At 63.1% G+C, this 56,829-nt stretch carries 53 protein-coding genes and 1 tRNA gene (2 of these 54 running past the window's edge); 24 read left to right on the forward strand and 30 right to left on the reverse strand.

What is annotated here, in order from left to right; all coding sequences use genetic code 11:
• From CHB77_RS10475 to CHB77_RS10485, 3 genes are all read left to right on the forward strand, one after another.
• Window positions 1-1,509: the 3' portion of an extracellular solute-binding protein gene (locus tag CHB77_RS10475; protein ID WP_089388155.1), read on the forward strand. 225 nt of this gene lie to the left of the window's left edge; 1,509 of the gene's 1,734 nt are visible here — the last part of the coding sequence; its start codon lies off the left edge, out of view; its stop codon occupies window positions 1,507-1,509.
• A 127-nt stretch (window positions 1,510-1,636) separates the two neighbouring features.
• Window positions 1,637-1,978 carry a hypothetical protein gene (locus CHB77_RS10480; RefSeq protein ID WP_089388156.1) on the forward strand — a complete coding sequence of 114 codons (342 nt, stop codon included), beginning with the start codon at window positions 1,637-1,639 and terminating at the stop codon, window positions 1,976-1,978.
• A 159-nt stretch (window positions 1,979-2,137) separates the two neighbouring features.
• A complete protein-coding gene (locus CHB77_RS10485; protein ID WP_089388157.1) occupies window positions 2,138-3,025 on the forward strand; it encodes a cation diffusion facilitator family transporter in 888 nt (295 codons plus the stop codon).
• Here CHB77_RS10485 and xth read toward each other — a convergent pair.
• Window positions 3,022-3,810, reverse strand: a complete 789-nt coding sequence (xth, locus tag CHB77_RS10490; protein WP_089388158.1) for an exodeoxyribonuclease III — start codon at window positions 3,808-3,810, stop codon at window positions 3,022-3,024. The two genes, CHB77_RS10485 and xth, sit on opposite strands and share 4 nt — an antisense overlap.
• Before the next feature lie 28 nt (window positions 3,811-3,838).
• Here xth and CHB77_RS10495 point away from each other — a divergent pair, with 28 nt between their 5' ends.
• Window positions 3,839-4,444, forward strand: a complete 606-nt coding sequence (locus CHB77_RS10495; RefSeq protein ID WP_089388159.1) for a hypothetical protein — start codon at window positions 3,839-3,841, stop codon at window positions 4,442-4,444.
• On the opposite strand, the gene CHB77_RS10500 is transcribed toward CHB77_RS10495, so the two are convergent.
• On the reverse strand, window positions 4,441-4,764 hold the full coding sequence (locus CHB77_RS10500; RefSeq protein ID WP_089388160.1) for a HesB/IscA family protein: 324 nt from the start codon (window positions 4,762-4,764) through the stop codon (window positions 4,441-4,443). The genes CHB77_RS10495 and CHB77_RS10500 overlap by 4 nt on opposite strands.
• Window positions 4,765-4,895: 131 nt before the next feature.
• On the opposite strand from CHB77_RS10500, the gene CHB77_RS10505 reads away from it, so the two are divergent.
• The 7 genes from CHB77_RS10505 (at window position 4,896) to CHB77_RS10535 (ending at window position 10,248) form a co-directional block, all read left to right on the forward strand.
• Window positions 4,896-5,993 carry a deoxyguanosinetriphosphate triphosphohydrolase gene (locus tag CHB77_RS10505; protein WP_423212893.1) on the forward strand — a complete coding sequence of 366 codons (1,098 nt, stop codon included), beginning with the start codon at window positions 4,896-4,898 and terminating at the stop codon, window positions 5,991-5,993.
• A gap of 77 nt (window positions 5,994-6,070) precedes the next feature.
• A complete protein-coding gene (locus CHB77_RS10510; protein ID WP_089388243.1) occupies window positions 6,071-6,493 on the forward strand; it encodes an OsmC family protein in 423 nt (140 codons plus the stop codon).
• Entirely contained in the window at window positions 6,490-7,335 is an 846-nt protein-coding gene (locus CHB77_RS10515; RefSeq protein ID WP_341273557.1) for a transglutaminase-like domain-containing protein, read from the forward strand. Before CHB77_RS10510 ends, CHB77_RS10515 begins: the two co-directional genes overlap by 4 nt.
• A gap of 51 nt (window positions 7,336-7,386) precedes the next feature.
• Entirely contained in the window at window positions 7,387-8,280 is an 894-nt protein-coding gene (locus tag CHB77_RS10520; RefSeq protein WP_089388162.1) for a dihydrodipicolinate synthase family protein, read from the forward strand.
• Window positions 8,281-8,356: 76 nt separating this feature from the next.
• Window positions 8,357-9,751 (forward strand): class II fumarate hydratase, encoded by a 1,395-nt coding sequence (fumC, locus tag CHB77_RS10525; RefSeq protein WP_089388163.1) that lies wholly within the window; start codon window positions 8,357-8,359, stop codon window positions 9,749-9,751.
• Window positions 9,752-9,830: 79 nt separating this feature from the next.
• Window positions 9,831-10,022, forward strand: coding sequence for a DUF4169 family protein (locus CHB77_RS10530; RefSeq protein WP_089388164.1), 192 nt, complete (start codon window positions 9,831-9,833; stop codon window positions 10,020-10,022).
• Window positions 10,012-10,248 (forward strand): ribbon-helix-helix domain-containing protein, encoded by a 237-nt coding sequence (locus CHB77_RS10535; RefSeq protein ID WP_242626612.1) that lies wholly within the window; start codon window positions 10,012-10,014, stop codon window positions 10,246-10,248. Before CHB77_RS10530 ends, CHB77_RS10535 begins: the two co-directional genes overlap by 11 nt.
• A 71-nt stretch (window positions 10,249-10,319) precedes the next feature.
• Here the strand turns inward: CHB77_RS10535 and pheT are convergent, their stop codons facing one another.
• Window positions 10,320-12,707: a phenylalanine--tRNA ligase subunit beta gene (gene pheT, locus CHB77_RS10540; RefSeq protein ID WP_089388166.1), complete on the reverse strand. Its 2,388-nt coding sequence runs from the start codon at window positions 12,705-12,707 to the stop codon at window positions 10,320-10,322.
• Between the two features lie 126 nt (window positions 12,708-12,833).
• Between pheT and CHB77_RS10545 the strand changes: the two genes are divergently transcribed.
• Together CHB77_RS10545 and CHB77_RS10550 are read left to right on the forward strand one after the other, a co-directional pair.
• On the forward strand, window positions 12,834-14,162 hold the full coding sequence (locus tag CHB77_RS10545; protein WP_131023342.1) for a PPC domain-containing protein: 1,329 nt from the start codon (window positions 12,834-12,836) through the stop codon (window positions 14,160-14,162).
• Between the two features lie 75 nt (window positions 14,163-14,237).
• Window positions 14,238-14,555: a TM2 domain-containing protein gene (locus CHB77_RS10550; RefSeq protein WP_242626613.1), complete on the forward strand. Its 318-nt coding sequence runs from the start codon at window positions 14,238-14,240 to the stop codon at window positions 14,553-14,555.
• Window positions 14,556-14,611: 56 nt separating this feature from the next.
• Here CHB77_RS10550 and infC read toward each other — a convergent pair whose 3' ends face one another.
• Window positions 14,612-15,100 carry a translation initiation factor IF-3 gene (gene infC, locus CHB77_RS10555; protein ID WP_242626614.1) on the reverse strand — a complete coding sequence of 163 codons (489 nt, stop codon included), beginning with the start codon at window positions 15,098-15,100 and terminating at the stop codon, window positions 14,612-14,614.
• A 246-nt stretch (window positions 15,101-15,346) separates the two neighbouring features.
• On the opposite strand from infC, the gene CHB77_RS10560 reads away from it, so the two are divergent.
• Together CHB77_RS10560 and CHB77_RS10565 are read left to right on the forward strand one after the other, a co-directional pair.
• On the forward strand, window positions 15,347-15,949 hold the full coding sequence (locus CHB77_RS10560; RefSeq protein WP_176430332.1) for a hypothetical protein: 603 nt from the start codon (window positions 15,347-15,349) through the stop codon (window positions 15,947-15,949).
• Window positions 15,946-16,815 carry a glycosyltransferase family 2 protein gene (locus tag CHB77_RS10565; RefSeq protein ID WP_242626615.1) on the forward strand — a complete coding sequence of 290 codons (870 nt, stop codon included), beginning with the start codon at window positions 15,946-15,948 and terminating at the stop codon, window positions 16,813-16,815. The genes CHB77_RS10560 and CHB77_RS10565 overlap by 4 nt, the downstream gene beginning before the upstream one ends.
• A 111-nt stretch (window positions 16,816-16,926) precedes the next feature.
• On the opposite strand, the gene CHB77_RS10570 is transcribed toward CHB77_RS10565, so the two are convergent.
• From CHB77_RS10570 to CHB77_RS10600, 7 genes are all read right to left on the reverse strand, one after another.
• The gene (locus CHB77_RS10570; protein WP_089388168.1) at window positions 16,927-19,149 is read right to left on the reverse strand and encodes an NADP-dependent isocitrate dehydrogenase; all 2,223 of its coding nucleotides are present in this window, start codon (window positions 19,147-19,149) and stop codon (window positions 16,927-16,929) included.
• 117 nt (window positions 19,150-19,266) lie between these two features.
• Window positions 19,267-20,091 carry a sulfite exporter TauE/SafE family protein gene (locus tag CHB77_RS10575; protein ID WP_089388169.1) on the reverse strand — a complete coding sequence of 275 codons (825 nt, stop codon included), beginning with the start codon at window positions 20,089-20,091 and terminating at the stop codon, window positions 19,267-19,269.
• 51 nt (window positions 20,092-20,142) lie between these two features.
• On the reverse strand, window positions 20,143-20,832 hold the full coding sequence (locus CHB77_RS10580) for a fumarylacetoacetate hydrolase family protein (protein ID WP_207303041.1): 690 nt from the start codon (window positions 20,830-20,832) through the stop codon (window positions 20,143-20,145).
• A 17-nt stretch (window positions 20,833-20,849) separates the two neighbouring features.
• A complete protein-coding gene (locus CHB77_RS10585; RefSeq protein WP_089388171.1) occupies window positions 20,850-21,602 on the reverse strand; it encodes an ABC transporter permease in 753 nt (250 codons plus the stop codon).
• 6 nt (window positions 21,603-21,608) lie between these two features.
• Window positions 21,609-22,418, reverse strand: a complete 810-nt coding sequence (locus CHB77_RS10590) for an ABC transporter ATP-binding protein (protein WP_089388172.1) — start codon at window positions 22,416-22,418, stop codon at window positions 21,609-21,611.
• Window position 22,419: 1 nt separating this feature from the next.
• Entirely contained in the window at window positions 22,420-23,235 is an 816-nt protein-coding gene (locus CHB77_RS10595) for an ABC transporter permease (RefSeq protein WP_176430333.1), read from the reverse strand.
• A gap of 10 nt (window positions 23,236-23,245) precedes the next feature.
• Window positions 23,246-24,175 carry an ABC transporter substrate-binding protein gene (locus CHB77_RS10600; protein ID WP_242626616.1) on the reverse strand — a complete coding sequence of 310 codons (930 nt, stop codon included), beginning with the start codon at window positions 24,173-24,175 and terminating at the stop codon, window positions 23,246-23,248.
• A gap of 277 nt (window positions 24,176-24,452) precedes the next feature.
• Here CHB77_RS10600 and CHB77_RS10605 point away from each other — a divergent pair, with 277 nt between their 5' ends.
• On the forward strand, window positions 24,453-25,130 hold the full coding sequence (locus tag CHB77_RS10605; RefSeq protein ID WP_089388175.1) for a FadR/GntR family transcriptional regulator: 678 nt from the start codon (window positions 24,453-24,455) through the stop codon (window positions 25,128-25,130).
• A gap of 430 nt (window positions 25,131-25,560) precedes the next feature.
• Here CHB77_RS10605 and CHB77_RS10610 read toward each other — a convergent pair.
• The 4 genes from CHB77_RS10610 to phaC form a co-directional block, all read right to left on the reverse strand.
• Window positions 25,561-25,650, reverse strand: a tRNA-Ser gene (locus tag CHB77_RS10610).
• A 38-nt stretch (window positions 25,651-25,688) separates the two neighbouring features.
• Complete coding sequence (gene phaR / locus CHB77_RS10615) at window positions 25,689-26,297, reverse strand: polyhydroxyalkanoate synthesis repressor PhaR (protein WP_089388176.1); 609 nt, start codon at window positions 26,295-26,297, stop codon at window positions 25,689-25,691.
• 143 nt (window positions 26,298-26,440) lie between these two features.
• The gene (locus CHB77_RS10620) at window positions 26,441-26,902 is read right to left on the reverse strand and encodes a Phasin (RefSeq protein ID WP_089388177.1); all 462 of its coding nucleotides are present in this window, start codon (window positions 26,900-26,902) and stop codon (window positions 26,441-26,443) included.
• Between the two features lie 198 nt (window positions 26,903-27,100).
• Complete coding sequence (gene phaC, locus CHB77_RS10625; RefSeq protein WP_242626622.1) at window positions 27,101-28,885, reverse strand: class I poly(R)-hydroxyalkanoic acid synthase; 1,785 nt, start codon at window positions 28,883-28,885, stop codon at window positions 27,101-27,103.
• A 436-nt stretch (window positions 28,886-29,321) separates the two neighbouring features.
• Here phaC and phaZ point away from each other — a divergent pair, with 436 nt between their 5' ends.
• A complete protein-coding gene (gene phaZ / locus CHB77_RS10630; protein ID WP_089388248.1) occupies window positions 29,322-30,656 on the forward strand; it encodes a polyhydroxyalkanoate depolymerase in 1,335 nt (444 codons plus the stop codon).
• 63 nt (window positions 30,657-30,719) lie between these two features.
• A complete protein-coding gene (locus CHB77_RS10635; protein WP_089388179.1) occupies window positions 30,720-31,199 on the forward strand; it encodes a pyridoxamine 5'-phosphate oxidase family protein in 480 nt (159 codons plus the stop codon).
• On the opposite strand, the gene CHB77_RS10640 is transcribed toward CHB77_RS10635, so the two are convergent.
• Complete coding sequence (locus tag CHB77_RS10640) at window positions 31,200-32,153, reverse strand: alpha/beta hydrolase (protein WP_089388180.1); 954 nt, start codon at window positions 32,151-32,153, stop codon at window positions 31,200-31,202.
• Window positions 32,140-32,880, reverse strand: coding sequence for an alpha/beta fold hydrolase (locus CHB77_RS10645; RefSeq protein WP_089388181.1), 741 nt, complete (start codon window positions 32,878-32,880; stop codon window positions 32,140-32,142). The genes CHB77_RS10640 and CHB77_RS10645 overlap by 14 nt, the downstream gene beginning before the upstream one ends.
• A gap of 119 nt (window positions 32,881-32,999) precedes the next feature.
• On the opposite strand from CHB77_RS10645, the gene thrS reads away from it, so the two are divergent.
• Window positions 33,000-34,946, forward strand: a complete 1,947-nt coding sequence (gene thrS / locus CHB77_RS10650; RefSeq protein ID WP_089388182.1) for a threonine--tRNA ligase — start codon at window positions 33,000-33,002, stop codon at window positions 34,944-34,946.
• Between the two features lie 206 nt (window positions 34,947-35,152).
• Window positions 35,153-35,359, forward strand: a complete 207-nt coding sequence (locus CHB77_RS10655) for a cold-shock protein (RefSeq protein WP_089388183.1) — start codon at window positions 35,153-35,155, stop codon at window positions 35,357-35,359.
• 386 nt (window positions 35,360-35,745) lie between these two features.
• Here CHB77_RS10655 and CHB77_RS10660 read toward each other — a convergent pair whose 3' ends face one another.
• Both CHB77_RS10660 and CHB77_RS10665 read right to left on the reverse strand, forming a co-directional pair.
• Complete coding sequence (locus CHB77_RS10660) at window positions 35,746-36,408, reverse strand: LuxR C-terminal-related transcriptional regulator (RefSeq protein WP_089388184.1); 663 nt, start codon at window positions 36,406-36,408, stop codon at window positions 35,746-35,748.
• On the reverse strand, window positions 36,398-37,819 hold the full coding sequence (locus CHB77_RS10665; protein ID WP_089388185.1) for a sensor histidine kinase: 1,422 nt from the start codon (window positions 37,817-37,819) through the stop codon (window positions 36,398-36,400). Before CHB77_RS10665 ends, CHB77_RS10660 begins: the two co-directional genes overlap by 11 nt.
• 360 nt (window positions 37,820-38,179) lie before the next feature.
• Here CHB77_RS10665 and CHB77_RS10670 point away from each other — a divergent pair, with 360 nt between their 5' ends.
• Window positions 38,180-43,666, forward strand: coding sequence for a peroxidase family protein (locus CHB77_RS10670; RefSeq protein WP_207303039.1), 5,487 nt, complete (start codon window positions 38,180-38,182; stop codon window positions 43,664-43,666).
• A gap of 121 nt (window positions 43,667-43,787) precedes the next feature.
• On the opposite strand, the gene CHB77_RS10675 is transcribed toward CHB77_RS10670, so the two are convergent.
• Window positions 43,788-44,321, reverse strand: coding sequence for an ABC transporter permease subunit (locus tag CHB77_RS10675; RefSeq protein WP_242626617.1), 534 nt, complete (start codon window positions 44,319-44,321; stop codon window positions 43,788-43,790).
• 200 nt (window positions 44,322-44,521) lie between these two features.
• Window positions 44,522-44,827: a helix-turn-helix domain-containing protein gene (locus CHB77_RS10680; RefSeq protein WP_089388187.1), complete on the reverse strand. Its 306-nt coding sequence runs from the start codon at window positions 44,825-44,827 to the stop codon at window positions 44,522-44,524.
• Between the two features lie 630 nt (window positions 44,828-45,457).
• Here CHB77_RS10680 and CHB77_RS10690 point away from each other — a divergent pair.
• Window positions 45,458-45,637, forward strand: a complete 180-nt coding sequence (locus CHB77_RS10690) for an AbrB family transcriptional regulator (protein ID WP_089388189.1) — start codon at window positions 45,458-45,460, stop codon at window positions 45,635-45,637.
• 345 nt (window positions 45,638-45,982) lie between these two features.
• Here CHB77_RS10690 and CHB77_RS10695 read toward each other — a convergent pair whose 3' ends face one another.
• Genes CHB77_RS10695 through CHB77_RS10705 form a run of 3 tightly spaced genes read right to left on the reverse strand, consistent with a single transcriptional unit; the run spans window position 45,983 to window position 48,932 of the window.
• A complete protein-coding gene (locus CHB77_RS10695; protein ID WP_242626618.1) occupies window positions 45,983-46,831 on the reverse strand; it encodes an aspartate/glutamate racemase family protein in 849 nt (282 codons plus the stop codon).
• Between the two features lie 11 nt (window positions 46,832-46,842).
• Complete coding sequence (locus CHB77_RS10700; RefSeq protein WP_089388191.1) at window positions 46,843-48,201, reverse strand: NCS1 family transporter; 1,359 nt, start codon at window positions 48,199-48,201, stop codon at window positions 46,843-46,845.
• Between the two features lie 32 nt (window positions 48,202-48,233).
• On the reverse strand, window positions 48,234-48,932 hold the full coding sequence (locus CHB77_RS10705; RefSeq protein WP_089388192.1) for an aspartate/glutamate racemase family protein: 699 nt from the start codon (window positions 48,930-48,932) through the stop codon (window positions 48,234-48,236).
• 149 nt (window positions 48,933-49,081) lie between these two features.
• Here CHB77_RS10705 and CHB77_RS10710 point away from each other — a divergent pair, with 149 nt between their 5' ends.
• Window positions 49,082-49,750: a GntR family transcriptional regulator gene (locus CHB77_RS10710; RefSeq protein ID WP_089388193.1), complete on the forward strand. Its 669-nt coding sequence runs from the start codon at window positions 49,082-49,084 to the stop codon at window positions 49,748-49,750.
• A gap of 39 nt (window positions 49,751-49,789) precedes the next feature.
• On the opposite strand, the gene CHB77_RS18050 is transcribed toward CHB77_RS10710, so the two are convergent.
• The 3 genes from CHB77_RS18050 to CHB77_RS10720 all read right to left on the reverse strand — a co-directional run bounded on the left by CHB77_RS18050 (window position 49,790) and on the right by CHB77_RS10720 (window position 54,635).
• Complete coding sequence (locus tag CHB77_RS18050) at window positions 49,790-50,131, reverse strand: hypothetical protein (protein ID WP_131023343.1); 342 nt, start codon at window positions 50,129-50,131, stop codon at window positions 49,790-49,792.
• A 74-nt stretch (window positions 50,132-50,205) separates the two neighbouring features.
• Window positions 50,206-50,586 (reverse strand): response regulator, encoded by a 381-nt coding sequence (locus CHB77_RS10715; protein ID WP_089388194.1) that lies wholly within the window; start codon window positions 50,584-50,586, stop codon window positions 50,206-50,208.
• Complete coding sequence (locus CHB77_RS10720; protein WP_165456250.1) at window positions 50,583-54,635, reverse strand: PAS domain S-box protein; 4,053 nt, start codon at window positions 54,633-54,635, stop codon at window positions 50,583-50,585. The genes CHB77_RS10715 and CHB77_RS10720 overlap by 4 nt, the downstream gene beginning before the upstream one ends.
• 302 nt (window positions 54,636-54,937) lie before the next feature.
• Between CHB77_RS10720 and CHB77_RS10725 the strand changes: the two genes are divergently transcribed.
• Window positions 54,938-55,516 (forward strand): response regulator, encoded by a 579-nt coding sequence (locus tag CHB77_RS10725; RefSeq protein WP_089388196.1) that lies wholly within the window; start codon window positions 54,938-54,940, stop codon window positions 55,514-55,516.
• Window positions 55,517-55,577: 61 nt separating this feature from the next.
• Here the strand turns inward: CHB77_RS10725 and CHB77_RS18310 are convergent, their stop codons facing one another.
• The 3 genes from CHB77_RS18310 to CHB77_RS18055 all read right to left on the reverse strand — a co-directional run.
• Window positions 55,578-55,745 carry a hypothetical protein gene (locus CHB77_RS18310; protein ID WP_165456251.1) on the reverse strand — a complete coding sequence of 56 codons (168 nt, stop codon included), beginning with the start codon at window positions 55,743-55,745 and terminating at the stop codon, window positions 55,578-55,580.
• A 13-nt stretch (window positions 55,746-55,758) separates the two neighbouring features.
• Entirely contained in the window at window positions 55,759-56,322 is a 564-nt protein-coding gene (locus tag CHB77_RS10730) for a sigma-70 family RNA polymerase sigma factor (protein ID WP_341273558.1), read from the reverse strand.
• 317 nt (window positions 56,323-56,639) lie between these two features.
• Window positions 56,640-56,829: the 3' portion of a hypothetical protein gene (locus tag CHB77_RS18055; RefSeq protein ID WP_131023344.1), read on the reverse strand. The gene runs 137 nt beyond the window's last position; 190 of the gene's 327 nt are visible here — the last part of the coding sequence; the start codon falls outside the window, past its right edge — the gene reads right to left on this strand; its stop codon occupies window positions 56,640-56,642.

Raw genomic sequence — 56,829 nt, forward strand, 5'->3', positions numbered from 1 at the left:
GCGTCCGTCGAAACCGCAGCCGACCGATCCTGGGTCGAGTTCACCTTGCGGCCAGAGGCGCGGTTTTCCGATGGAAGCCCCGTCACGGTTGACGACGTGATCTGGTCCTTTCGGACCCTCGGCACCCAGGGACATCCCCGCTATCGCGCGGCCTGGGCCAAGGTCGCCGGAATCGAACAGACCGGCGATCGCAGCCTGCGGATCACCTTTTCCGAATCGGATCGGGAACTGCCGCTGCTGATGGGGATGCGTCCGGTTCTCAAGAAAGCCCAGTGGGAGGGCAAGGACTTCGCGGCCTCCAGCCTCGAGCCGCCGGTCGGCTCTGGCCCCTACGTCGTGGACGAGGTGGACCCCGGCCGGTCGATTACATTCCGTCGAAATTCCGAATACTGGGGCGCCGACCTTCCCGTGAACAAGGGACGCAACAACGTCGACGTCATCCGATATGACTATTTCGCGGATGCCAATGCCATGTTCGAGGCCTTCAAGGCCGGCGAGGTCACGATCTGGAGGGAGCTGTCGGCGTTGAAATGGACCCAGGAATACGACTTTCCCGTGATCCAGCGTGGCGATGCCGTCAAATCCGAGATTCCGAACCGCCGCCCGTCCGGCATCATGGGCTTTGTGATGAATACCCGAAACCCACTGTTCGCCGACTGGCGGGTGCGGCAGGCCATGATCGAGGCGTTCAATTTTCGCTTCATCAACGCGACCCTGAACGGCGGCAAGGATCAGCGCATCACGTCCTATTTCTCCAACTCTGCCCTGGCGATGCAGCCCGGTCCCGCCACCGGCCGCGAAGCGGCGCTGCTGCAACCCTTTGCCGCCGACCTGCCCCCCGGCACGGTCGACGGCTACACCCTTCCCGACGGCTCGGACCGGGCGCTCGACCGTGCCGGGCTGCGCCGCGCGATCGATTTGCTGGAACAGGCGGGTTGGACGGTGCGCGACGGGATCCTCCAGGATGCCGACGGGCGCCCCTTTGCATTCGAAATCCTGCTGAACCAGTCCGGCACCGCCATGCGCAGTGCCTCGGAAACCCAGCAGATCGCCGATATCTATGTTCAGGCGCTGCGAAACCTGGGGATGCAAGCCCGCATCACCCTGCTTGATTCGGCGCAGTTCGTGCAGCGCACGAATGAATTCCAGTTTGACATGACCTGGTATGAACGCGCGCTGTCGCTGTCGCCGGGCAACGAACAGTTGCTGTACTGGGGGGCAGCCGCTGCCGACCAGCCGGGAAGCCGCAACTGGATGGGCATGAAAAGCCCCGCCGCCGAGGCCGTCATCGCAGCGATGGTGAATTCTCAAAACACCCAAGAATTTACGGCTGCGGTCCGGGCTTTGGATCGAATCCTGACTGCCGGGCGTTATGTCATACCGGTCGGGTTCTCGCCGGTCTCGCGGCTGGCCCACACCGCGGACCTGCGGTATCCTGACCGGACAACGCCGCTTTACGGAGATTGGCCGGGCTTCATGCCCGAGCTTTGGTGGCAGGAGGCAGAGTGATGAGGGTAGTGATGGGTTTGGTTTTGGCCTGCATGATGCTGGCTGGATGCAATACGGTCGCAGGGGTTGGCGAGGATATCACCGGGATCGCCAACTGGGCGCAGTCATCGATAGGAGGCGGATACTAATGAAATGGCACCATGTTCAGGAAAACTGGGCCGCTTTCTATGATGCCATTCTGGAAAAATGGCCTGATGTCGATGAAACCGACCTGGACGAGATCGACGGCGATCAGCGCGCCTTCGTTGCCCATCTGGCCGAGGTGACAGGCCAGGAGCAAGCCGAGATCCGCGAGGAGTTGCGGGAATGGTTGGCCGGGGAAATTCCCTCGGACGTGGTCATGGATCCTGCGCACGACAACCATTCCATCGCGCTGAGCAGCAAATACGTCGGCGAGGGTGAGGATGAGTATGCCGATGACGCGAGGTTCGGCGACGACGATGAATATCCCAACGACGGCGACGACTGAACGCGACGAAAGATGCGGTCCCGTCTGCTCCCTTGATCGTGGCGGGCGGAATCTGGCGCCCTGCACCCGATCGTCCTGCACCATCCTTTCCAGTTGCAACTGACTTGGCATTCTGTCACATGCCTCCGGTCGGAGGGCAGGATAGGAAAAACCGTTGCCATGAACCGCACAGTCAGGATCGCCGTCGGCAGCATCGTGATAGGAATCCTGGTGCTGGGGTTGAAGACGCTGGCCTGGTGGCTGACGGGATCGGTCGCGCTGCTGTCTGACGCGCTGGAAAGCACGGTCAACGTTGTCACCGCCGTTGCCGCCTTGATCGCCATCCGCATCGCGCAACGTCCTGCCGACCAGGACCACCCTTACGGCCACCACAAGGCGGAATTCCTGTCGGCCGTTCTGGAAGGCGTGATGATTATCATTGCGGCCCTGCTGATCCTCGAGGAAGCCTATAACGGCATCCGCAATCCGCGGATGCTGGACGCCCCGGTGGCCGGCTTGCTTATCAACACGGCAGCCGGGACGATCAACGCGGTCTGGTGCTGGATGCTTTTGCGTCAAGGACGCCTGTTGAAATCGCCCGCCCTGGTTGCCGACGGCTACCATCTTCTGTCCGATGTCGTCACCTCGGGCGGTGTGCTTGTCGGCGTCTCTCTGGCGATCGTCACCGGCTACGCGATCCTGGACCCGATCCTTGCGGCGGTGGTGGCTGTCAACATCCTGTGGTCGGGTTGGAAGGTGATGATAACGTCGCTTGGCGGGCTGATGGATCAGGCCGTGTCGGACGATCTTTTGCGCGACATCCGCGACACGATCTCGGGCCAGGCCGAGGGCGCCATCGAGGCGCATGACCTGCGCACCCGGCACGCGGGCAGCAGGACGTTCATCGATTTTCATCTGGTCGTTGCGGGCGATGTGTCAGTGGCGCAAGCCCATGCCATCTGCGACCGGATCGAGACGGCCTTGAAACGTCGGCTGGACGACGCGCAGATCACCATTCATGTCGAACCCGAACACAAGGCCAAGCATTCCGGCGTTCTGGTGATCTAGACGGCCAGCCGGACCCAGACGGGAACATGGTCGCTGGGTTTTTCACCCGCCCGCGCATCCTTGTCGATGCCGGTTTCGATCAGCAGATCGGCAGCCTGCGGGGACAGCAACAGGTGGTCGATGCGGATGCCGTCGTCCTTGGACCACGATCCGGCCTGATAATCCCAGAAGGTGAACGGTCCGCGCGCGGCCCAAGGGTCGCGGATGCGGACGGCATCGGTCCAGCCTTGGTTGACGATTTTGCGAAAGGCGGCGCGACTGTCTGGCAGGAACAGCGCGTCCTCGATCCAGGCTTGGGGCCGTGCGGCGTCCCGCGGTTCGGGAATGACGTTGAAGTCGCCGCACATCACCACCGGCATCTCTCCTGCCAGCAATTCGGCACCGCGCTGGCGCAGACGTTCCATCCAGGCCAGCTTGTAATCGTACTTCGGCCCCGGCGCCGGGTTGCCATTCGGCAGATACAGCCCGGCGATGCGGACGGCGGTATCGCCGCCCACCGCCGTCGCCTCGATATAGCGGGCCTGCTCGTCGGAATCATCGCCCGGCAGGCCGCGCGTCACGTCCTCCAACGGCAACCGCGACAGGATCGCCACGCCGTTGAACCCCTTTTGGCCATGGGTTTCGACGATCCAGCCCAGATCCTCGAAATGTGCGCGGGGAAAACCTTCGTCCACCGACTTGATTTCCTGCAACACGACCAGATCGGCGCCCGATCCCGCCAGCCAGTCCGTCAGCGCCTGCATCCGGGCCTTGACGCCGTTGATGTTAAATGTCGCGATCTTCATGGCGGCATCATTATCAGGCGCGCAAAGATTGGCAACCAAGGCCGTGCCCTGTTACGATCGCGTCATGCCCCGGTTCTTTGCCTTGCTGATGATGATTGCCCTCGCCCTGCCTGCCGGGGCGGACGAACGCCCGCGCGCAGGACTGATGTGGAACCGCAGCGGGCTACCCGCGACTCTGCCGCTGGTTGTCAAGACAATGCCGGGCCGGGATTACGTGGTCTTCGTGATCGATCCCGATACCGACCGGCGCGTCATGGCGGGTTATATCGTCGGAGGAGCCTTTTTCCGGCTGCTCGTTCCGCCCGGCACATGGAACATCCGATTTGCCCATGGCACCGATTGGCAGGACGAAGACGCCCCGTTCGGCCCGATGACGGAATGGACCGACATGGACCAGCCCATGACGTTCGAGGCGGGGGTGGCGCGCAAACACGGCTACATCATCCGCCTGATCGAAAGCGATGGCCGGATGACGGTCGCTTCGGCCGGGCCGCTGGACCTGTGCCAAGGGGTGGTTCTTACGACCCAAACCGTCGATCTGGACGACGATCGCGATGATCCCAATCGCCTGCCGACGCCCGGCCTGCGCATGCTGGACATCGATCTTGATACCCGCAGTCGCGTCTGCGGCTAAATGGAAAAGGACGTTCCGCAGCCGCAGCTTGAAGACGCGTTCGGATTGTCGATCACGAAGCGCGCGCCGATCAGCTCGTCGGCGAAATCGATGGTCGCGCCCGCCAGATAGGGCAGCGATACCGGATCGACCACCACTGTCTGGCCCGCGCCTTGCAGGACCAGGTCGTCGTCCTCGGCCCGGTCCAGGCGGATGTCGTATTGAAACCCCGAACAGCCGCCGCCCGAGACTGCCACCCGCAGGGGCCGCACCTCTGCCGCCGTGTTGATCTGCGCCAGGCGGGCAAAGGCGCGTTCGGTGACTTTGGGCGGCAGGTTCATGGGGCGTTCCCGTTTTCGAAGGCCAGACCAGAATATAGGGTTGCAGGCATCCGTTGCAAGGAAGCCATGCCGTGACCGCCCCCTATTCCTGCCATCCCGATGCCAGCCGAGGGCGATTGTATCCCGAACGGATGTCCACGTTTCGCAGCCCCTGGCAGCGCGACCGCGACCGGATCATTCATTCAAGCGCCTTTCGCCGCCTGAAACACAAGACCCAAGTTTTTGTGGAACACGATGGAAAGGCGTATCGCGGCGACTATTTCCGCACCCGCCTGACCCACACGATCGAGGTCGCGCAGGTCGCCCGGACCATCGCCGGCGCGCTTGGCCTGAACGCCGATCTGGCCGAAACCGTGGCCCTGGCGCACGACCTGGGCCATCCGCCTTTCGGCCATACCGGAGAGGATGCCTTGGCCGCCCTGATGCAGCCCTATGGCGGCTTCGACCACAATGCCCAGGCGCTGCGGATCGTGACGCGGCTGGAACGCCATTACGCCGATTTCGACGGACTGAACCTGACATGGGAAGCGTTGGAGGGCATCGCCAAGCATAACGGTCCCGTCGCAGACCCCCTGCCCTATGCCCTGGCCGAGGTGAATGCCGCCTGGGATCTGGAATTGCACACCAACGCCAGCGCCGAGGCGCAGGTCGCGGCGGTGGCCGACGACGTGGCCTATAATCACCACGACCTGCATGACGGTCTGCGCGCCGAACTGTTCACCGAGGACGAGCTGGCCGAACTGCCCGTCGTCGGCCCCGCCTTTGCCGAAGTGGACCGCCTGTATCCGGGCCTTGATCCCACCCGCCGCCGCTACGAGGCGCTGCGCCGCGTCTTTGGCGTCATGGTCGAGGACGTGATCGCCGTGGCCCAGAACCGGCTGGCCGGGCTGCGCCCCCAGTCGGCGCAGGACATCCGCGCCATGGACGGGCCGATCATCCGCTTTTCCAAGCCGCTTTACCAGAACATCAAGGCGATCAAGTCGTTCCTGTTCACGCGCATGTACCGCGCGCCGTCGGTCGTGGTCGAACGCAGCAACGTCACCGCGATGCTGAACGACCTGTTTCCGCTGTTCCTGCACGATCGCCGCCAGATGCCCGACCACTGGTGCCGGTTGGCACAAGGCGCCGGGGATGAAACGCATTGCGCGCGTGTCGTTCTTGATTATGTCGCAGGCATGACTGACCGCTTTGCCATCGCCGAACACCAGCGGCTGTTCCCGAAACGCTGATATTTGCTTTCGGTTTGAACCGGCGCTTGCGCCACGCGTTCAAACCGCAACAGCATGAACGCATGGAGGATCAGACAATGTTCACGCGCAGCGGATCGGCCAAATGGCAGGGCGGCCTGAAGGAAGGCAAAGGCACGGTTTCGACCCAATCGGGTGCCCTGAAGAACCTGGCCTATGGCTTCAACAACCGTTTCGGCGACGAACCGGGCACCAACCCCGAGGAACTGATCGGCGCCGCTCATGCCGCCTGCTTCAGCATGGCGCTGTCCAACATGTTGTCCGGGGCGGGCATCGGCAACATCGACATCCAGACCACCTCCAGCATCACGCTTGAAAAGGATGGCGACGGGTTCACCGTCACCAAGGCGCATCTCGTCACCGCCATCTCGGGCGACGGCGACAAGGCGCAGATCGAGGATCTGGCGCAAAAGGCCAAGGCCGGGTGTCCCATCTCGAAGCTGCTGAACGCCGAAATCACCATGAATGCAACGGTCGCATGATGCGGATCAGGATCGGGTTCGAGATCGAAATCCAGACGCCGCAGGATACGCCGCTGATAAGCCTGACCACGCCAGAGGCCGCGCGGCATCGCGATTACGTCTTTCCCGAAGATTTCAGGACGATGCCGTCCGTCCCGGTCCAGAGCTATGTCGATCGTTTCGGCAACATCTGCCGGCGCATGGTTGCGCCGGCAGGGACATTCACCTTGTTCAACGACATCACCGTCACCGACGGCGGAATGCAGGACCAAGCGGATTTCCAGGCCGCGGAATGGCCTGTCGAGGCGCTGCCGAGCGAGGTGCTGGGCTATCTGACCGCCTCGCGCTATGTCGAAACCGATCTTGTCAGCGACGAAGCATGGGGCCTGTTCGGCCATATCGCGCCAGGCTGGAACCGCGTCCAGTACATCGTCGATCATGTGAACGGAAAGCTGGCCTTCAACTATGCCCTTGCGTCCCAGTTCCGTACCGCCCACAGCGCTCGCAACGACGGCACCGGCGTCTGCCGCGACTTTGCGCATCTGACCCTGGCCTATCTGCGGGCGCTGAACATTCCGGCGCGTTACGTCAACGGCTATGTGGGCGACATCGGCGTGCCCCCTGCCGCCGCCGCGATGGATTTCGCGGCCTGGATCGAGGTTTATCTGGGCGGCAAGTGGTGGACCTTCGATCCGCGGAACAACCAGCGGCGCATCGGCCGCGTCGTCGTGGCAAGGGGAATGGATGCCGCCGATGTTCCCCTGATCCACAGTTTCGGCCCCCATACGCTGACCGGCTTCCGCGTCTGGTGCTATCCGGTCGATGAGATGGGGAACGAACTGGACGGAATGTTGTTCGCCTGAGGCTTGTCATCGTTTCTGCCGCATGGCCACCTGCCACGGCAGGAGAATCAGATGACCCCCTTTCTTGGACTGTCCGCCTTTCCGATCACCCCGTCCGATCCTGATGGTCGCGTCGTCCAGAACGACTTTGCCCGCATTCTCCGCCATGCTGTCAAAGCCGGGGTGGATTCGATCTGCGTTCTGGGCAGCACGGGCGGATATGCCTATCTGGACCCGGACCAAAGACGACGCGCCGCCGATGATGCCGTGGCGGAAATCGCCGGGCGGGTGCCGGTGATGGTCGGGGTGGGCGCGCTGCGCACCGATGTTTCGAAAGACTTGGCACGGCACGCGACCGCCGCCGGGGCCGATGCGCTGCTGGTCGCCCCCATGTCCTATACGCCCCTGACCGACGATGAGGTGTTCGCGCATTACGCCGCGATTGCCGGGGCAAGCGACCTGCCGATCTGCATCTACAACAACCCGACCACGACGCATTTCAGCTTTGGCCCCGACCTGCTGATGCGCCTTGCGACGATTCCGTCCATCCGCGCGGTCAAGATGCCGCTTCCTGCCCAAGACGATTTCGCGGCTGAAATTGCCCGTTTGCGCGACAGTCTGCCCAAGGGTTTTTCCATCGGCTACAGCGGCGATTGGGGGTGCGGTGCGGCCATGCTGTCGGACGCCGATGCATTCTACAGCGCGGCTGCCGGAGCCTGGCCCGCGCCGATGCTGCGCCTTGTCCGGTCCGCACAGGCGGGCAACACGTCCGAGACCGCGCGAATGGACGCTGCGTTCCAGCCTCTGTGGGCGTTGTTTCGCCGGTTCGGCAGTTTCCGGGTGGTGTATCGGGCCGCAAACCTTTTGCGCTTGTCGGACGCCCAACCCCCGCGCCCGATCCTGCCGCTGCCATCCGATCAGGATGACGTTCTTTGCAAGGCCATGGCCGCCTTGGATGCGCTCTGACCCGCATACCGCCGCATACGAATTGCCTATCCAGCCATCGCCCGCTAGAACCGCGCCAAACCGCGAGGGAGCCATCATGACCAAGACCCGCCTTGAGACCGACAGCTTTGGTCCGCTGGATGTCGACGCCAGCAAATACTGGGGCGCGCAGACGCAGCGGTCGATCCGGAACTTTCCCATCGGCTGGGAACGCCAGCCGGTTGCCATCGTCCGCGCGCTGGGCGCGATCAAGCTGGCGGCGGCACGGGTAAACCAGGCGAACGGCGATCTGGATCCGGCCATCGGCCGCGCCATAGAGGAGGCCGCGACCGAGGTGTTCGAAGGCAGGCTTGACGACCACTTCCCCCTGGTCGTCTGGCAGACGGGTTCCGGCACGCAATCGAACATGAACGCGAACGAGGTCATATCGAACCGCGCGATCGAGATCCTGGGCGGCGAGATGGGGTCGAAAAAGCCGGTTCATCCGAACGATCACGTGAACATGGGGCAGTCGTCGAACGATACCTTTCCGACCGCCATGCACGTCGCCATCGGCATGGTCGCGCGCGATACTTTGATCCCCGGCCTGGAAAAGCTGCATGGGGCTTTGGACACCAAGGCGCGGGAATTCAAGGACATCATCAAGATCGGCCGCACCCACACCCAGGACGCGACGCCCCTGACGCTGGGCCAGGAATTCGGCGGCTATGCCCATCAGGTCGCCAAGGGGATCGAGCGGGTCAAGCTGGCCCTGACCGACATCTATGAACTGGCTCAGGGCGGCACCGCCGTCGGCACCGGACTGAACACGAAAAAGGGTTGGGACACGGCCATCGCGGCCGAGATTGCCGCCATTACCGGCCTGCCCTTCGTCACCGCCCCGAACAAGTTCGAGGCCCTGGCCGCCCATGACGCGATGGTCTTCTTTTCCGGCGCGCTGAAGACGGTGGCGGCGTCGCTGTTCAAGATCGCCAACGACATGCGCCTGCTGGGATCCGGCCCGCGGTCGGGCCTGGGCGAATTGATCCTGCCCGAAAACGAACCGGGATCGTCGATCATGCCGGGCAAGGTCAACCCCACACAGGCCGAGGCGCTGACCATGGTCTGCGCGCAGGTGATGGGCAACGATGCCGCCATCGGCTTTGCCGGATCGCAGGGGCATTTCGAACTGAACGTCTATAATCCGATGATGTCCTATAATGTGCTGCAATCCATGCAGCTTCTGGGCGATGCGGCGGGGTCATTCACGGACAACATGGTCGCGGGCACCCAGGCGAACGTCGCGCGGATCGACAAGCTGATGAAGGAATCGCTGATGCTGGTGACGGCGCTGGCGCCGAGCATCGGTTACGACAACGCCACGAAGGTCGCCAAGACCGCCCACAAGAACGGCACCACCCTGCGCGAGGAAGCCATCGCCCTGGGTTTCGTGGACGGCGAAACCTTTGATCGTGTGGTGCGCCCCGAAGACATGATAAGCCCCAAGGGCTGATGACGAGGGGAAACCGGGGCTTGACCGGATTGGGCCGGGGCGCGGTATGATGGCCGCGTCCCTTTTCCGGTGAACCTGCATGTCAAAGATCATCAACCTGCGTCTGGCCCGAAAGCAGCGCGACCGCGACGGCAGACGCGCGGAAGGCCATGCGAATGCGGCAAAATCCGGCGAGGCCAAGCCTGTCCGGGACATCCGCAAGGCCGAAACCGCCCGCGCCGCCAAGGTGCTTGACGCGCATCGGCGCGATGACGGACCGGATGGCGATTGACCTGCCGCTCATGACCCCGCCCCTGAAACGATCCGTGACGATCGACGGGCACCGCACGTCCGTGTCGCTGGAGGAGGCGTTCTGGCGCGGCGTGGCCGATGCGGCCAAATCCCGCGGCCTGACGCGGGCGCAACTGATCGGACAGATCGACCACGCCCGTCCGCCCGAGGTGGGACTGGCCACCGCGTTGCGGTTGTTCGTGATTGCGGAACTGGCTCCGCGATAAGTGCGTCCCGCGATGGCCGGGGGCTGTCGGCCCCCGGACCCCCGAGGATACTTGAACCAAGACAAAAGCGCTCAGGTCCGCAGGATTCCGCCGGTCGCCTTTTGCACCTTGTCGATGATCTTCTGACAGACGGCCTCGATGTCCGCATCCGTCAGGGTCTTGTCGCGCGGTTGCAGGCGCGTGGTAATGGCGATGGATTTCCCGCCGCCTTCCAGACCGGTGAACTGATCGAAGACCGTTACGCTGTCGATCAGCGCCTTGTCTGCGCCGGCGGCGGCGTTGACAAGGGTCAGCGCCTCGACCTGGGGGGCGACCACGAAGGCGAAGTCGCGTTCGACGGCTTGGAACTCTGACGTTGCAAGGGCCGGGCGGGTCGCCGACCGCACCTTGGGGAAAGGAACATTCGCGATCCTGACCGTAAAGGCCACCGCCGGGCCCCTTACATCCAGGGCGCGCAGGATCCTGGGGTGCAGTTCACCGAACGTCGCCAGGATGTTCGGGCCAAGCGCGATGTTGCCCGCGCGTCCGGGATGCCACCACGGATCCAGCTTGCGGTTGATCTGCGCCTTGGCAGGCGCGTTGATGGCCGCTAGAACGGCCTCGGCATCCGCCTTGGCATCGAACAGGTCCACCTTGCGGCGGCTGCCAAAGGGGTCGCGCGGCGCCGTCTGGCCGACCAGAAGACCCGAGATCTGGGTGGCTTGTTCGCCCGGTTCTCCTCCGCCGAAAACCGGGCCGATCTCGAACAGCGCCAGATCGGCAAAGCCGCGCGCCTGGTTTCGGGCGGCAGCCGCCAGAAGCCCAGGCAGAAGATCCGGCCGCAGATGCGTCATCTCGCTGCTGATGGGGTTTTCGACGCGGACAGCATCACCCGTGGCGCCGAACAGGTCTGCCGAAGTGCTGTCGATAAAGCTGTAGGTGACACATTCGTTGTATCCCAGGGCCGCCGCCTGGCGCCGCGCCGTCCTTTCCCGCACCTGCAAGGGCGTCAGGACAGGCTCGGGCACGCCAGGGCGCGCACGCGGCAGGGGACGTCCCTGCAGCTTGGTCAGGCTGGCGATGCGGGCGATTTCTTCGACCAGATCGGCCTCGCCCAGCACATCGGGGCGCCAAGACGGAACATGCGCCATGTCGCCATCCATGCGAAAGCCAAGCGCGATCAGCGTGGCGCGCTGAATGTCCGCCGGTATGTCCAGGCCGACGAGGCTTGCGGTTCGCGCGGCGTCCAGCCGATAGGAACGGGCGGTATCGGGCACGACCCCTGCCGCGACCACATGGGACGCCTCGCCGCCGCACAGGTCCAGAATCAGGCGCGTCGCCAGCTCGAGGCCGGGCCGGGTAAAGGCCGGATCGACGCCTCGTTCAAAGCGATAACGGGCGTCGCTGTTGATTTTCAGCCCGCGCCCGGCGGTCGCGATGGCGATCGGATCCCAGTAGGCGCTTTCCAGAAAGACATCGGTGGTGTCGGCGGAACAACCCGACTGTTCGCCCCCCATGATGCCGGCGATGCTTTCCGGTCCACGGTCGTCGGCGATCACCATGGTTCCTTGGGGAAGATCGTAAGACTTGCCGTCAAGGGCCATGATCGTTTCGTCAGCCTTGGCGGGCCGCACGGCCAGATCGCCGGAAACCTTGGCCATGTCAAACACATGCAGCGGACGGTTCATGTCATAGGTCAGGAAGTTGGTGATATCCACCAACGCGTTGATCGGGCGCAGGCCGATGGCGTGCAGGCGCTTTTGCAACCATGCGGGCGACGGGCCGTTCCTGACGCCCCGGATCACGCGGCCTGCGAAATACGGGGCCTTGTCGGCAATGGCCGGGTCGATGGACACGGCGATGGGGCTGGCAAAGCCACCCTCCACCACGATGTCGGCGACAGGGACCAGCACCCCGAGACCACGCGCCGCCAGATCGCGCGCGACGCCATGGACGCCCAAGGCATCGGGGCGATTGGGCGTGATCTTGATGTGAATCATGGGGTCCACCTTTTCGGGCGCGTTCTCGGCCAGCCAGTCCACGAACCGCTGACCCACCTGTCCCGACGGCAATTCGATGATGCCGTCATGTTCGTCGGACAGTTCCAGCTCGCGCTCCGACGCCATCATGCCGTGGCTTTCGATGCCGCGTATCTTGCCCACGCCCAAGGTCAGGTCGATGCCGGGCACATAGTCGCCGGGCTTGGCCAGCACCACGGTGATCCCCTCTCGCGCGTTGGGGGCGCCACAGACGATCTGCTTTTCGCCGTCATCGGTCAGGACGCGGCAAACGCGCAGGCGGTCGGCATCGGGATGCTGTTCGGCATGAAGAACGCGGGCCAGGGTGAATGTCCCCAGTCGCGCCGCCGGATCGCGAACCTCCTCGACCTCCAGCCCAAGGTCGGTCAGCGCCTCGGTGATCTCGGCCAGCGTGGCGGTCGTGTCGAGATGCTCTTTGAGCCAGGAGAGTGTGAATTTCATGACGTCGCTTTCCGGTTTGCGCGCCCGAGGGCGTCCAATCTGCGTTGAACCGATCCGGCGCCCGATGGTCAAGCGTCAAGCCGGGATTTCCCATCCCTTGCCGCACGATTTCGGAACAGGCGGTGATTGATCCGTACCCGAGCCGGTGCGACACTGGATCCGTCACGGCCCTGTCCGGTATCAGGAGAGTTCATCGTGTTGTCACATCGTCTTGCCGTCGTCGCCGTCCTGACCATTCTGTCCTGGTCAAACGGGCCTGTCCTTGCGCAGGACACCTTGTCCGAAACGGAAACCTGCGGCACGGCCCAGGTGCAATGGCTTGCCCCCGATAAGGACGGTCAGGACATTTCCGCCTCGCAGACGGCCTTGTCGGCCGAGGTTCAGGTCATCGCGGGACAGCCGGCAGTTCTGGCCTTTCGCACGACCGCCCAGACCCAGGGCCTGCGCGTCGAAGCCTTGTCGGCCCAGGGCGATCCGGCCATTTTGCTGCTGACCGAAGATGGCGATACCATCGCGGAAAACGACGACACGCCCGCGTCGCTGAATTCCAGCCTGGAAGCGGCGGTCGGGCCGGGTGTCTATTGCGTGGCTCTCCGATCGGTGGACAATGCCGCAATGACGGCGACGGTGCAGGTATCGCGTTCTGAACAGGTCGCACTTTTGACCGACAGCGGCAGCGGCAGCGGCAGCATTGCCGCCTGCACAGCCGATACGCCAGCGACCGCGCTGGCCGAAGGGGCCATCGACGAACGTCTGGCCCAAGGGCCGATCAGCAGGACGTGGGACGGAACCCAGACGGGCTATTACACATTCACCCTGTCCCGACCCACGCCCGTCACGGTCAAGGCGTCCAGTCCGACGCTGGATTCCTATCTGAAACTGTTCGATGCCGACGGCGGACTGATCTCGGAAAACGACGATGCCGAGGGATTGGACGCGCGCCTTGATTTCGTCGTGCCCCTGGAACCGGGCCAGTACTGCATCGGCGCGGCGGCCCTTTCGGCGGAATCCGGGGCGCTGAGCGTCAGCATCGAAACGCTGGATCCTGAACGCTTCCTGCGCGAAGCCTATGCCAAGGGCGAACTCGGCCCTCCTGACGACGGCAGCTATCCTGTCCAGACGGTCGACCTGGCAAGGCAAGGTCAGTTGGTGATCCTGCACGAAGGCAGGACGCAATGGCTGGGCTTTGACCTGGATCAGCCGACGGTGGTCATCATCGGCGCCTCGGCCCTGCCGGGCGGGGCCGATCCGAAACTGGTGCTGTTCACGACCACCGGGGCCTTTCAGGGGGAAAACGACGATGTGGACGGCGGAATCAATGCCCGTCTGGGACCGATCCTGCTGCAACCGGGCCGCTATCAACTGGGCGTGGTCGATGTCGGGCGCAACGATGGCACCCGCGGACCGATCCGTCCCGTCAGCATGGTCTTCGAACGGTTCCTGCGGGCCGACTGATCCTTGCGCCGAGGCAAGCGGTTCCTATCTATCATCCGAAAGGGCGGACAGTCTGCCCATCTGACGGAGGAGCTTGTGGCCGATACCATCCAGCAACAGTTGCTGATCGAACAGCGCGTCGCCAACGAATCGAAATCCCAACTGGTCGCCTATCTTCTGGCGATCCTGCTGTGGGGTTTCGGGGTGCATCGGATGTATCTTGGGCGCTGGGCCAGCGGAATCGTCATGCTGCTTTTTTGGGGAATCGGTTGGCTGACCGCGCCGATCCTGATCGGGTGGGTTCCCATTGCCTTCGTATGCCTTTGGGCATTCGCCGACCTGTTCCTGATCCCCGGCATGATCCAGGGCGATCAGGCCGTGATTCGGCAACGACTGATGGCAGGCCGCCTGTAATGCGAAACGCCGCGCGGCGGTTGCCGCGCGGCCGCGATCGTGTCCTGCCGCGCCGCTTATCTGGGCGCGATCATCATGACCATCTGGCGGCCTTCCAGCTTGGGCATGGACTCGATCTTGCCGGCCTCGCCCACGTCGTCGCGCACGCGGTTCAGCAGGTCAAGTCCCAGATCCTGATGGGCCATTTCCCGTCCGCGGAACCGCAACGTGACCTTCACCTTGTCGCCTTCGCCCAGGAATTTCATGACCGAACGCATCTTGACGTCGTAATCGTGGATATCGGTTCCGGGACGGAACTTGATTTCCTTGATCTCGATGATCTTCTGCTTCTTCCGGGCCTCGGCCTCGCGCTTTTGCTGTTCGTATTTGAACTTGCCAAGGTCCATGACCTTGCACACCGGCGGGGTCGCATTAGGAGAGATTTCGACCAGATCCAGCCCGGCGTCCTGGGCCATCTGCATCCCGACCGAGGGGGGCACGACGCCGACATTCTCGCCATCGGCGCCAATCAGGCGAATTTCGGATACACGGATACGTTCATTCACACGCGGTCCAGTGTCACGGGTGGGCGGTGCGTTGTGCGGTCTGCGGGCTATGGCGATGCTCCTTGGATGGCCAAATCGGAATGGACGGAAAATAAGCCTCAGGGCGGCGTGATTCAACCGGATTTGCACATTCGGCCGCAGGGAATCCCAAAAGGATCGCATTCACGACGCCATCAGCCGCCTTTTCGGCGCCTTTGCGCTGTGACATAGCTGCGGGCAACCGACACTCTGCAAGGACTGCCCGCTATGCGCATTCTTCTGGCCCTGATCGCCGTGCTTGTTCTGGGATTTGGCGGCTGGTGGGTCTGGCAGGGCGACCGCCCGGCCCCGGCGGCACAAGCGCCCGCAACCGCCCCCGTCCCTCAGACAGACGCCACGGCCGATTCCGCCGAGGCAACGGACGCCGCAGCCGATGCCGCAGCCGATGCCGCAGCCGTTGCGGCCGATGTCGCTGCCGAAGCTGCCCAGGCATCCGAAGACAGCGGCGTGGCGCCCGCCAGCGACGCGGCCGCCGAGGCGGAGGCTGCGGCCGAGGCCGCCCTGACCGCCGCCGACCGGGCTGCGGATGCCGCGGCGGGCACGGACCCTGCCCCGCAGGATGCCGCGACGGCCGCAAACGCCGCCGCCGCCGCCACCGACAAGGCCGCCAGCGCCGCCGCTGCCGCCATGCGCATCCAGTCCGCCCTGACGCCCGAAGGTTACGATCCGGTGCAGGTCAACCGGATCATCGACGATGCCGCCATCGGCGATCTTCAAAAGGCCACCTTGAAACGGCTGGTCGAAACGGCCGGCGGCAATCCTGCCCTGCTGCGGCAGGCGCTCGATCAGGTCAAGGCCGTGATGCCGTGACGCCCCATCCGCCGCTGGCCGCTTTCCTGGCCTCGCGTCCGGCGGTGCTGAAGCGCGGCCCGATCGCGGTCATTCTGGTCGAGGATGACGCCGTGGTGTCCGAAACCCTGCGCCATCATGTCGGGCTGGGCTTTCGTCATATCCTTGCCTTGTCGCCCGATGCCCTGTCGCTGTCCGAGGATCTGCTCTCTCGGGTCACGAACCTGCGCTGGAACACGCGCGATCCGCTGGCCCATCAAGGTGCCCTGAACGCCATCATTCCAACGGTGCCCGCAGGAACCTGGATGTATTACGGCTACAACGCCGAATTCCTGTTCTTTCCGTTTTCGGAAACGCGCAGCATCGGTGAACTTCTGGCTTTTCACGCCGAGGAACGGCGCGACGCCATGCTGACCTATGTGATCGATCTTTATTCGCCCGACATCGTACGCAATCCCGATGCCGTCGATATATCCGATGCGATGCTGGATCGGACCGGCTACTTTGCGCTTGGCCGCAACGCACCGGACGGCACCCCCCTGGATCGGCAGTTGGATTTCCACGGCGGCCTGCGCTGGCGGTTCGAGGAACATGTCGCCCCGGCCAACCGCCGGATTGACCGGATCAGCCTGTTCCGCACAGCCGCGAACCTGCGCATCCAGGCGGATCACCGCTTTGACGTCCAGGAATACAACACCTATTCCTGCCCGTGGCATCACAACCTGACTGCCGCCATCGCATCGTTCCGCGCCGCAAAGGCGCTAGCGACCAATCCTGGGTCGCGCGAGGCCATCGACACCTTTTGCTGGCGCGGTTCCCTGCCGTTCGAATGGCGCGCCGGTCAACTGATGGATCTGGGCCTGATGGAGCCGGGCCAGTGGTTCTAGCCCCCGGAACCCCGCGTCCGGCATCGCCTGCGTCGATCCGGCGGGCGATGCGCTTGTCGTCGTCGGCCGTCACGCGGTGCGTCGCGTCCCGCGTGACGGTCGGATCGCCGTTCAGCCGATGATCCGTGCAAACGTGGCCGAGGGTCGCATCACGGCCTCGGTCTTGGCCGGATCGGTGTGGTAGTAGCCGCCCAGATCGGCGGGCTTGCCTTGGCTTTCGGCCAGTTCCGCCAGGATCCGGTCTTCGTTCCCCTCCAAGGCCTTGGCGATCGGGGCGAAATGGGCGGCCAGCCCGGCATCCTCGGTCTGGGCCGCCAAGGCCTGCGACCAGTACAGCGCGAAATAGAAATGGCTGTCGCGGTTGTCGGTCTGGCCGACCTTGCCCAGGGGCGATCGGTTGTTGTCCAGCACCCCTTGGGTGGCCACGTCCACGGCGTTGCCCAGGACGCGGGCCTTGGCGTTGCCTTTGGCTTCGGCCAGAAATTTCAGACTCTCGCCCAAGGCGCAGAATTCGCCCAGCGAATCCCAGCGGAGGTGGTTTTCCTCGATGATCTGCTGGACATGCTTGGGGGCCGAACCGCCGGCGCCGGTTTCGAACAGCCCGCCGCCGTTCATCAGCTTGACGATGGACAGCATCTTGGCGCTGGTGCCCAGTTCCAGGATCGGGAACAGGTCGGTCAGGTAATCGCGCAGGACGTTGCCGGTGATGGCGATCGAGTTTTCGCCCTTGCGAATCGTTTCCAGCGTCAGCCGGGTCGCCTCGCGCGGGGCGAGGATCTGGAACCGGTCGGCCACGCCCTCGGCCTTCAGGATCGGCGTGACGTGCTTGATAAGCTCGGCGTCATGGGCGCGACCGGCATCCAGCCAGAAGATCGCCTGACAGCCCTCGGCCTTTTGCCGAGAAATCGCCAGCCTCACCCAGTCCTCGATCGGCGCCTGCCGGGTCGAGGCCGCGCGCCAGATGTCGCCCGCCTGGACCCTGTGCTGGTGCAGCACATCGCCGTTGGCCAACACGATCCGCACCGTACCGTCCTGCGGAATCTCGAAGGTGGTGGGGTGCGATCCGTATTCCTCGGCCTTTTGGGCCATCAGGCCGACGTTCTGCACCGTGCCCGCGGTGGACGGATCCAGGGCGCCGGTTTCCTTGAAATAGCGGACCGATTCTTCATAGACGGCGGCATACGAACTGTCGGGGATCACGCAGTTCGTGTCCGCTGCCTTGCCGTCAGGCCCCCACCCCTTGCCGCCTGCGCGCAAAAGCGCCGGGATCGAGGCGTCGATGATGACGTCCGACGGGACGTGCAGGTTGCTGATGCCCTTGTCGGAATTGACCATGTACATCGGCGGGCGATCCGCCAGGACCGCGTCGATCTCGGCCCGGATCGCCTGGCCGTCGGGCATGTCGGCCACGCGTTCCAGCAACGTGCCCAAGCCCGAATTGGGGTTCACCCCCGCCGCCTCCAGGGCGGGGCCGTGCTTGTCGAACACGGGCTTGAGGAACTGCTTGACCGCATGGCCGAAGATGATCGGGTCCGACACCTTCATCATCGTCGCCTTGAGATGGATCGAAAACAGGACGCCATCGCGTTTCGCGGCCTCGATCTGCTCGGCCAGGAACGCGTCCAGGGCCTTGGCCGACATGAAGGTGGCGTCGACCACGGTGCCCGCCGGATAGCTGACGCCGTCCTTCAGCACGATGACGGATCCGTCCGCCCCCACCAGCTCGATCCGCGCCTTGCCCGCCTGCGCCTCGGACAGGGTGGCCGAGATTTCGTTGGACCGGAAATCGTTGCCGGACATGGTGGACACCGATGTCTTGCTGTCGGCGGACCAGGCACCCATCGAATGGGGGTTGGCCTTGGCATAGTTCTTGACAGCGACGGCCGCGCGGCGGTCCGAATTGCCTTCGCGCAGGACCGGGTTCACCGCCGATCCCTTGATCGCGTCATAGCGGGCGCGAATCCCTTTTTCGTCGTCCGTCTCGGGGTCTTCGGGATAATCGGGAATGTCATAGCCCTGCGCTTGCAGTTCCTTGACGGCGGCGACCAGCTGGGGGACGGACGCGCTGATGTTGGGCAGCTTGATGACGTTGGCCGACGGCGTCTTGACCAGTTCCCCCAGTTCGGCCAGGTCATCGGACTGCCGTTGCTGATCGGTCAGCTTTTCGGGAAACGCCGCGATGATCCGCCCGGCCAACGAAATGTCCCGCGTCCCCACCGTCACCCCGGCCGCCGAGGCAAAGGCCCGGATGATCGGCAAGAGCGAAGCCGAGGCGATCTGCGGAGCTTCGTCGACCGTCGTATAGATGATGTCGGGGGCGTTCGGATCAGCCATGTCGTGAACCTGTCTTTCTGAATGTGGATGCCGGTGCTGGCCGGGCCATAGCAGAGGATGTAGCCGCCGTCAGGGGCCGACTGCAACCACAGCGCATTTCGGTGGTGGCTTGCGGCCTTAACCCAGCACGTCGGCCAGCATCTTGATGGACGTGATCGCAAGGAAAACCCCGAAGGCCTTGCGCAGATGCGCGGGCGCGATGGTGTGGGCGGCGCGCGCACCCATCGGCGCGAACCACATGCTGGTCACGACGATGGCCGCCAGCGCCGCCAGGTTCACATAGCCCAGCGACAGGGGCGGCAGCCCTTCGCGGCCGAAGCCGTTGAAGATGTATCCCAGCGTTCCGGGCAGCGCGATAATCAGCCCCACGACCGAGGCGGTGCCCACGGCGCGGCGCACGGGATAGCTGAAGACGCTGAGAACCGGGACCGTCAGCGTTCCCCCGCCAATCCCCATCAGCGTCGAGATGGTGCCGATCCCGGTGGCCATGCCAGCCTGCGCGTGACGGGACGGCAGGGTCGCAAGGGGATGCCAGCCTTCGCGGGTGAACAGCATATAGACGGCCACGATGGCCGCGACCACACCGAACACCCCGGTCAGCAGCGTACCGGGTGCATAGCGGGCGATCAGGACGCCGATCAGCACGCCTGCGGCCACGAACGGCGCCCACCACCGCAGCAGCGCGGTGTCCACGGCGCCCCGCGCGCGATGCGTGCGGATCGACTGGATCGATGTCGGGATGATCGTGGCCAGCGACGTGCCCACCGCGATATGGGCGCGCAGCGCCATGTCAACGTCGAAGGCAGCCAGGACGTAATACATGACCGGCACGATGATGATGCCGCCGCCGACGCCAAGCAATCCGGCAAGATAGCCCGACAGGCAGCCGCTGACCGCCAGCGCGAACGTAAAGGTGGTCACAAGCGTCAGGGACAGGGGCATCGGGTTCTCCGGCAGCGGACATGCGACCCCCGGAGGGGCCGCGACGGTGGGTCAGACCACCTTGACGGTGATCTCGTCCACGCCCTCGACATGACCGGTCATCACATCGCCGCGCACCACGGCGCCGACGCCCGCCGGGGTTCCCGCAAAGATCACGTCGCCCGGACGCAGTTCGAACAGGCGCGACAGATAGGCGATCATTTCAGGCACTTTCCAGATCATCTGGTTCAGATCGCCCTGCTGGCGCGGTTCGCCGTTCACCTCGACCCGGATGGCGCCCTGCGTGGGATGTCCCACCTCGGACACGGGATGGATGACCGAACAGGGGGCCGATGCCTCGAAGGACTTGCCGGTTTCCCATGGGCGGCCCATCTTCTTGGCCTGGCCCTGAAGATCGCGCCGGGTCATGTCCAGCCCGACGCCGTAACCGAACACGCAGTCCAGCGCCTTGTCCAGCGGGATGTCGGTGCCGCCCGATTTCAGCGCCACGACCAGTTCGATCTCGTGATGCACATCGCTGGTTTCGGTCGGATAGGGAAAATCCTGACCCGGCGGCACGATGGAATCGGGATTCTTCTGGAAAAAGAACGGCGGCTCCTTGTCGGGATCGTGGCCCATCTCGATGGCATGGTCGGCAAAGTTGCGGCCAACGCAATAGATGCGGCGCACCGGGAACAGCTTGTCGGTGCCGGCCACGGGAATCGTGGGCGTCGGCTCGGGCACAAAGACATAATCGGCCATCTTGCTCATTTCGTTCATCATCTCGCTCCTGCGTAATACTCGATGCGTTTTTCCGCATTTTCCACCAGCGCCGACAGCACCATCGCCGCGGCGAACAGAACCAGTGTCAGCGCCCAGAACCGTTCCATGTCGAAACTGCGGGAATACAGTTCGAACAGTTCGCCGTAACCGATCACCGCAACCAGAATCTGGCCGATGACCACCCCCTTGACGCCCCGGATCACCCCGATGCGGATCCCTGCAAGAATCTCGGGCAGCGCCGAGACCAGGATGATCTTGCGCATGATCGTGGCCTGCGAGGCGCCATAGGACCGCGCCATGTCGATCAGCGACGGCGGCACCTGCATGACGCCCGCGCGGGCGTCCAGCACGATGATCCAGACGGCGAACAGGAACACCGTGACGACGATCGTCGCCTCGCCCATGCCGAACAGGATCATCAGCACCGGCACCAGCGCGGACAGGGGCGCGCTGACGAAGATGTTCACCCACAGGCCGAAGATGTTGTCGATGATCTTGACCCGCCCCATCATCACGCCCAGCGGCACGCCGATGCCGATGGCCAGGGCCATGCCGATCACGAATGACCGGATCGTGACCCAGGTGGCGTTCTGCCAGGAATTCGTCTGCACCAGGTCGACGCCCGCGGCGAGGATCGCGCTCATCGGGGGGATCAGGAAAATGACGTCCATCCTGCCGACGATTTCCCAGACCAGCGCCCAGACGATCAGCGAGGCCATCATGGGAATGCGGTATCCGAACAGGGTCATGGCCGGTCACTCCGCATAATGGCGCAGGCTTTGCCAGATCTCCTCGACCACGTCGAGATAGCCTGGATCGCGCCGGATGTCGTCGGGATCGGCGGTGCGGTCGATGCGGGGATCGATGATGTTCGACACCCGGCCCGGACGGGGCGACAGCAGCACGATCCGGTCCGAAACATAGACCGCCTCCTCGATCGAATGGGTGACGAAGATAAAGGTCTTGCGCTCCATCTCGACCAGCCGCAGCAAATCCTCCTGAAACTTGCGGCGGTTCTGCTCGTCCACAGCCGAAAAGGGTTCGTCCAGCAGCAGCACGTCGGCGTTGACCGCGAAGGCCCGCGCGATGCCGACCCGCTGGCGCATCCCGCCCGACAGTTCATGGGGATACTTGTCCTCGAAGCCCTGAAGTCCGACCTCCTCGATATAGCGGCGGGCTATGCGGTTGCGCTCGGCCGCGGCCAAGCCCTTCAGTTCCAGCCCGAAGCCCACGTTGCGCAGCACGGTGGCCCAGGGCATCAGGGCAAAATCCTGGAACACGAACGCGCGTTCCGGCCCCGGCCCGGTCACGGCACGGCCGTTGACGACGATCTGCCCCGAGGTCGCGGGCACCAGCCCGGCGATGATCTTCAAAAGCGTGGTCTTGCCGCACCCCGACGGACCCAGAAGGGTCGTCAGCTTGCCGCGTTCGAATTGCAGGTCAATGCTGCGCAGCGCCTCGACGGTGCCGTAATGCTTCGAGATCGTCTCGACCCGGACGACGGGGTCGCTGGTCACGACGCTGGCGGGATCGAATTCGTCCTTGGACAAGGCTTGGACGCTCATCTCAGCTCCTCCTTTTTTCGGGGCGCATGACGTTCGTTTCGAACCATTGCAGCGCGGCCAGCGTCAAGGTCGAGGCCGCGATGATGGCCGCGACGGCGGCGTACATGTGCGCATAGTTCGCGACCGAACGGTGATAGGTGATAAGATCGCCGATCCCGGTGGGCGTAATCAGCAGTTCGGCCAGCATGACGCCGATGAACCCTGCCGCCACGCCCAGCCGCAGGCCCGCGAACAGCACAGGCGAGGCGTCGGGAATGATGATCTTGAAGATCTGCTGCCGGCGGTTGCCCTGGAACGACCGGCACATGTCCACCAGCGACGGGTTCACATGCCGCACCGCCTTGTAGGAATTCAGCACGATCACCGGCAGGGCCAGCATGATGACGGCCAGCGTCTTGGCCACCAGCCCGATGCCGTAAACGAACGTCACCAGCGGCACCAGCGCCGCCATGGGCGCGGCCTGCAACACGATGAACACCGGCGCCAGCAGCCATTCCATCCGATCCGACAGGCCCATCACGATGCCCAGCGCAATCCCCAGCAAGGCCGACACGGCGACGCCCAGCACCAAGGGTTGCAGGGTCAGGAAAAACGCGCGGATCATCGATCCGTCTCCGACCATTTCGAAAAAGGCAGCCAGCGTGTCCAGGAACGTCGGAAAGGCAAAGCTGATCGGAACCCGGCCCGCGATTTCCCAGGCGGTGAACAGAACCAGCAGCGACAGGACGACCCAGAAGGACCGGCGCCGTTCGGCGAACAGGCGCAGCGCCTGTCCCGTGGTGGCCGCAGGGGCCACCACCTTCGCATCCTGTGACATGACGCTCATCTCACTGGGTTCCGATCTTGTCCAGAACGCCGTCCAGGACGCTGAGATCCCAGAAGTCCTCGACCTTCAGATCCTCGGCATTGCCTTCAAGCGCGCCCGAGGCCGTGTAGAAGGCGAAATCGCCCTTGGCCGCCGCCTCGCCGCCGCCATTCATGGGCAAGGCGTCCTTCATGCCCGAATAATAAGGTTCGATATCGGCCAGCATCTCGGGCGTGGCATCCGGCAGCAGGTTGTACTGGTCCCGCAGTCTGGCGACCACGGTGGGATCGGCCGCGATCTCGCGCCAAGTGGTCACGATGGCCTCGACCAGCGCGGACACGTCCTCGGGGTTTTCGGCCAGGTATTCCGTGTTGGCGAACATCGCCTCGTCAGTGGCCTCCACCCCGTCCAGCGGCAGGAAGGCAAACCGGTCGGGCGCCTCGGATTCCAGGATCCGCTTGCCCGATGAATCGACAATGGTGGCCTTGATGTTGCCCTGCAACAGCGCGCCGGTGCGCACCTCGGCGCCGGGAACATAGGCGATGCTGGAATATTCGATGCCTTGCTTGTCGGCCATCATCTGCATGATCGCCTCGGTTCCCGAACCCCGCGAATGGACCGCGATTTCCTGCCCGTCCAGATCCGCCCAGGTCTTGTAGAATTCGGTGTTCACGACGGGATACATCTGCAACTCGCTCAGTTGCAGGAAGATGCGGATCGGCGCCTTGACCTTTTGCAACAGGGCATAAGGCCCCCCGATGCCGATGTCCGCTTGTCCGCTGACCACCGCCTGCGCGGCGATGTCCTCGCTTTTCAGGAAGGTCGGCTCGATCTCGACCCCCTGTTCCTTCGCCCGCTCCATCGCGATCAACAGGCCGAGTGTTTCGATCGTGGCGATATCGCCAAAGGCGATGCGCATCGGCTCGGCGGACGCCGCAGCCGGCACGGCCATGGACAGCGCCAGTGCGGAAACAACGGCCCGACGCCGAAACCTGTCAGCAACAAATCCCATTTTCGCTCCTCCCCAGGAAGGGCTCCTCCAAGCCCAATGCAAAACCAATGCTGACATTGATTTAAGATTGGGTCAATACAGTTAACAAAAAGTTTTTCCCTATAATATTATTTCCATTATTTTACAGTATTTTATGCGAAGAAGTAGGGTTACAGATGCCGGTTGACTTCGCGATTAAGAATCACGATGCTGAACCAATGAAACGATTGGTTTGAAAATGCAGCAGATTCATGTGACCCCTCTGGACAAGTTGCGCGCCTATCTGGAAGCCGCTGACCTGGGTGACGACGGGCGCCTGCCGCCCGAACGCGAACTGGCCGAGACGCTGGACATGGGGCGGACCGTGCTGCGCAAGGCCCTTGCGACCCTGCAAGGACAGGGGGTCGTGTGGCGCCATGTCGGCAAAGGCACCTTTGTCGGCGAACGACCGCTGGAAAGCATTCGCGACATCAATGCGCTTGTGCTGCGGACCAACCCGACCGAGGTCATGGCAGCCCGCCTTGCCTTTGAACCCGAGATCGCGCGCCTTGCCGCCGCGAATGCCACCGGCGGACAGATCAACGACCTGCGGGCCTGTGCCCAGAAATGCCGTCAGGCGCCGACTTGGCGGCAATACGAACATCACGACAATCGGCTGCATCGCGCGTTGGGGGAAGCCACGCAGAATTCCCTGTTGCTGGGCTTGCTTGACACCATAACGACCGTCCGACGCGCCGTGACCTGGGGCCGCCACCGAGACAACCCCGCCCGCCCGCCGCGCGACCACCACAGCTTCGAACAACACGACCGCATCGTCGAAGCCGTTGCCGCGCGCGACGGGCAGGCTGCCGCGGACGCCATGCGCACGCACCTGCGAACAGTCGAACAGAACCTGCGCGATAGCCTGGGATATTGAGGCTGCCGGGGCGGCCCCTTGTCAAACCACGGAACAGCGGCCGTTCGACCCTCCACGTCTTGCGACTCAGGCCTTGCGATCCGGTGACGATGCGCCTTGGGACCGCGCAACCGAACTGGAGTCGTGACGCTGGTTGGCAGCAAGACGGCGACGCGCGAGAGGAACGCCTGTCGAGAGTCCCAGACCAGGAAAGTGTCCCCCGATGATTCTGCCCGGCCGGCCGACCGCCCGCTTTCCCACGGGTTCAACTTCCCTGACGCCTCTGGCGTAGCCGGCCATATCATCAAAATATGAAATCCGCGCCCGTCAGACCCCGAAGTTTATTCTTTGCAGGGAACCGTTCCGAGGAACCGAGCACAGTCTCGGCTTAAGCAGGCAACCTGGGTGATCCTTGCCTTCCGACTTGGGCAATCAAACGATGATGTGTTCCTGGCGGACAGTGAGGGATTCGAACCCTCGAGACGGTTCCCCGCCTACACACTTTCCAGGCGTGCGCCTTCGACCACTCGGCCAACTGTCCGTGGGCGCGGTCTAGCTTGTGTCCGCGGCCTGCGCAAGTCAGAGCTTCGAGATACGCTGCTGGAGTTCCGCAAGCTGGCGACGGATTTCGGCCATGTCCTCGGTCCCGTCGGATCCAGCGGGTTTGCGAACCTGTTTCCGGGGCGCCGATGCCTCGTCGGCCTTATCGGCCGCATCACCGTCGCCGGGTTCGGGGCCAGACGAGGCGGTCCATCCACCCATCATCGCCTTGAGAAAGGCCTGTTGCTGCCGGTGCATCGTGTCAAAGCCGGGGACACGGGCCATCGGATGCGGCATCACCGCCATGTTTTCCATCAGCTTGGACTGGCTTTCCCGCAGCATCTGGAAACTGGCCGCAAGGAACTGCGGCACGACCGAATGGGCACTGGTCGCATAGCTGCGAACCAAGTCCGTCAGCACGTCGATGGGCAGGACGTTTTCGCCTCGACCCTCGTGTTCGGCAATAATTTGAAGCAGATACTGGCGGGTCAGATCGTCGCCGGACTTGAGGTCCACGATCTTCACATCGCGGCCGCCGCGAATAAAGGCGGCGATATCCTCGAGCGTGACGTAGTCGCTGGTTTCTGTGTTGTAAAGCCGCCGGCTGGCATAGCGTTTAACCAGCAGCGGAGCGGACGTTCCGGCCATGTCGGACCTCGGACAAGCGATTTCCGCCATGATGGATGCTGCATCCGCAAAACGCAAAGAAAAATTCCGCGCCCGCCATGAACATCAAAACAAACGAAAAAGGGGCGCAAGCGCCCCTTTTCCAAAATCCGTTCGGATGCCGATCACTTCGCGGCAGAAGTCGCGGTCGAGGTCGCCTTCTTAACGGCGGCCTGGGTGTCGCGCACAGCCGATTCCGTCACGTTGCGGGCCTCGGCGGCAACGTCCTTGCCGGCGGTCAGCATCAGGTCCACGGTGTCCATCTGAACCTTTTTCGCCACTTCGGCATAGGCGGCCATGTGCTCGGCGGCCACTTCGGCGGACGACGAAGCGAAGTCGCTGAACGACTTGGCATAGTCGGACGGTTCCTGTTTGACAGCAGCCAGTTCGCCCATGCGGGCGATGGTGTCCTTGGCCCACTGGGCCGAGATCTCGGTCGAACGCTCGGCTGCGGCCAAGGCAACGCGAGCCAGCTTCTCGCCCAAGGCATTCTGGGACTTGAGAGCTTCCTGAACCGAGGAGGTGTCGATGGGGAAGTTGCCCATCATGTCCTGGAACGTCTTGGTGTAATCGGGGGTCTTTGCCATGTCAGTCACTCCTATCAGCGCAGCGGAAGGACATTTCGAGATGAGGGTTTCCGCAGCAAATCCGTTCTCGTGACGCCAAGATAAATGCTGCATCGCGGCATTTCAAGACTTTTATGCTGCGCCGCAGCAAAAAATTAACCAGTGCAAAGGGCGGGCGGGAAACGGGCGAACGCGCCGCAGTCTGCCGGTTTACCCCGCTCAGGCGGCCCGTTCGTGGACATAGTTTCCGGGCGCGGGATACAGCCCCTGCCCCGGATCGCGCGCCGGAACCATCCGTCCGGCCCGTTCCGCAAGCCATTCCCCCCAGCGGGGCCACCAGCTTCCTTTTGCGAACGACGATGATTCCTTCCACGACTGATGGCCATGGGTGAAATCGCTGCCGCCCATGTAATGCCCGTATTTCTTCTTCGACGGAGGGTTGACGATCCCCGCGATATGGCCGGATTCCGACAGGATGAAGGTCTTGTCCTTCGACCCCATCTGCGCAACGCCGGTCCAGCTGTCCTTCCACGGGGCGATGTGATCCGATTCGCAGGTCACGGCGCACAGCGGCACGGTCACGTCGGAAATATGCAGCTTGTGGCCCATCAGATCGAAGCCCTCGGCGGCAAAGGCATTCCGCTGGCACAGCCCCCGCAGGTACTGCATTGCCATCTTGCCAGGAAGGTTGGTGCTGTCACCGTTCCAATACAGAAGATCGAAGGCCGGCGGCATCTCGCCCATCATGTAGCTGCGGATCGCCGGACCCCAGACCAGATCATTGGGGCGCAGAAAGCTCATGGTGCGCGACATCAGCTTGGCGCGCAGAAGGCCATGCCGCTCGACCTCGTCGGCGATGCCGTTCACGAAATCGTCTTGCAGAAAGCTGACGAATTCCCCCTGGTCCGAAAAATCGGTCAGCGTCGTGAACAGCGTGGCCGAATTGACACGGTCGTCGCCGCGCTGTTTCAACAGCGCCAAGGTCAGCGACAGGGTGGTGCCGGCGATGCAATAGCCGACGACATTCAGCCTGGGCTGCGCAGTCAGGTCGCGCACCCGGTCCATCGCATCCAGATAGGCGGAAACGTAATCCTCCATCCCGACGTCGGCAAAGCTGGCGTCGGGGTTTCGCCAACTGACGATGAACAGCGTGTGTCCCTGTTCGACCAGCCATTTGACAAGGCTGTTCTGAGGCTTGAGGTCCAGAATGTAGAACTTGTTGATCCATGGCGGGAACACCAGCAGCGGAACCTCGTGGACCTGTTCCGTCGCGGGCTTGTACTGGATCAGTTCGTACAGCGGCGTGCGGTGGACGACGACGCCGTCCGACGTGCCGATATTTTCGCCCACCGTGAAAGCGTCGCGGTCGGCCAGGGACACCACGATGTCGCCGCCGTTGCGTTCCACGTCGCGGACCAGGTTTTCCAGCCCCTTGACCAGACTCTCGCCTTCGGTCTGGATCGCCCGCTCCAACGCATCGGGATTGGTCGCCAGAAAATTGGTCGGCGCCATCATGTCCACGATCTGGCTGGTCAGCCAGTCGATGCGGCGGCGGGCGGTGTCGTCGGGCAATTGCAGGTTTTGGGTGGCATCCTTCAGGGCCTTGGCGTTGATAAGGTACTGCCGCTTGACGAAGTTGAAATACGGGTGGCTCTGCCACAGCGGATTGGAAAACCGCTTGTCCAAGGATGCGTCGTCATGGTCAGCGGCCGCCTGCCCCCGCGCCACCGCCATCTGCACGTTTGCATAATTCTTGAGGGTATCGCCCCAGTAATTGACCTGGGTTTCCAGAACGCGGGCAGGCTGTTCGGAGAGGGTCTTCATCCAGGCGTTCGCGGCGGTCATCAGCAGATCCGGCCCAGGCGCCTCGATCCCCGGATTGGGCATAGGCCGGGTTGACAGCGCCGACATCAGCCGCTTGCCCAGGGTCTCGATCCGTTCGATGTTCTCGGCCAGTTTCCTGGCGGTCGCCTTGGATGACCCCTGGGCCAGGGCATCGGCCATGGCCTGGGGCGCACGCCCCCCCTCGGCAGCCGATCCCGACCGGGTCGAAGCCACCTGGTCAAGCTGCACCTCGGGCGAGGCGACCGCGGGGGCGTTGTCGGGCGACGGGGCGGCATCGGCGGCGGGATCCGATGGCGGGGCCGATTCTGCCACAGCGCGTCGTTTTCGCGGGGCCGCCGAGGCAGGTTTGCCCGATGTTTCAGGGGTGGGCCTGACCGGCTTTCCGGTTGTTTCCTTTTCGCCACCCGCGCGGGCAGCTTTCTTGCCGCCAGATCCTGCGCTTCTTGCCATGATCCAGGTTCCCCCCTATTACCCCATGGAATGATATGCGCAGGACGGGAAATGCGCAAACACGGGTTTTTGGAACCGGATTGCCGTGTCCCGCCTTCCGTCATGCCACAGCCGCGAAAGGTAGCCTCCTGTGACGATCAAGGGTATCAAGGGCATCGTATCCTATGACGCGATGGAGACCATTCGGAACACCAACGAATGGATGGGCGCATCGGCCCGCGCCATCGCGTCCTATCCGGTCTTCGCGCTGAACCCGCACCCGATCTTCAAGCTGATGAGCGCGTGGGGCCGCGTGACGGAACGCAGCTTCGCCCGCATGGTCCTCAAGCCCGATTGGGAAATCCCGCCCATTGCGGGCGATCAGGGCCAGGATCACATCGTCTATGTGGAACCCGTGATGAAGCGGCCGTTCGGCGATCTGGTCCATTTCCGCGTCGCCCGGCGCGAAGTCCTGCCCCGCAAGGTTCTGCTGATCGCGCCCATGTCCGGCCACTATGCGACCCTGATGCGGTCCACCGTCACCTCGCTGCTGCCCGATTGCGAGGTTTACGTAACCGACTGGCACAATGCCCGCGACATTCCCGTCAGCCAGGGCAAGTTCGACATCGAGGATTACACCCAGTATCTGGTCGACTTCATGCGCCACCTGGGACCGGACACCAACGTCATCGCCGTCTGCCAGCCCGCGCCCCTGGCCCTGGCCGCGACCGCCATCCTGGCCGAGGACGACCCCGCGTCCCAGCCCCGCACACTGACGCTGATCGGCGGCCCGGTCGATCCCGACGCCGCCGCGACCGAGGTGACGGATTTCGGCAACCGCATGACCATGGGCGAACTGGAGCATACCGTCATCCAGTCGGTCGGCTTCAAGTATCGCGGCGCCGGGCGGATGGTCTATCCCGGTCTGGCGCAGCTGTCGTCCTTTATCGCCATGAACGCCGAAACCCACGCCCGCGCCTTCATGGACAAGATCTGGGCCGATGCGCGGGGAACCGGGTCCGAAGGCGACAAGCACAACAAGTTCTACGATGAATATCTGGCGGTCATGGACATGACGGCCGAATTCTACCTTTCCACCGTCGAGCGTATCTTCAAGAACCTTGAAATTGCGCGCAACCAGTTCGTTGTGAGCGGGCGCCATGTCGATATCGGCAAGATCAGCGACGTGGCCATCATGACGGTCGAGGGGGCCAACGACGATATTTCGGCCCCCGGTCAATGCGTCGCGGCCCTGGATCTGTGCACGGGCGTTCCCGACGTGAAAAAGGTGCAGCACCTTGAACCCGGTGCAGGCCATTACGGCATCTTCGCGGGCAAGTCATGGCGGCTGAACATCCGCCCTCTGGTTCTGGACTTTATCGACGACAACATGAATGTCCCGGATTCGATAAAGCCGAAGAAGCGCCGCACACGCGGGGGCGCGGCGGCCGATTGCGGCGCATCCGATCCGATCAGCGACAACAGCAAGATCGCCGTATAGGAACCGCCGTCACGATTGCCCGTTAGGGTTCCGATGCCGCATCACGCGGCCAAGGGGGACATTATGACTGTCGACAAGCATTCCGAAACTTTCTGGGATCGTCTGGACGACATCAATTCGGGCATGTTGGGGCTTGCCGAAGACCCGCGGCTGGTGCCGATGTCCCATTACGCCGAACCCGAAGCGAAGGTGTTGTGGTTCATTACCGCCAAGGGAACCGATCTGGCCAAGGCCGTGTCCGATGGTGCAAAACCGGCCGTCCATGTCGTCAGCGATGCGGCCGAGGGACTGTATACAAGCATTCACGGTCAGTTGTCGCTGTCGAATGACGATGCCAAGCTGGATGACCTGTGGAACGCCGTCGCATCCAGCTGGTTCGAGGAAGGCAAGCGCGATCCCGATGTCCAGTTGATGCGGTTCGACCTGACCGACGCCGAGGTGTGGGCGACGGGCGGCAAGCTGTCCTTCATCTACGAGATTGCCAAGTCCAAGGTGACGGGGCAAAAGCCGGACATGGGCGAACACTTCAGTCTCACCTTCTGATTACCGGATCTGCCGGATCCAGTCGCCGATGGTCGAGGCCAGGCTTGCGGTCATCCCAGGCGACAGCGCCTCTCCGGCAAGGATATGGGCGTCGGGATCGTCATTTCGTCCTGGCGCCGTCTTGACGACCGTGACGGGCCCGCCCCAGGCGGCGGCGGTCCTGGCCGTTCCGCGATAGTCGACGATCAGATCCGCGTCCGACCAGATGAACAGGGCAGGCTGGGTCGCGTTTTCGTATGTCCTGCGCCGCGCCGTTCGTACCAGCACACCAACCGGCAGAGCGGCCGACACCGGATAGCAATGGGTCCACCGTGCCCGGTGCATGTCGCTGCGCGTCGCAAAGCAGCGCGTCGGATCGCCCAGCAAGCGCAGGATGTGGCGCGCAAACGGCAGGTCCAGCATCCATGCGCCCCGCGCTCTCAGCCCGAAATTGGGGGAAACCAGGATGATCCCGTCCATGTGCTTGCCCATCTGTGGATCGCGCGCCGCCAAGGCTGCCAGCGTGGCCCCGGTCGATGTGCCCAGGACGATCACACGCCGCCCCATGCCGCGTGCGATGGCCAGCCCCTGCACCACATCGCGCCACCAATCGCCGGCACGGGCCGCGGCAAGTTCATCGCCGCCCTGCCCATGACCTTGCAACCGGATCGCCAGCAGGTTGGCGCCCAGGCTGCGGGCCAGATCCTCGGGCAAAGGACGCAATTCGGCGGGGCTGGCGGAAAAGCCGTGGACATACAGGATCGCCAGATCCGCGACCTGCCCCGGCTGACCCGCCCATTGCAGATAGGACGCGACCTCGGACCGGATCCCCGCCTCTCGCCTGTTCAGCCAGACCTGGGGATCGGCGGGCCGGTCAACGTCCACGGCGTCGGTGCGCAGCCTGTCGCGCGGTCCGAATATCCACAGCAACACCAGCGAGGCCAGCAGTCCGGAGGCCAGCCTAGGCCAGAACATCGTCGATGGCCCGCCCGATCAGCGTCAGACATTCCGGCGTCGAAAAACGATGGTCCGCCTTCTTGACCAGCGTCAGCCGCATGTCGTCGCCTGTGGCATGATCCAGCAGTCGCATCGCCCAGTCGATTGGCACGTCGGGATCCGCCGTGCCTTGCAGCATCCGCACCGGGAACGGCAGCGGCAGCGGCCGATCCATCACAAGATGGTCGCGCCCGTCGTCGATCAGGCGCCGGGTGATGAGATAGGGTTGATCGCCGTAGTCGCTTGGCAAGGCCACGCTGCCTGTCGCCATCAGCGCCTGGCGCTGGGCGTCGTCGAAACCGACCCAGAACCCCTGTTCGGTGAAATCGGGCGCGGCGGCAATCGTCACCAGCCCTGCCACCTTCTGCGGCATTGTTCGCGCGATCAGCAGGGCGATCCATCCGCCCATGGACGATCCCACCAGCACCTGCGGCCCGTCGGTCAAGGCCTCGATCACGGATCGCGCGTCCTGGAACCAGTCGCCGATGCTGCCGTCCTGAAACGCGCCGCCGCTGGCGCCATGACCGGAATAATCGAACCGCAGAAAGGCCCGGTTCCGGTCTCGCGCCCAGTCGTCCAGCCAGACAGCCTTGGTTCCCGTCATGTCGGATCGGAATCCGCCCAGAAACACCACGCCCGGCCCCTGCCCGGCACGACGATGAAAGGCGATGCGCCGCCCGGCCAATGTCTCCAGATGATCGGTCATTCCTGTTCCTTTTCCATGGTCGCCGTCATCTTGACAGTTTTCCCGCCACCGTCCAATGGAGGGCACATATAACCCGCAGCCGGGCGTTCCGTGGGCGCCAAACCGACGAGGAGGACGACATGTCCCAGATTTCCCTCACGTTCCCCGATGGCCATGTGCGCGACTATCCCGCCGGCATCAGCGCCGCAGAGGTCGCCGAGAGCATCGCGCCCAGCCTGGCCAAGCGCGCGATCTCGGCCAGCCTGGACGGGCGGCATATCGACCTGGCCTGGCCCATTCAGACCGGCGGCGCGATCACCATCCACACCGCAAGGGACGAAGCCCCCGCCCTGGAACTGATCCGCCACGATTTCGCTCATGTAATGGCCCGCGCCGTGCAAGAGATCTGGCCGGGCGTGAAGGTCACCATCGGTCCCGTGCGCGATCAGGGCTGGTTCTACGACTTTGACCGCGCCGAGCCGTTCACGCCCGAGGATCTGGGCACCATCGAGGCAAAGATGAAGGAGATCATCAGCGCCCGCGATCCCGTCCGCACCGAGGTCTGGGACCGCGACCGCGCGATCGCCCATTACAAGGCCGCGAACGAACCCTTCAAGGTCGAACTGATCGACCGCATCCCCGCGGGCGAAGAACTGCGGATGTACTGGCACGGCGACTGGCAGGATCTGTGCCGGGGTCCGCATTTGCAGAACACCGGCCAACTGCCCGCCGACGCGTTCAAGCTGACCCATATCGCAGGCGCCTATTGGCTGGGCGACAGCACCCGGCCCATGCTGCAACGGATCTATGGCGTCGCGTTCCGAAACCGCGACGAACTGAAGGCCCACATGACCATGCTCGAGGAGGCCGCGAAACGCGACCACCGCAAGCTGGGCCGGGAAATGGATCTGTTCCACATGCAGGAGGAGGCGCCCGGACAGATATTCTGGCACCCGAACGGCTGGAACATCTATACGACCTTGCAGGATTACATGCGCCGCCGCCAGCGGACCGACGGTTACGTCGAGGTGAACACGCCCCAGGTCGTCAGCCGCAAGCTGTGGGAAGCGTCGGGTCACTGGGAGAACTATCACGACAACATGTTCATCGTCGAAGTCGACGAGGAGCACGCCAGGACCAAGACGATCAACGCCCTGAAGCCGATGAACTGCCCCTGCCATGTGCAAATCTTCAACCACGGCCTGAAATCCTATCGCGATCTGCCGCTGCGCATGGCGGAATTCGGGTCGTGCAACCGCTACGAACCCTCGGGCGCGCTGCACGGGATCATGCGGGTGCGCGGCTTCACCCAGGACGATGCCCACATCTTCTGCACCGAGGATCAGATCGAATCGGAAACCAGGAAGTTCATCGAATTCCTGGCGGCGATCTATGCCGATCTGGGCTTTACCGACTGGCGCATCAAGCTGTCCACGCGGCCGGAAAAGCGGATCGGATCCGACGAAAGCTGGGATCGGGCCGAAGCCGCCCTTAGCAATGCCTGCAAGGCCGCCGGGCACGACTATGAACTGTTCCCCGGCGAGGGCGCCTTCTATGGGCCGAAACTGGAATTCGTGCTGCGCGACGCCATCGGCCGCGACTGGCAATGCGGCACCTTGCAGGTGGACCCCAACCTGCCCGAACGGCTGGACGCCGAATATGTGGGCGCGGACGGCGGCAAGCACCGCCCGATCATGCTGCATCGCGCGGTCTTGGGCAGCTTTGAACGCTTCATCGGCATCCTGATCGAAAACAGCGCGGGCAAGCTGCCTTTCTGGCTGGCGCCCCGCCAGGTGGTCGTCGCCTCCATCGTGTCGGATGCCGATGCCTATGTGGCCGAGATCGTGGAGGCCCTGCGTGCGGCGGGAATCCGGGCCGAAGCCGATACCCGAAACGAAAAAATCAACTACAAGGTCCGGGAACATTCGGTAGCCAAGGTGCCCGCCATCCTTGCCATCGGCATGAAAGAGGTGGAAGATCGCACCGTATCGCTTCGACGCCTTGACCAGCAGGGCACACGCCTGCTGCCCTTGGCCGAGGCCGTCGCCATGCTGCAAGACGAAGCCACGCCGCCCGACCTGCGCTGAAAGGCGCCAAAGGCACCGGCTTGTTGCGCCCAGGCCCCTGTCTGCGCGCGTTTCCTGCTTGCCTTTCTTAACGATTCGGTCATCCTCTCAACTGCGTGAGCGAATGCCTTTCTACCGCCTCCCTTCATGGGCAGCCGGAATACCGAAAGCGGGCTGCACGGCCTGACGCAATCCTGCGCCAGGAGGACTTGAAGGAGAGAACGGTTATGGCGACCGGAACGGTGAAATGGTTCAACGCCACCAAAGGCTATGGCTTCATTGCCCCCGATGACGGTGGAAAAGACATCTTCGTCCACATCTCGGCGGTGGAACGCGCCGGGCTGACGGGCCTGAAGGACAACCAGAAGATCGCATACGAATTGCAGTCGGGCCGCGACGGCCGCGCCTCGGCCAGCGATCTGAAGCTGCTCTGATCCAGCTTTCAACGGTTGCGGAACGGCCCGTTCGCGGGCCGTTTTTCATGCGGCGCCCCCTTGCATGTGGTGACGAACGCAGGCGCTCGTTCCGACCGCCCTGCCGCACCTGATAGTGCCGGATAGACGGCCGCACTGCGGCGGCGGTTGCCTGAACCCTGGTATCGTTTCTTGGGCGGCCGCAAGGAACAGCATCCCAGGGACTAACCGCGTCCGCGGCGGATTGCACGCCGGCGGCCGTCATCGATGATGAACCCGGTCTCTGACATAAACACGTGCCGGGACAGGAATTTGGCAATGCAGTTTCCATATTGAAAATTGATGAATTCTTAACAGCGGTCCAATCTGTAGAGCCATCAATCATTCTTATGGCATATATGCCCTGACTAATGAACTGCGTCGGTTCTTCCATGCGTTTTTTGAGCGGCGTACAAAGCCACCTCTACCCGGTTCTTTGCATGCAGCTTCTTCATGATATTGGTCAAATAGTATTTTGCCGTCTTTTCACAGATATTCAGACTGTAGGCTATTTCCTTGTTGCTCATGCCCTTTGCCAGCAAGGCGAGGATCTGTTCCTCTCTGACGGCAAAAGCGATCCGCGCAGGCTCGTTCAGGGTCAGTGCTCTGCCCGATAGTTGGTCAAGAAGATGCCCCATCAGTTGCGGGGCCACGCAGTGTTCACCGGCCGCAGCGGCCTCGGAGCCCTTGATGAGGTCCGAGGCGCTTATACCCTTGAGAAGATATCCATGCACGCCCGCGCGGAACGCCCGGACCACGCATCCGATGTCCTCGACCACCGACAACACCACAATCCTGGTCGCCACTGGCTTTGCAAGGATCGTTTCTGCCGCTTCTATGCCGCCGCCTGGCAGATGCAGGTCCAGAAACAAAAGGTCTGGGGTCTTGTCGGCGACAAGCCTGATGGCATCGCTGGCCGACGCCCCTTCGCCAAGAACCTCAAACCTGCCGCTATTCTGCAATACATGGACAACACCTTGACGATACAGTGGATGATCGTCCACCACCGCTACGCCGATCTTAGACTGCATCTGGTTTCTCCATTTTCAGCGGCAGACGTGCCACAAGCTGGGTGCCACGTCGCGGCCAGCTGCTGACCGTCATTGTCCCATTCAGGCTTTCGAGGCGGTTCTTCAGACTGATGAGCCCAAGATGCGGGCTGCCATCGGAAACACGGCCTTTTGGCATCCCCGGCCCGCTGTCAGACACGGTGACCCGGATGAAATCCGTCTCGCCGACGACTGTGACGCGCTGACCGATGCCTTGTGCATGCCGAAAAGAGTTCGCAAGGCCTTCCTGGATGAAGCGACACACACAGATCCTGACCTGATCCGAACATTCGGTCGTCAGATTTTCACATACCAGCGTGACACTTGTGCCGGTTCTGGCCTCATGATTCCTGACCGTCGCTGCAAGGCAGTCCTCCAGGGTCCGTCCGCTGATGTCAGGCAAAAGCAGCCCTGCGGCAATGGCCCGCACGTCCCGCATGGCCTCTGCTATGGCGGTCCGGGCCTGCTCAAGGCTGGTCCTGTTCACCCCGCCCGCCCCATCGTCAAGCCTGAGAAGCGCAAGGCCGATCAATTGGGCGGGGCCATCATGCAGGTCCGCCCCCAAAGCCCGCAGGAACCTTTCATTCTCGTCAAAGACGTTCTGGGCGCCGCGCTCGATCTGAGTGCGCAGGGCTGTTTCGCGGGCAACAGCGCGCGAAAGCTGGTTGATTTGTTGACTCAACTGATCGCGCTGCTGATCGATGATCCTGCTGGCGCCATGCACCACCGCCAGGAACCCCAGGACATTGCATGACAAGATAAAGAACGTGAACATCCAGCTGTGCCGCTTTGCGATCGCGACGACATCCACCAGTTCCGCGGCATCCTCATAGAATTCTGCCACAGCGATAACCTTGCCCGTGTTCTGGTCATAGACGGGGGCGTAGACCTCGAAGATCGCGTCATGTTCACTGAATTCCGGGGCGCTTTCGGCCGAAGGTTCGTTGACCTCGGACGTGATCGCGCCTGCGAACGCGTTCAACAGGCTTTGGCTGGGCGCAAAACGCTTGCCTACCAGATCGCGACTGCTGCTATAGACGATGGTGCCGCTGCTGTTCCAGACCTTGATGGCCACGACATGCAGCCGCAGCGCCCCGCTGACAAGAAGGGCGTCCAGCTGGTCCCTTCTTTCCGCGCTGATCCGGTCGGATGACGCCAGTTCCTGCACCAGTGGCGACACCAGATCGCTGATATAGACCGATGCCACGCCCGAACTGCGCGACAGGATTCTGTTTTCAATGCTGCGCGAAACCCATCCGCCGATTGCAAAGGTGCTTGCGATGGCAAGAAACAGCGCCAATGTCGCAAAGCGGCAATCAAGGCTGAGACCCTTCCAGATTTTCAGCAGAGACCGATCGAACGGTCCAGCCGTCACTGCAGTATACAGGCTCATCTTGCACCACCTCTTGGAGGCGAAAATACCTTATCACGATTTCGGTTGGCGCAACGGGTTTCCTTGCTTGAAAGCCAGGCATTTATTCGAATTTAGTGAGCATCCGCAGTTTGTTACAACCTTCAAGCATGATCGTTTCCAACGCGCATGTCGGGGGTTGTAGGGAAAGCAGTCCCCGAGAATTTTAGTTTAGCCAAAAGTCCATGGCCCGGCCGGACCAAAGTCCATGACCATACAGCCTTTCAGTCCGGTCTGATGACCGATTCTTCCCGGATCGAATGTCCGTATAGGCTGCAATCCACCACTCGCTATCCTCGGGAACGGATGCCCTTGGCAGCTTTTTTTTGGGTGGAGGTAGTTATGGTTACGTATATCCGGTCCGACCTGGACTTCATTCTCGAACAGATCAAGATCGCCGAAGAACATTCGGACTATCTTGCAGGAGTGCCAGGCGCGCGCCCGCTGTTCGGTCCGAACGGCATGATTCCGGCCAACAATATCAGTTGGGGGCTGAGAACGGTGGACGGCACCTATAACAACCTGATCCCCGGACGGACCGACTGGGGTTCGGCCGACCAGCCGTTTCCCACCCTGCTTGACCCGGACTATCGGGACACTTCCGAAACTTTTGATCCGGATGGCCCCGGCGGCCCGGCGCCCGCGATGGGATCGCCCAACTACAACCCGTCGAACGACCCCAGTTCAGTCGTGGTCGATTCGGCGCCACGCGTCATCTCGAACCTGATCGTCGACATGGCGCCCACCAACCCGGCCGCGGTGGAAAAGGCGCTCGACCTTGCAGGGATCGAAGGTCAGGCCAAGGCGGACGCCATCGCGGCCATCGCAACCGCCGTGGAATCCTATAGGGCCGGGGGTTCTCTGGCGGACCTGCAGGCGGCTGTCACCGCGCAGGGACTCGAGATGGCCGGCGAAAGCCTGGTCATGCGGAACGTCGCGCCCGACGAGGGGCTGTCGGCCCCGTTCAACTCGTGGTTCACGCTGTTCGGACAGTTTTTCGACCATGGGCTTGACCTCGTTGCCAAGGGGCAGAGCGGCACCGTCTTTATTCCGCTGAAACCGGACGATCCGCTTTACAGCACGGAACCCGGCGCGCCCAACTTCATGGTGCTGACGCGGGCGACCGTTGACGAACAGGGTCGGGCCACGAATCTCACCACGCCTTTTGTGGACCAGAACCAGACCTACACCTCGCATCCGTCCCACCAGGTCTTCCTGCGCGAATATGTCATGACCGCCAACGGGCCGGTCGCGACCGGCAAGGCGCTCGACGGCGCGGCCGGCGGGCTGCCGACCTGGGCCGAGGTCAAGGCGCAGGCGGCAAACCTGCTCGGCATCGATCTTGATGACGTTCATGTCGGGAACCTGCCGCTGCTCGCGACCGATCCCTATGGGAATTTCATCCCCGACCCCGAAACGGGCTACCCGCAGGTCGTGATGGTGGGTGGCGGGCTGGCCTCTGGCACGTCCTCCGACCCGCTGACCATCGTGACCTATGGCGCGACGCCCGGCGACGTGACGCACCTTGCCGAGCGCACCGGCCACGCCTTCCTTGACGACATCGCCCATACCGCCGTTCCGGCCGGTCTGGAAGACGGCGACATCACGATCGGCCTGGACAATGGCGACGGCTCCCAGACCGACGGCAACTACGACAACGAGCTTCTCGACGCGCACTTCATCACCGGCGACGGGCGCGGCAACGAGAATATCGGCCTGACCGCGGTGCACACCGTGTTCCACGCCGAGCATAACCGGCTGGTGGAGCTCACCAAGGAGACTGTGCTGGCCGAGAACGACCTCGCCTTCCTGAACGAATGGCTCCGCGTGGACGTCGGCGCCGTGCCGACCACGCCCAGCGACATCGCCGCGTTGCAATGGGACGGAGAGCGGTTGTTCCAGGCCGCGAAGTTCGGAACCGAGATGCAGTACCAGCACCTTGTGTTCGAGGAATTCGCGCGGAAAATACAGCCGAACATCGACGTTTTTCTGGTTCCGCAAGGATACGATGCGACAATAGACCCGTCGATCGTCGCCGAATTTGCGCATGTGGTCTACCGCTTCGGCCATTCGATGCTGACCGAAACGATCGACCGGTTCGACGCGGACTTCAACGCCGACCCCATCGGCCTGATCCAGGGTTTCCTGAACCCGGTCGAGTTTCTCAACGGCGGCACCGTCGAGGAAGCGGTCGGCTCGATCGTCCGGGGCATGACGCGCCAGGCCGGCAACGAGATCGACGAATTCGTCACCGGCGCGCTGCGCAACAACCTGCTTGGCCTGCCGCTCGACCTTGCGACCATCAACCTGGCGCGGGGCCGTGACACGGGCGTGCCCTCGCTGAACGCGGCGCGGCGCGAGTTCTACGAGGTGACCAACAACAACTCGGAATTGGAACCCTACGAAAGCTGGATCGACTTCGCCGACGGCATCAAGAATCCGGCCTCGATCGTCAACTTCATCGCCTCTTACGGCACCCACACGCTGATTACCTCGCAGACCACGCTGGAGACCAGGCGGGACGCGGCGCTGACCATCATCACCGGCGTATCGGTCGGCGGCCTGGAGGTTCCGGCGGACGCCGAGGCCTTCCTCAATGGCACAGGTGGCTTCGCGGGCGATCTCGGCGGCCTCGAGAACGTCGACCTCTGGATCGGAGGTCTGGCCGAGAAGAACCTGCCGTTCGGCGGCATGCTCGGCTCGACCTTCAACTTCGTCTTCGAAGTCCAGATGGAGAAGCTTCAGAACGCCGACCGCTTCTACTATCTCCAGCGGCTCGACGGCTTGCACCTGTTCGGCGAGATGGAGGCCAATTCGTTCGCAGCGATGATTATGCGCAACAGCGACGCCATTCATCTGCCGTCGGACGTGTTCTCCACCCCTGGCCTGATCCTGGAGGTCAATCAGGATCGTCAGTACAACGTCATCGACGGGGTTGGGACCAATGACGATCCGGTGGGCGGAACCATCCTGAACCCGCTGGTGGACCGCGACAACAACGCCACTCCGGGCGCAGATACTAACTACCTGCGCTATACGGGCGGCAATCATGTGGTTCTGGGCGGCACCGACGCGAACGACACCCTGATCGGCAGCATCGGCGACGATACGTTCCACGGCGATGGCGGACGAGACCGGATCGAAGGCGGCGCCGGCAACGACATCATCAACGGCGGTGACGGAGACGACATCATCACCGACCTCGGCGGCGACGACAACATCAAGGGCGGCGACGGAAACGATGCTGTCAATGCGGGCCAGGGCCTGAACCTCGTGCTTGGCGGGGCGGGCAACGACTTCATCATGGCCGGCTCGGACGGCGGGTCCGAGGTGTTCGGCGGAACCGGGAACGACTTCATCCTGGGCACCAGGACAACCGAACGGATCCTCGGCAACGAGGGTCACGACTGGATCGAGGAAGGCACCTTCGACGGCGCGCCGGGCGACAATTTCGACGAGATCTTCGCCCGCGACATGGTCATCGGCCACGACGTCTTCCTCGGCGACGGCAGCACCGACGAATTCATCGCCGAAGGCGGCGACGACATCATGGTCGGCAGCGCCGGCATCAACAAGCTCGAGGGCATGTCCGGCTTTGACTGGGCCACCTACAAGGACAACCCCGAGGTTCTGATCGACGGCGATCCGGTCACCGGTGTCAGGGCCGATTTGACCCTGGACGCCTTTGACGAGCAGCCGCTGCCGCCCCCATTGTCGGCGCTTGACCAGTATGGAAACGTCGAGGGTCTGTCCGGCTCGGCCTTCAACGACCGGCTCGACGGCTCCGAGGCGACGGCGGCCGACATCGCGGTGGGTGGCAACAATCCCAACGGCAGCAAATTGCTGGCCGAGAATATCGGTCTTATCGACGGCCTTGCCGGCCTGCTGGGCAACGGCGTTCTGAACGGTGACGGCGATTTCGACGGGGGCGACATCATCCTCGGCGGCGTTGGCAGCGACGTCATTACAGGGCGCGGCGGCAACGACATCATCGACGGCGACAAATGGCTGAACGTGCGCATCAGCGTTCGCGAGAACACCGATGGAACCGGGGCCGAGATCGGTTCGCATGACAGCATGAAGACGCTGGTGGCGGATGTCTTTTCGGGCGCCATCAATCCGGGCCAGTTGCGCATCGTGCGCGAGATCGTCGATGCCGACGGTACCGGCAGCCTGGATATCGCCAACTACCGCGGCAACAGGAACGAATACCAGATCACCTTCGGCCTTCCCGGTGGCGGCGTCAGGATCACCCATACCGATCCGGATCTTTTTGATGACGGAACCGACACGCTGTACAACATGGAGAAAGTCCGGTTCGCGGATGGCATAGAGGTGTTCCTGAACAACCAGGATCCGGTTGGCGGGCCGCTGATCTCCGACACCACCCCGACCCAGGGATTCCTGTTGACGGCGGATCCGTCCGGCATACAGGATCCGAACGGCACCACGAATTCCACCTTCACCTACCAATGGTATCAAAGGGCCAATCCCGTGCTGCCATGGGTGGCGATCGCCGGGGCAACGTCGGTAAACTTCACGCCGACGGCCGCACAGATCAACAGTGAATTGCAGGTGGTCGCGACCTTCACCGACGATCAGGGCACCGTCGAAAGCGTGGCCTCTGCGCCGACAGCGATCGTCGGGGCCAACTTCAACGGGACCGCGGCGAACAACACCTTCAACGGCACTGAAGGCGCCGACTTCATGCTGGGCAACGGCGGCAACGACAGCCTGGCTGGCAATGGAGGCGATGACCACCTCGACGGCGGCTTGGGAAGTGACAGCCTCGATGGTGGCGACGGCATGGACACCTTGATCGGCGGTGCCAACGGCGGCCTGGACACGCTGCGGGGCGGCGCCGGTGACGACAATCTCGATGGCGGCGGTGGCGCAGACGTCATGGACGGCGGAATCGGCGCCGACATCATGGCCGGCGGCGCTGCCAACGATACCTACACGGTTGACGACAGTGGCGACGTGGTGACCGAGCTTGCCGGCGGGGGCACGATCGACGTGGTCAACACCACGCTCAACACCTATGCCCTGCCCAACCAGGTCGAACGGGTGTTCTTCACCGGAACCGGCACCTTCACGGGCACCGGCAACGCGCTGAACAACTGGCTCACCGGCGGTGAGCTGGACGACATCCTCGACGGCGCCGGCGGCAACGACCGGATGGTTGGACTTGCTGGCAACGACACGTACCACGTCAACAGCGCGACCGACACGACCGTGGAGGCGGTCGACGGGGGTACCGACACCGTTCTCGCTACGGTGACCGACACCATGAACGCCAACATCGAGAACCTGATCCTTGTCGAGGGCGCAGGCAACATCGGCGGCACCGGCAACGTCCTTGCGAACTTGATGACCGGCAACACCGGCAACAACTCGTTGAACGGGGGCGGCGGCGGCGATACGGTCAACGGCGGCGACGGCAACGACACCCTCAACGGGGCCGACGGCAACGACACGCTGAACGGCGGCGCGGGTGTCGACACGGTGAATGGCGGCGCCGGCAATGACATGCTTACGGGCGGCATCGGAAACGATCTGCTGAACGGTGGGATTGGTTTGGACACCTTTGTGTTTGCGCCGGGCTTTGGCGACGACGACATCTCGGGCTTCGACGCCAACCCAACGGGTGGCCAGGACGTGATTGACCTGACTGCCTTCAACATGCTCGCAAGTGTGGTGGTCACGGACGAGGGCACGTTCACCCGGATCACGGTCGACGAGGGCCCCGGCGGCGACGTCCATACGATCGACCTGCTGGGCATCGGAAACGCGACCACCGTGACGATCGGAGCCGACATCTTCATCTAGAGGTCGGCTGACACTGGGGCCGGAATCTGCCAAGCCATGTGCCTGCGTTGATGGCACTGAAAAACGTCGACACCTGGCTGTCTGATCCCGGCCCCTCATGAACCGCCTGATCCACGAGATGTCACCCCTGCCCGCCGAGGCCGGCGCGCAGGCCGAGGCCCATCTCCATGCGGGTCAGGCCGCGCGTCACCTCGGCGCCCAGGCCGCCCGCGCCGACCAGGCCCGCCAGCACGACCATGGCCAGCGACAGCAGGATGCACTGGTTCAGGCCGACCAGCAGCGTGGGCCTGGCGGCGGGCAGCTCGATCCTCCACAGGATCGTGCGGGGCGTCGCGCCGATGGCCTGGCCCAGTTCCCTGAGGTCAGCGGGCACGCCCTTGAAGGCCAGCTTGGTCAGGCGCAGCATCGGCGGGATGGCATAGACGATGGTGGCGATGATCGCGGGGACGCGCCCCAGGGAAAAGATCATCACCGCCGGGATCAGATAGACCCAAGGCGGCACGGTCTGCATCACGTCCAGCACGGGGCGCAAGGCGGCCTCGACCCGCGCGCGGCGGGCGGCCAGGATGCCCAAGGGAAAGGCGGCGGGCCGCGGACCCAGGTCGGCATACCAACCGGAACGGCTTGGCTCCATGTGGACAGGCATGATGTTCATCGCGGAACCGATATGGTTGTCATGTCCCGAGGGATACATCGGCACCGCGCCCAGGCGTGAGAGTGCAAATTCGCGATCCAGTATAGAATGAACTTATGGATCGCCGATCTTCGGACAGGCCAGCAGCCCGACCCGCCGCGCGGCTTGCAGCGCCATCCGAAAGCGGGCGGTGCCCGAACTGGTGGTGGGTTTGATCCTCGTCAGGGCTGGATCAGCCGCAGGCGATGGACCAGGGTCTGCCAATGGATGCCCAGATCAGCCGCCGTCGCCTTCCAACCGCTGTCATTGCGCGAGAAAATGTCGGGCGTTCTCGCCAACGACAGCGTGTTGGCGCCATCATGGTTTATCAGCGAACCCAGAGAGCGAGCCGTCAGGCCACGCGCTTCGGCCACGGTACGCGACGCCAGGATAGATGCCGACCCGGCTGTGTCGTAACGATGAATCTCTTGCCCCGTTTCGCACTCAAGGCCTTGGACCACTCGCGCTTTCCGCATGTTTTCTGCCATGCCTCGTGCTGTTGTCGCCGGATTGCTGACCCCTTGCGACAGGATTTCCTAAAGGGGGAACTCGTCCTGACTGACAATGCGGTAGGACACCGAATGCAAGGGCTATTGTCGGTGCGGGCTTTGCCGGACCACGGACCGCCCATTACGTGCCAAGAGGTTGACCATGTCAGCTTTGGCATTTCAGGCCGCAACGGCGGCCAGGCCTCGGCCATCTTGCCGATTCCGCTGCATCAGATGGCGAAGCTTTCCTCTCATACCGATGCTCTGGGCTTGCAAAGGGCGACGAACGATAACCGTGGACCAGATCGGTTGCCTACTGACCGCCGAGAGGGCGTCGAGGCGGATCCGGCGGATGTGCCGCCGCCACCCCATGAAGTTGCACCATTTCGGCAAGAACATGTTTCGCATCGGCCGGCCCTTGCCGGAGGATCATACCAAATCGCATTGAGGAAAACCGCTTTCAGAAAAGACAGTCGAGGTTCTTCTGACTGTTGCGCGATTTTGATACGATGTGTGTTGACAGGTGCTGACGTGGATAACGGACCTTATAGAAGACGCGGGACATGCCAGCCCAGCGGGTGCGGATTATCGAAAGCTGCAAGTTCGTCATTCCCGCCCCATGGACGCGAAATGAGCATTGTGGCCGGCGACACGGTGCTGGTCGATATCGAGGGCGGTGAAATGCAGATGCGCTCGCTTTCCCAAATGGTTGCCCGCGCGCAACCCATCCTGCGGCGCCATGTGCCGGACGACATATCCTTGGCGGACAAGCTGATCGCCCACCGCCGCCGCGAGGAGGAGCCCGGATAAGGCCGTGGTCTTGGATCCTGTGTCCTGAATGGCAACTCGTCCAGCAGCTCGTTGGAAATCGTCATCGTACTTGCTCCTCTCAGGAAGCATGGACCCAGTCAGCCATACACAGAAGACCTGACACTCTCCCTTCGGGCTATTGCGTGGGGATGGGGCATGCCTTGCCTTGGCGGTTGAACTTGGCATGCCTACCCTGACCGCGGACCAGGCCTGGGCTGGTCATCGACGTACAGGTCGAACTGTTCCGGATCTTACAGCCAGCAACATGAGGCTGCTGTCTTGCGCTGCTGACCCTGTGTCGGCCAGATGCGGATTGCTAGGATCATCGTGCAGGAAGCGCACATCCTATTCTGAAAGCTCCATCAAGGCAGCGTTTGCGGCGGCCGCGACCGCGACGACCAATGGAACATCGAAGCGCGACTGGATGCGTGTTGCCGGCGCCGACAAGGGACCGCCGCCCATGATGACGGCTTCTGCCCCGTCCTCCCGCACCGCCTGCTCCACCGCTTCCGCCAAGGCCGCATCAAGCTGGTCGGGCTTCTCGACAAGTTTCTTTGGATCGCCGGGCGTGACGCGGACGCCCTTGAACTGCTTTCCATAACCGAGTTCCTCGGCTTTGGACCGAAAGGACTCGATGAGCGCGGGATCGGGGGTAATTGTCACGATGGCAAAGGAACGGCCGTTTCGGGCCGCTTCATGAAAAGCCTGTTCGCCGATGCCCACCACGACGGTGTCGGGCAGCGCGTCGCGCAGTTCGGCAAGACCGGGATCGCTGAACGCGGAAACGATAAGGGCTGCGACGCCCTCCTCGGCAGCGGCCTGCCGACCGATCTCGACAACGCCGGTGGCGGCCTGAACCATGTCTTCGGGGGTGGTCAGAAGCGGAGGAGCATTGTGGTTGGTTCGCCCGAGGATCCGGACACGGTTGCCAGCGGCTTGTTGCGCAAGGGCCGTCATGCTTTCGGTGGCGGCAGCGTTGGAATTGGGATTAATCAGGATGATGGTCGGGCTGTCCGCGGAAAGCGCGGTCTCTGCTGCGGAACTTCCTGCAAGGCAGAACACTGCGACGGCGGCAGACGCGATGCAGCGGGATAGGGCGGACGCAAGAAAGCGGCATGTCCGAAACATGGGCTTGATCCTTGTGAAAGCGGAGGGAAAAGGTGATTGCCCGGCCCCGTGCGAAAGGCCGGGCATCTGATCCTGCATCAGTTCGACAAGAACCGCCGTGCCGAGGGCATGGTCTTCATCAGGAGGTAATAGCTCAGCCCTGCGGGGATCAGGCTGGCATACCACGATATACCCGAAAAGATCAGCGCGAAGACAATCCCGATTGCCGTTGCAAGGATCGCGGCCCAGTTCACCCCTTTATAGGGTCCGTCTTCGTCATAAAGCAGATCCAGGTTCAGCTGGCGCTTGCGCAGGACATAGTAGTCCACCACCAGCACCGCAAAGATCGGTCCCAGGAAGGCCGAATAGGTCTGGATGAACAGGTTGAGTCCGGCAGCGGATTCGTCCTTGACCAACTCCCACGGGAAGGTCGCGAACGCCAAAAGCCCCACCAGCACCGCCGAAATCTTGAAGTTCAGCTTGAAGATATCCATCAGCGCATAGGCGGGCGGGATCACGTTGTTCAGGACGTTGGTCGTCACCTGCGCGAACACGATGAACAGCAGCGTGATAATCAAAAGGATCTTGTTGTCCACCGCGCTCGAGAAGACCTTGATCGGATCGACCTCTCCCGTGGCACTGGACACCATCAGTCCGATCAGGCCCATGAACAACGTCGCCGGCAGGATCGAATTGGCATAGATCACCACCTGGCGCAGCGGCGAGACGCTTTCCTTCAGTTCCCGCGAATAGTCCGACACGTTCAGCATCATGGTGCTGTAGACGCCCAGAAACAGCATCGTGGCGCCCCAGAACGGGGCGCCCCAGGTGCCCTCGGCTTGCAGCAGATTGGTAGAAATGGCATCGCCGTATTTGTTGATGACGCTGACGAACATATAGATCAGCGCCCCGATGATGAAGATCGAACCGATGTTCTCCAGCCATTTGATGCCGCTGAAGCCCAGCACCGACAGTCCGATCTGCAGGAACTGGAAGGCGATAAACCAGAAGACGATGTTGTCGAATCCGAACAGCGTCACCGACACAAGGTTCAGCGCCCCGGCCCCGATCCAGCTTTGAAAGCCGAACCAGACGATCGCTGGAACCGACCGGACCAGGGCCGGCAGGCGCGTGCCGGCAAAGCCAAACGACGACCGCGCCTGCACCATGAACGGGATGCCGTATTTGTGGCCTGCGGCGCCATTGATCGCCAGGGCAACCCCGATCACGGTGCAACCGATGGCAATGGCAAGGAACACCTGCAAAAGATTCAGCGTCCCCGCCAGGCCCGAACCGACGGTAAACGTCCCGATGGACACGCAGCCACCCAGCCAGGCAAACAGATAAGACCAAGGATCCATGATCCGATGGCGTTGGGGGGCAAGCGTTTCCTCGCCCACCTTCTTGTGATCGGGCTCGATGCTCTGGCTGCCGGCCAGGCTTTCTGTCGACGACATCTTTTCATCCTCCCCTGTTGTGAGATTGTGGCTTATTTCTGGTTTGGCTGCGCATAGGCGCAAATCTTGCTGGTCCCCAGGCCGATCCCCGCCAGCCCTTCGACAAACTTGACGGCAACGGTGACGCCGTCGATGACCGGCACCCCGGTTTCGCGCGACAGCCAGTCGGTCAGATCGGCCATTCCCGCGCAGCCAAGAACAATGGCCTCGCAGTTGTCCTCGCGGATGGCCCGCAGGATTTCATCGCGCACCTTTTCCCTGGCGCCCGAGTCTTCTTCCTCCAGCGCCAGAACGGGGATGCTGGCCGACCGGACCTTGCGGCACTGGTGGTCCACGCCATAGCGGCGGGCCAGCTCCTCGATCACCGGGACCGAACGCGGCAGCGTGGTGACGACCGAAAAGCTGGTGGCCAGCATGGTCGCGGCCTTCATGGCAGCCTCGGCGATGCCGATGACCGGGCCCGTGGCCAGTTCGCGGCAGGCGCCGATGCCCGGATCGTCGAAACAGGCCACCACGACGCCCGCCACGCCCTGTTCCTCGCCCGCGCGGACATGGCGCAGCAGGGTGGGCACCGACATCGCCTCATCATGATGTCCCTCGATGCTGGCGGGCGACCCTTCTCCGGTTCGCGCGACGATCTCGACCCCCGGTCCGACGACGCGCCGGGCACTGGCGGCGATTTTGTCGGTCATCGAGGCTGTGGCATTGGGATTGACGAGAAGAATTTTCATGAGCACCTCCGGCCTGTCTCTATTTCCGGATCGTCAACGATTCTTATGCAACCTGTCAACGATTCATATTCAAGCCGGTGCACGGCGCCTTGTGCTGCACGAAATGGCGACATAGTTTCCCCAAGAAAGCAGGGGGTAAAATCAGTCTCATGGCAGAGAATGCGGAAAACTTGATCGTCGACGGGGTGATCGAGGCTATTCTCGAGCGGCGGCTGCGCGCGGGCACCAAGCTGAGCGAACCGGAACTCTGCGAAATTTATGATTGCAGCCGGACGGACGTGCGCCGTGCGCTTGTCATTCTGGCCACCCGCAAGACCGTCGAACTCCGGCGCAACCGCGGCGCCTTTGTGCGCGTGCCCAGCCAGCCTGAGGCGCGCAATGTCTTTCAGGCACGCCGGGCCATTGAAAAGACCTTGGCACGCAACGCCGCCCAGCACGCCAAGAAGATAGATCTCGCCGCACTGGACAAAGTGGTGCAGGCCGAAATTGCTGCTCGCGAGAGCGGTGACCGCGCCCGAGCGATCCGCCTGTCGGGCGAATTCCACATGGTCTTGGCCAAGATCGGGCAGAACGACGTTTTAGCCGAGTTTCTGCACGAACTGGTCATGCGCAGTTCGCTTATCATCGGCTTGTTTTCGGGATCGAACCATGTCCTGTGCCAAGACGATGAGCATGGCGAGATCGCTGCGGCAATCCAAAGGGGAGACGGGATCAGAGCGAGCGACCTGCTGGAAGCGCATCTTCGCCATATCGAGGCGCAACTGATTTTCGACACCATGCCGGAAGCAAGCGACTTGCGTCATATTCTTGGCAGATAGAACACGCGGCCCGTATTCTCCTTGCCTCCGTCTTGTGCATCAGTTGACCGATTGGATTGCGCATTTCGTCCTTCCACTTTGGCGCTGGCGTCGTGCCTGCGGAACGCAGACGCAGAATATCGCGCGGCTTGCGCTGGGGCGTTTGGCGATCTGGGCGCCGATGGCGCCAGGCACACGACGCCATGCCAAGGCCCGTGACCATGTGCCGCCTATCGGTCGGTAATCCTCCTTGCCGATCCCGCTCTCGTCGACGACGATCTTGCTTGGAAGGCGGTTGGCTCGCTGCCCCACATCGACACCATAAGGTTCAAAGTCCTTTCGAACCTGACGACCGCGCGATAGAGATAAGCCCACGGCCCACGGATGCAGGCTTTCGTCCAATCGCCGGAACCTGTCAGCCGGCGGTTTTCGTCTGCGCCCGCGCTGTGCACTCACGCCGGCATGCCATCCCGGCCCTAGGCCGTTTGCGCCGGAATGATCCTTGCCAAGACCCGGCAGAGCTTGCCCGACCCGACGGGTTTTTCGCATCTCGGCTTGCCGCAAAAGCGCGCCGGGATGATGGACTGGTCATAGCCGGTCGTGAACAGGAACGGCACGCCCCGCGCGCAAAGCCGGTCCGCCGCAGGAAAGATCATTTCTCCGCCCAGGTTGATGTCAAGGATGGCCGCGTCGATGCACGGCGTGCATTCGATCAGATCCACCGCCCTTTCGACCGACGGGGCGGGACCGATCACAATCGCGCCCATGCCGGCAAGTTCCTGCGTCAGATCCATGGCCATGACGTATTCGTCCTCGGCCACCAAGATCCTCCGGCCCGTCAAGCGATTGTCGGTCATGGTCGCCTCTTTCCTGAACCATTGCTTGCCGAAACCGGGATCGAGATGGTGCAGTGGATGCCGTCTTCGCGAAAGGCATAGCCGGTCCTGGCGCCCAGTTGATACGGCAAGGCCTTTTCGATCAGTTCGCGCCCTTGGCCGGTGCCCCGCGGCGCGTGGTGCGCAGACGGCATCCTGACGCCGCTTTCGTGCCAGTCGATGTGCAGCCACGGCCGGCCACGGTCGTCGGGCGGTCCCATCCGCCAGCGGATCGTCAGCCGGGCCTGGGGTTGGCCCAGAGCGCCATACTTGACCGCATTGGTCGCCAGTTCGTGCAGCGCCATGGCGAGCATCTGGACCATGCTGGACCGCAACCGGATGCCGGATGGCCCGTCGATCACGACGCGGTCGGCAGCGCCGTCCATGGCCGCCAGTTCGGCCGCGATCAATTCGTCAAAGGTGACGCGGTCGGTGTCGCCCAGCCGCGAAAGCAGGCCCTGCGCGCGGGCCAATGCTTCCAGCCTGTCCTGGAAGCGGTCCCGGAAATGACCAAAGTCGCGGCTGGTTTCGCCCGTCCGGTCGGCCATCGATCGGACGACGGCCATCAGATTGCGGGTGCGGTGCTGAAGTTCGCCCACCAGAACCCTTTGACGTTCCTGCAACAGGCGCAGGTCGTGGATGTCGGTCGAGGTGCCAAGCCATTCGATGATCCTGCCCGATTCGTCCCGAACCGGCGCGGCGCGGGTCTGGAACCAGCGGAAATCCTGCCCCGCGGCGTGGCACAGCCGGTATTCGACCTCGAATCCGCCTGTTTCCAGGGCATGGGACCAGGCCTCGCACGCTGCGCCCCGATCCTCGGGATGGACCATCTCAAGCCAGCCCCAGCCGTGGCTGTCCGGGCCGTACTGGCCGGTATAGGCCGTCCACTGCGGGCTGGCCCAAGTCCAGTCGCCGCTGCCGATCGCCCGCCAGACAAGCTGTGGAATGCCCTCGATCAGAGTTTGCAGACGCAGTTCCGTTTCCCGCATTTCGGTCAGATCGTGGCCGATGCCGCCGACCAGAACAACCCTGCCCTCCTCGTCTATGATCGGAAAGTCGGTGTTGCGCAGCCAGCGAACTGCATGGTCGCAAGGCCGCCGGATGCGATAGTCGAAGGTGACGTGTTCGCCGCCCCGCACACGCCGGATGGCGTCTGACGCGTGTTGCCGGTCTTCGGGCAGAATCAGGTCAAGCCAGCTTCGATAGTTGTTGCCGGCAAGCGCGTCGTCGCGGGCGATGCCATAGATCGCCTCGAAAGCCGGAGTCAGATACTGCCATTGCAGGGTCTTGGCGTCGCGAAGCCACAAGACATCCTGTGAGGCTTCGCCGAACTGGCGCAGCCGCTCCTCGCTTTTGCGCAGCGCGGCCTCGGCCCGTTTGAGATCGGTCACGTCCTGGGCAATGCCGCCGCCGCGCTTGACGATTCCCCGGTCGTGGATAGGAAAGCCGGTGTCCCTGATCCAGCGAACATCGCCGTCAGGACGAAGGATGCGGTATTCGACAATGGCGGGCTCGCCTGCCAGCAGACCCGACATGGCGCGGCCTGCCTGCGCCCGATCGTCAGGGTGAACCAAGTCGGTCCACCGCGAGAGATCGGCCATTACCACATCGCCGCTTTCGCCCCAGATGCGGTCGAACGCGGAACTGAGATATTGAAGGCGCATCGTGTCGACATCGACGATCCACAGGGCGTTGGGGCTGTTTTCCCCGAATTCGCGAAAGCGTTCCTCGCTTGCGCGCAGCGCGGCTTCGGCGCGGGCGCGTTCAACCGCGGCCCAGGTCCGTTCGGCGACATCCTCGACCAGGGCGGTGTCTGCCGGGGTCCAGCGGCGCGGTCGGGCGCTGACCACGCACATCGCGCTGACCAGAACGCCGTTCTTGACCAGCGGGCTGTTCACGAAGGCGGCCAGCTTCAGCGCCCGATAGGCCGGGCGGTCGGTGTCGCACAGATCCAGGTCGGCGTCGGCATCATGGACCACAACGGTCCGCCCCGCCTGCATGCGCGCCAGAACGGCCCCATAGCTTGCAAAGGAATGCTGCCCGACCAGGGTGGGAGAGTCGTCCGCCAGATATTCTTGTTCAACTGTCGCCACCTGCCGATCCTGATCCAGTTGCACATAATAGGTTCGGTCAGCGCCAAGATGTTCGCCCAGCAAGCGGCTGGCCTCGTTCTGGATCGCGACCGGATCGGCAAGCAAGCGTATCGCGTCGGCAAGCCTCAACAGAAAGGTCTGACGTTCCTCGCTGTCGCGCAAGACGGTTTCGGCGCGGCGGCGTTCGGTGACGTCGTCGAACAGGGCGGCAAAGCGATCCTCTCCGCGCGGATAGATCGTCACCTCGTAGAAACGCCCGGACCCCGCGACCTCGTGTTCGATGCGTTCGGGCTGGCCGGTGGCGACGATACGGCCGATTTCGTCGGGCCACCAGCGTTCCAGGCCGGGGATGATGTCGCGGGCGGTCCTGCCCCGGATATGATGGGCGTCCATTCCCACCAGGCGTTCAAAGGCGGGGTTCATGTCCAGAATGCGATAATCGACCGGTTTGCCCGCATCGTCGCGGATCAGTTCGCATTCGTCATAGCCCTGCCCCATCGTCTCGAACAGCGAACGATATCGCATCTCGCTTTCGTTCAATGCCGCTTCGGCCTCGGCCCTTTCGATGGCCATCAGGGCACGGCGCGCGACATCGCGGATCAGGTCGATTTCGTCCTTGTCCCAGGCGCGAGGCCGTTCGGCATGGGCACCGATCCCGGCGGCATATTCGCCATGGCGCAGCAACGGCACATTAACAAAAGCCGCAACGCCCATGTCCCGAAAGGCCGCGCGCTGCTGGTCCGTCAGGCCGGGATCGGCATCCACATCGGCAACCGCAATCACCGTTCCTTGCGCAAAGGTCTTGAACCGCGCGCCGATGATGTCGGCCAGCGCGCGGGAAACGGCATGGGACGTCTGCGCCTGGTCGCGGTGATGGTCCGGTGTCATCACAGGGATCCGCTCGTTGCCCCCATTCCATTCGAGATCGAAAAAGAAAATCCGGGCAAGGCCAAGCTGTTCGCCCAGGATGCGCGCGGCCTTTCCGCGGATTTCGGCCGGATCGGTCATCCTTTGCAGGGCATCGCTGAACCCAAGCAGGACCGCCTGGTGGTCCGCACGTCGGCGCAGCGCCCTGTCGGCCCGTTTCGCGGCGTCGATATCCATGATGATCGAAACCGCGCCCACGACCTGCCCGCCATCATCGAACAGCGGCACCGAGGCGACGTTTGTCCAGATTTCGGCGGACGTATCGTCGGTATACAGAAACTCGACCCCCGGAAGGCAACGTTCGCCCCGCAGCGCGCGGGCGCCGGGAAAGTCGCAAGGCTCGATCCGCCGACCGTCGCCATCCCAGGCACGCCAACGCCAGCCCCGGTCCGGGTCGCGCGACGGTATGCGCCCGGCGGGCGTAAAGCGGTCCCATGCGGGGTTGGACGAGACGACCTGGCCATCCGTGCCGATCAGGGCCAGACCGATTGGCAGCACCTCCAGCATGGCGTCCTGCAACAGGCGGGCCTTGTCGCGTTCGCGTTCGGCGCGCAGCCTTGGCGTGGCATCGACCGTAATGTTCAAAAGCCCCGCAACCGTTCCGGCCTCGTTGCGGACAGGTGAATAGGAAAAGCTCCACCAGGTGTCTTCGGGATAGCCATGCCGGGTCATGGCCAGGGGCATGTCCTCGAACCGGACCGTCTCGCCTTCGAAAACCCGGTCCACCAGCGGCGCGATCCTGTCCCAGATGTCGGGCCATGCCTTGCGAAACGGCGCGCCAAGAGCATCGGGATGGCGGTCGCCCAGCATCGGCGCATAGGCATCGTTGTAAAGGACGGTCCGGTCCGGTCCCCAGGCCAGTTGCATGGCATGACCAGAGGCCAGCATGACATCGACCGCCGTTTTCAGGCTTTGTGGCCAGTCCTTCATCGCGCCCAAGGGCGTCGAGGCCCAGTCGTGGCGGGCGGTCCGTTCGGCCATGCCAGGTGCGTCCTGGATCGGGTTCTGCATCCGGGTCATCCCTGTGGAAAGGCGGGCGGGGCCGATCTTGCGACCGCTCTGCCGCCATCGCGGTTCATTCCAGCACCAAACAGGCCGGAACGCTACCTTGAAAGGGCGGCAGGGGATTTATCGCGGAAACCTGCGGCGCGGGCTGGATCAACTTCTTGGGAAAGCCTAACATAAATTACACACTTTGGTTGAGGCATGGATTCCCCCGCGGCTCGTGCTACGTAATTGTCCGTGGTATCGGGGCGCTGCGGCCCGCCTTGTCCGACCGACCCTTTATTATCCGGCGCTGCCTGGGGGGACCGATGAGAACCGATCCGCTTCGCATCTTGGTGGTCGAGGACGATTATTTCCTTGCCGAAAGGCTGGCGCGCGATATCCGTGCCAACGGCGATACGGTGGTGGGACCGTTTGCCGACGTTCATGAGGCGATCCATCGGGTCGGGCTGGTGCAGGGGGCGATCCTGGACGTGAAAATCCAGGACGAGACCTCCTTTTCTGTGGCGGATTCCCTGATCCATCATGGCGTGCCCATGCTGTTTCTGACCGGTTATCATCCCCAGGTTGTTCCGGACCGTTTCGCGCGCCGGCATATCTATGCCAAGCCCAGCGACTCGGCCCCGCTCTTGCATGACCTGCACGAGCAGCATCACAAAAACGCCTTCCAGGAAACCGACAGCATCGAGATGGTCGTGATGGAGGTGATCCGGCAGGCAAAGATCATGATGCCGGACGCAGCCTCTGCCGAACGCCTTGTCGAGGCGGTGCTGCTGCGGGCCATTGCCGAAACCCGAGAAACCCGGATAAAGGGCGAAATCCGTGCTTGCCTGCTGGCCTTGCTGGATGACGAATACCGCCGGCGTGGCAGGCGGCACCTGCATTAGGCGTCTCGCGGACCGCGCAGGGCGGTCACGGCCTGGGCGGCCCATGGGCCGCGCAGGGCGGTCACGGCCTGGGCGGCCCATGGGCCGCAGTCAGCGCCTCGCGCAGGGCGGATGCCAGTTCGCGCAACCGTTTGGGCACCGCCTCGCGTTCCATCAGTCGCTTCCACTGTTCCAAATGTCCGTTCATGATCTGGTCGGACTCCGCCTCTTGGGGTCTGGTGGATTTCATTCGCGTCCCTTCGTCAGAATTCGGGATCCAGGATGGTGCGCAGGCGTCCCCGCGCGCGGCAGACCCGGCTTTTGACCGTGCCGACGTCGCAGTTCAGGATTTCTGCCGCGGACAGATAGGTTTCGCCCAGAATGGCAACCAGGACCAGGGCTTCGCGGTAATGGTCCGGGATGCCGTCCAACGCCGCCAGCATCTCCTTGTGGCGCAGGTGCCATTCCTGGCCGGGCTGGCTGTGGGGCAAGGCCGACGCGCACTCGGCAGAGCCGGTCCGTTCCCGGTCAAGCCGCCGCCAGCCGTTGTAAAAGCGGCTTCGCATGATGGTGAACAGCCAGGCGCGCAGGTTCGTGCCCGGCCGATAGCCATGCGCATGTTCGATGGCGCGCAGCAGGGTTTCCTGGACAAGATCGTCGGGATCCCCGGCGCGGCGGCACAAGGACCGCGCATAGGCCCGCAGGGCGGGCAGATGCTGGAGAACATCCTCGCCCATGTGCTGGCGGGGATCGACGCAGGCCTCGGGCTGAAAATGACCCGGATTGATAGGGGCGACCGGCAATACGGCGGACAGCGCAACGCTCATCGTCCGGATCCCCGGCCGGGTTTGCGAAAGGCGCTGCGATCTGTCGGGTTCGCCCAGGGACGCATGGTTCGTGCCGTCATCTTTCCTCCGGTGTTCAAAGGATCGCCACGGGGACGACAGATCGGATACAGCGCGCCCGCCTGCATGAGTTCCATGTGTCCGTGCAGCGACCATGAACCGCCAGCCCTTGAATGCATCGCCACAATGCCTCAGGGGCTGCCGTCACGATAATCCGAACCGAAGAAACAGGCGTTTGTTCCCGAAAGACGTCACGCGACGGTTTTTTTCCTGCATCATCCCATATTCCGGTTTAGGTTTCAGGATATGCGATCGGATTTGGATTTTTTTCGGGAAACGCGATGACCAAGCGGAATGATGATTCCAGCCCTGAACACGAACTCGAACAAGCGTTGTCTCGGGTTCTGGCGGACATCGATGAGAAGGGGCCGATATCCCCCCACCTCAGGATGCTGGCACGAAAGCTTCAGGAAGCCCTTTCCCAGGCGC

It is taken from the genome of Paracoccus sediminis (assembly GCF_900188295.1).
GTDB classification, from domain to species: domain Bacteria; phylum Pseudomonadota; class Alphaproteobacteria; order Rhodobacterales; family Rhodobacteraceae; genus Paracoccus; species Paracoccus sediminis.

Coding starts and splice junctions, on each gene's coding strand:
- CHB77_RS10480 (WP_089388156.1), top strand. CDS start 1,637: ATGAAATGGCACCATGTTCAGGAAAACTGGGCCGCTTTCTATGATGCC.
- CHB77_RS10485 (WP_089388157.1), top strand. CDS start 2,138: ATGAACCGCACAGTCAGGATCGCCGTCGGCAGCATCGTGATAGGAATC.
- xth (WP_089388158.1), bottom strand. CDS start 3,810: ATGAAGATCGCGACATTTAACATCAACGGCGTCAAGGCCCGGATGCAG.
- CHB77_RS10500 (WP_089388160.1), bottom strand. CDS start 4,764: ATGAACCTGCCGCCCAAAGTCACCGAACGCGCCTTTGCCCGCCTGGCG.
- CHB77_RS10505 (WP_423212893.1), top strand. CDS start 4,896: ATGTCCACGTTTCGCAGCCCCTGGCAGCGCGACCGCGACCGGATCATT.
- CHB77_RS10510 (WP_089388243.1), top strand. CDS start 6,071: ATGTTCACGCGCAGCGGATCGGCCAAATGGCAGGGCGGCCTGAAGGAA.
- CHB77_RS10515 (WP_341273557.1), top strand. CDS start 6,490: ATGATGCGGATCAGGATCGGGTTCGAGATCGAAATCCAGACGCCGCAG.
- CHB77_RS10520 (WP_089388162.1), top strand. CDS start 7,387: ATGACCCCCTTTCTTGGACTGTCCGCCTTTCCGATCACCCCGTCCGAT.
- fumC (WP_089388163.1), top strand. CDS start 8,357: ATGACCAAGACCCGCCTTGAGACCGACAGCTTTGGTCCGCTGGATGTC.
- CHB77_RS10530 (WP_089388164.1), top strand. CDS start 9,831: ATGTCAAAGATCATCAACCTGCGTCTGGCCCGAAAGCAGCGCGACCGC.
- CHB77_RS10535 (WP_242626612.1), top strand. CDS start 10,012: ATGGCGATTGACCTGCCGCTCATGACCCCGCCCCTGAAACGATCCGTG.
- pheT (WP_089388166.1), bottom strand. CDS start 12,707: ATGAAATTCACACTCTCCTGGCTCAAAGAGCATCTCGACACGACCGCC.
- CHB77_RS10560 (WP_176430332.1), top strand. CDS start 15,347: ATGCGCATTCTTCTGGCCCTGATCGCCGTGCTTGTTCTGGGATTTGGC.
- CHB77_RS10570 (WP_089388168.1), bottom strand. CDS start 19,149: ATGGCTGATCCGAACGCCCCCGACATCATCTATACGACGGTCGACGAA.
- CHB77_RS10575 (WP_089388169.1), bottom strand. CDS start 20,091: ATGCCCCTGTCCCTGACGCTTGTGACCACCTTTACGTTCGCGCTGGCG.
- CHB77_RS10580 (WP_207303041.1), bottom strand. CDS start 20,832: ATGGCCGATTATGTCTTTGTGCCCGAGCCGACGCCCACGATTCCCGTG.
- CHB77_RS10585 (WP_089388171.1), bottom strand. CDS start 21,602: ATGACCCTGTTCGGATACCGCATTCCCATGATGGCCTCGCTGATCGTC.
- CHB77_RS10590 (WP_089388172.1), bottom strand. CDS start 22,418: ATGAGCGTCCAAGCCTTGTCCAAGGACGAATTCGATCCCGCCAGCGTC.
- CHB77_RS10595 (WP_176430333.1), bottom strand. CDS start 23,235: ATGTCACAGGATGCGAAGGTGGTGGCCCCTGCGGCCACCACGGGACAG.
- CHB77_RS10600 (WP_242626616.1), bottom strand. CDS start 24,175: ATGGCCGTGCCGGCTGCGGCGTCCGCCGAGCCGATGCGCATCGCCTTT.
- CHB77_RS10605 (WP_089388175.1), top strand. CDS start 24,453: ATGCAGCAGATTCATGTGACCCCTCTGGACAAGTTGCGCGCCTATCTG.
- phaR (WP_089388176.1), bottom strand. CDS start 26,297: ATGGCCGGAACGTCCGCTCCGCTGCTGGTTAAACGCTATGCCAGCCGG.
- CHB77_RS10620 (WP_089388177.1), bottom strand. CDS start 26,902: ATGGCAAAGACCCCCGATTACACCAAGACGTTCCAGGACATGATGGGC.
- phaC (WP_242626622.1), bottom strand. CDS start 28,885: ATGGCCGATGCCCTGGCCCAGGGGTCATCCAAGGCGACCGCCAGGAAA.
- CHB77_RS10635 (WP_089388179.1), top strand. CDS start 30,720: ATGACTGTCGACAAGCATTCCGAAACTTTCTGGGATCGTCTGGACGAC.
- CHB77_RS10640 (WP_089388180.1), bottom strand. CDS start 32,153: ATGTTCTGGCCTAGGCTGGCCTCCGGACTGCTGGCCTCGCTGGTGTTG.
- CHB77_RS10645 (WP_089388181.1), bottom strand. CDS start 32,880: ATGACCGATCATCTGGAGACATTGGCCGGGCGGCGCATCGCCTTTCAT.
- thrS (WP_089388182.1), top strand. CDS start 33,000: ATGTCCCAGATTTCCCTCACGTTCCCCGATGGCCATGTGCGCGACTAT.
- CHB77_RS10655 (WP_089388183.1), top strand. CDS start 35,153: ATGGCGACCGGAACGGTGAAATGGTTCAACGCCACCAAAGGCTATGGC.
- CHB77_RS10660 (WP_089388184.1), bottom strand. CDS start 36,408: ATGCAGTCTAAGATCGGCGTAGCGGTGGTGGACGATCATCCACTGTAT.
- CHB77_RS10665 (WP_089388185.1), bottom strand. CDS start 37,819: ATGAGCCTGTATACTGCAGTGACGGCTGGACCGTTCGATCGGTCTCTG.
- CHB77_RS10670 (WP_207303039.1), top strand. CDS start 38,180: ATGGTTACGTATATCCGGTCCGACCTGGACTTCATTCTCGAACAGATC.
- CHB77_RS10675 (WP_242626617.1), bottom strand. CDS start 44,321: ATGAACATCATGCCTGTCCACATGGAGCCAAGCCGTTCCGGTTGGTAT.
- CHB77_RS10680 (WP_089388187.1), bottom strand. CDS start 44,827: ATGGCAGAAAACATGCGGAAAGCGCGAGTGGTCCAAGGCCTTGAGTGC.
- CHB77_RS10690 (WP_089388189.1), top strand. CDS start 45,458: ATGAGCATTGTGGCCGGCGACACGGTGCTGGTCGATATCGAGGGCGGT.
- CHB77_RS10695 (WP_242626618.1), bottom strand. CDS start 46,831: ATGCCCGGCCTTTCGCACGGGGCCGGGCAATCACCTTTTCCCTCCGCT.
- CHB77_RS10700 (WP_089388191.1), bottom strand. CDS start 48,201: ATGTCGTCGACAGAAAGCCTGGCCGGCAGCCAGAGCATCGAGCCCGAT.
- CHB77_RS10705 (WP_089388192.1), bottom strand. CDS start 48,932: ATGAAAATTCTTCTCGTCAATCCCAATGCCACAGCCTCGATGACCGAC.
- CHB77_RS10710 (WP_089388193.1), top strand. CDS start 49,082: ATGGCAGAGAATGCGGAAAACTTGATCGTCGACGGGGTGATCGAGGCT.
- CHB77_RS10715 (WP_089388194.1), bottom strand. CDS start 50,586: ATGACCGACAATCGCTTGACGGGCCGGAGGATCTTGGTGGCCGAGGAC.
- CHB77_RS10720 (WP_165456250.1), bottom strand. CDS start 54,635: ATGCAGAACCCGATCCAGGACGCACCTGGCATGGCCGAACGGACCGCC.
- CHB77_RS10725 (WP_089388196.1), top strand. CDS start 54,938: ATGAGAACCGATCCGCTTCGCATCTTGGTGGTCGAGGACGATTATTTC.
- CHB77_RS18310 (WP_165456251.1), bottom strand. CDS start 55,745: ATGAAATCCACCAGACCCCAAGAGGCGGAGTCCGACCAGATCATGAAC.
- CHB77_RS10730 (WP_341273558.1), bottom strand. CDS start 56,322: ATGAGCGTTGCGCTGTCCGCCGTATTGCCGGTCGCCCCTATCAATCCG.